At 60.0% G+C, this 56,926-nt stretch carries 50 protein-coding genes and 1 pseudogene (1 of these 51 running past the window's edge); 28 read left to right on the top strand and 23 right to left on the bottom strand.

Translation table 11 applies throughout. The annotated features are described in order from the left end of the window. The 9 genes from nuoH to ACIPQ1_RS01280 form a co-directional block, all read left to right on the top strand. A protein-coding gene (nuoH, locus tag ACIPQ1_RS01320) for an NADH-quinone oxidoreductase subunit NuoH (RefSeq protein WP_053123213.1) crosses the window boundary here: on the top strand, positions 1–775 show its 3' portion. Its footprint begins 233 nt before the window's first position; 775 of the gene's 1,008 nt are visible here — the last part of the coding sequence; the start codon falls outside the window, past its left edge; it ends in the stop codon at positions 773–775. Positions 776–786: 11 nt separating this feature from the next. Then, positions 787–1,335: an NADH-quinone oxidoreductase subunit NuoI gene (gene nuoI / locus ACIPQ1_RS01315; RefSeq protein ID WP_411387053.1), complete on the top strand. Its 549-nt coding sequence runs from the start codon at positions 787–789 to the stop codon at positions 1,333–1,335. Positions 1,336–1,344: 9 nt separating this feature from the next. Further along, positions 1,345–1,845, top strand: a complete 501-nt coding sequence (nuoJ, locus tag ACIPQ1_RS01310; RefSeq protein WP_186709763.1) for an NADH-quinone oxidoreductase subunit J — start codon at positions 1,345–1,347, stop codon at positions 1,843–1,845. Between the two features lie 4 nt (positions 1,846–1,849). Further along, complete coding sequence (nuoK, locus tag ACIPQ1_RS01305; RefSeq protein WP_003180046.1) at positions 1,850–2,158, top strand: NADH-quinone oxidoreductase subunit NuoK; 309 nt, start codon at positions 1,850–1,852, stop codon at positions 2,156–2,158. Then, positions 2,155–4,008 (top strand): NADH-quinone oxidoreductase subunit L, encoded by a 1,854-nt coding sequence (gene nuoL / locus ACIPQ1_RS01300; protein ID WP_186709762.1) that lies wholly within the window; start codon positions 2,155–2,157, stop codon positions 4,006–4,008. Before nuoK ends, nuoL begins: the two co-directional genes overlap by 4 nt. Positions 4,009–4,047: 39 nt before the next feature. Then, complete coding sequence (nuoM, locus tag ACIPQ1_RS01295; protein WP_411387052.1) at positions 4,048–5,580, top strand: NADH-quinone oxidoreductase subunit M; 1,533 nt, start codon at positions 4,048–4,050, stop codon at positions 5,578–5,580. 7 nt (positions 5,581–5,587) lie between these two features. Continuing rightward, positions 5,588–7,051: an NADH-quinone oxidoreductase subunit NuoN gene (nuoN, locus tag ACIPQ1_RS01290; protein ID WP_003203388.1), complete on the top strand. Its 1,464-nt coding sequence runs from the start codon at positions 5,588–5,590 to the stop codon at positions 7,049–7,051. Between the two features lie 358 nt (positions 7,052–7,409). Then, positions 7,410–7,664 (top strand): CopG family ribbon-helix-helix protein, encoded by a 255-nt coding sequence (locus ACIPQ1_RS01285; protein ID WP_411387051.1) that lies wholly within the window; start codon positions 7,410–7,412, stop codon positions 7,662–7,664. 290 nt (positions 7,665–7,954) lie between these two features. Then, positions 7,955–8,431, top strand: a complete 477-nt coding sequence (locus ACIPQ1_RS01280; protein WP_053123224.1) for a hemerythrin domain-containing protein — start codon at positions 7,955–7,957, stop codon at positions 8,429–8,431. Positions 8,432–8,485: 54 nt separating this feature from the next. Here the strand turns inward: ACIPQ1_RS01280 and ACIPQ1_RS01275 are convergent, their stop codons facing one another. The 7 genes from ACIPQ1_RS01275 to ACIPQ1_RS01245 form a co-directional block, all read right to left on the bottom strand. Further along, complete coding sequence (locus ACIPQ1_RS01275; RefSeq protein ID WP_446533420.1) at positions 8,486–9,364, bottom strand: LysR family transcriptional regulator; 879 nt, start codon at positions 9,362–9,364, stop codon at positions 8,486–8,488. Positions 9,365–9,614: 250 nt separating this feature from the next. After that, positions 9,615–10,244: an isochorismate family cysteine hydrolase YcaC gene (ycaC, locus tag ACIPQ1_RS01270; RefSeq protein WP_014337664.1), complete on the bottom strand. Its 630-nt coding sequence runs from the start codon at positions 10,242–10,244 to the stop codon at positions 9,615–9,617. A gap of 148 nt (positions 10,245–10,392) precedes the next feature. Continuing rightward, complete coding sequence (locus ACIPQ1_RS01265; protein WP_186709751.1) at positions 10,393–12,231, bottom strand: amidohydrolase; 1,839 nt, start codon at positions 12,229–12,231, stop codon at positions 10,393–10,395. A gap of 118 nt (positions 12,232–12,349) precedes the next feature. Beyond that, positions 12,350–12,988 (bottom strand): antibiotic biosynthesis monooxygenase, encoded by a 639-nt coding sequence (locus ACIPQ1_RS01260; RefSeq protein WP_446533419.1) that lies wholly within the window; start codon positions 12,986–12,988, stop codon positions 12,350–12,352. Further along, on the bottom strand, positions 12,981–13,394 hold the full coding sequence (locus tag ACIPQ1_RS01255) for a DoxX family protein (RefSeq protein WP_411387048.1): 414 nt from the start codon (positions 13,392–13,394) through the stop codon (positions 12,981–12,983). Before ACIPQ1_RS01255 ends, ACIPQ1_RS01260 begins: the two co-directional genes overlap by 8 nt. After that, entirely contained in the window at positions 13,391–14,332 is a 942-nt protein-coding gene (locus ACIPQ1_RS01250) for a LysR family transcriptional regulator (RefSeq protein ID WP_207961447.1), read from the bottom strand. Before ACIPQ1_RS01250 ends, ACIPQ1_RS01255 begins: the two co-directional genes overlap by 4 nt. A gap of 132 nt (positions 14,333–14,464) precedes the next feature. After that, a complete protein-coding gene (locus ACIPQ1_RS01245; protein WP_411387047.1) occupies positions 14,465–15,286 on the bottom strand; it encodes an alpha/beta fold hydrolase in 822 nt (273 codons plus the stop codon). A 357-nt stretch (positions 15,287–15,643) separates the two neighbouring features. Between ACIPQ1_RS01245 and ACIPQ1_RS01240 the strand changes: the two genes are divergently transcribed. Continuing rightward, a complete protein-coding gene (locus ACIPQ1_RS01240) occupies positions 15,644–18,448 on the top strand; it encodes an ATP-binding protein (RefSeq protein ID WP_411387046.1) in 2,805 nt (934 codons plus the stop codon). On the opposite strand, the gene ACIPQ1_RS01235 is transcribed toward ACIPQ1_RS01240, so the two are convergent. Then, positions 18,395–19,873, bottom strand: a complete 1,479-nt coding sequence (locus tag ACIPQ1_RS01235; RefSeq protein WP_411387045.1) for an ATP-binding protein — start codon at positions 19,871–19,873, stop codon at positions 18,395–18,397. The two genes, ACIPQ1_RS01240 and ACIPQ1_RS01235, sit on opposite strands and share 54 nt — an antisense overlap. A 184-nt stretch (positions 19,874–20,057) precedes the next feature. After that, entirely contained in the window at positions 20,058–21,008 is a 951-nt protein-coding gene (locus ACIPQ1_RS01230) for a GlxA family transcriptional regulator (protein WP_446533418.1), read from the bottom strand. Positions 21,009–21,330: 322 nt separating this feature from the next. Between ACIPQ1_RS01230 and ACIPQ1_RS01225 the strand changes: the two genes are divergently transcribed. Both ACIPQ1_RS01225 and ACIPQ1_RS01220 read left to right on the top strand, forming a co-directional pair. After that, entirely contained in the window at positions 21,331–22,053 is a 723-nt protein-coding gene (locus tag ACIPQ1_RS01225) for a pirin family protein (RefSeq protein WP_250963011.1), read from the top strand. A 424-nt stretch (positions 22,054–22,477) separates the two neighbouring features. Beyond that, on the top strand, positions 22,478–22,891 hold the full coding sequence (locus ACIPQ1_RS01220) for a hypothetical protein (RefSeq protein WP_411387043.1): 414 nt from the start codon (positions 22,478–22,480) through the stop codon (positions 22,889–22,891). A 117-nt stretch (positions 22,892–23,008) separates the two neighbouring features. Here the strand turns inward: ACIPQ1_RS01220 and ACIPQ1_RS01215 are convergent, their stop codons facing one another. Continuing rightward, positions 23,009–24,052 carry a GlxA family transcriptional regulator gene (locus ACIPQ1_RS01215; protein WP_186709725.1) on the bottom strand — a complete coding sequence of 348 codons (1,044 nt, stop codon included), beginning with the start codon at positions 24,050–24,052 and terminating at the stop codon, positions 23,009–23,011. A gap of 288 nt (positions 24,053–24,340) precedes the next feature. On the opposite strand from ACIPQ1_RS01215, the pseudogene ACIPQ1_RS01210 reads away from it, so the two are divergent. Both ACIPQ1_RS01210 and ACIPQ1_RS01205 read left to right on the top strand, forming a co-directional pair. Continuing rightward, a pseudogene (locus ACIPQ1_RS01210) lies at positions 24,341–25,423 on the top strand (HAMP domain-containing protein); the annotation flags it as partial. A gap of 6 nt (positions 25,424–25,429) precedes the next feature. Beyond that, positions 25,430–26,284, top strand: coding sequence for a methyl-accepting chemotaxis protein (locus tag ACIPQ1_RS01205; protein WP_411387490.1), 855 nt, complete (start codon positions 25,430–25,432; stop codon positions 26,282–26,284). A 703-nt stretch (positions 26,285–26,987) separates the two neighbouring features. Here ACIPQ1_RS01205 and ACIPQ1_RS01200 read toward each other — a convergent pair. The 4 genes from ACIPQ1_RS01200 to ACIPQ1_RS01185 all read right to left on the bottom strand — a co-directional run bounded on the left by ACIPQ1_RS01200 (position 26,988) and on the right by ACIPQ1_RS01185 (position 31,445). Beyond that, on the bottom strand, positions 26,988–27,875 hold the full coding sequence (locus ACIPQ1_RS01200) for a DMT family transporter (RefSeq protein WP_446533417.1): 888 nt from the start codon (positions 27,873–27,875) through the stop codon (positions 26,988–26,990). Positions 27,876–27,972: 97 nt separating this feature from the next. Beyond that, positions 27,973–28,866, bottom strand: a complete 894-nt coding sequence (locus ACIPQ1_RS01195; RefSeq protein ID WP_446533416.1) for a dihydrodipicolinate synthase family protein — start codon at positions 28,864–28,866, stop codon at positions 27,973–27,975. A 99-nt stretch (positions 28,867–28,965) separates the two neighbouring features. Continuing rightward, the gene (locus ACIPQ1_RS01190; RefSeq protein ID WP_411387040.1) at positions 28,966–30,201 is read right to left on the bottom strand and encodes an aromatic ring-hydroxylating oxygenase subunit alpha; all 1,236 of its coding nucleotides are present in this window, start codon (positions 30,199–30,201) and stop codon (positions 28,966–28,968) included. A 275-nt stretch (positions 30,202–30,476) separates the two neighbouring features. Then, complete coding sequence (locus tag ACIPQ1_RS01185; RefSeq protein ID WP_446533415.1) at positions 30,477–31,445, bottom strand: LysR family transcriptional regulator; 969 nt, start codon at positions 31,443–31,445, stop codon at positions 30,477–30,479. A gap of 333 nt (positions 31,446–31,778) precedes the next feature. On the opposite strand from ACIPQ1_RS01185, the gene proV reads away from it, so the two are divergent. From proV to ACIPQ1_RS01145, 8 genes are all read left to right on the top strand, one after another. Next, on the top strand, positions 31,779–32,939 hold the full coding sequence (proV, locus tag ACIPQ1_RS01180) for a glycine betaine/L-proline ABC transporter ATP-binding protein ProV (RefSeq protein ID WP_411387039.1): 1,161 nt from the start codon (positions 31,779–31,781) through the stop codon (positions 32,937–32,939). Positions 32,940–33,033: 94 nt separating this feature from the next. Beyond that, positions 33,034–33,987, top strand: a complete 954-nt coding sequence (proW, locus tag ACIPQ1_RS01175; RefSeq protein WP_250963964.1) for a glycine betaine/L-proline ABC transporter permease ProW — start codon at positions 33,034–33,036, stop codon at positions 33,985–33,987. Between the two features lie 54 nt (positions 33,988–34,041). Next, positions 34,042–35,070 carry a glycine betaine/L-proline ABC transporter substrate-binding protein ProX gene (gene proX, locus ACIPQ1_RS01170; RefSeq protein WP_446533414.1) on the top strand — a complete coding sequence of 343 codons (1,029 nt, stop codon included), beginning with the start codon at positions 34,042–34,044 and terminating at the stop codon, positions 35,068–35,070. Positions 35,071–35,386: 316 nt separating this feature from the next. After that, complete coding sequence (locus ACIPQ1_RS01165; RefSeq protein WP_446533413.1) at positions 35,387–36,706, top strand: NAD(P)/FAD-dependent oxidoreductase; 1,320 nt, start codon at positions 35,387–35,389, stop codon at positions 36,704–36,706. A gap of 131 nt (positions 36,707–36,837) precedes the next feature. Beyond that, a complete protein-coding gene (locus ACIPQ1_RS01160; protein ID WP_446533412.1) occupies positions 36,838–37,740 on the top strand; it encodes a dihydrodipicolinate synthase family protein in 903 nt (300 codons plus the stop codon). 1 nt (position 37,741) lies between these two features. Continuing rightward, positions 37,742–39,232, top strand: coding sequence for an aldehyde dehydrogenase (locus tag ACIPQ1_RS01155; protein WP_434571252.1), 1,491 nt, complete (start codon positions 37,742–37,744; stop codon positions 39,230–39,232). Positions 39,233–39,396: 164 nt separating this feature from the next. After that, the gene (gene dddP / locus ACIPQ1_RS01150) at positions 39,397–40,743 is read left to right on the top strand and encodes a dimethylsulfonioproprionate lyase DddP (RefSeq protein ID WP_446533411.1); all 1,347 of its coding nucleotides are present in this window, start codon (positions 39,397–39,399) and stop codon (positions 40,741–40,743) included. Positions 40,744–40,753: 10 nt separating this feature from the next. Then, a complete protein-coding gene (locus tag ACIPQ1_RS01145; RefSeq protein ID WP_446533410.1) occupies positions 40,754–41,710 on the top strand; it encodes a GlxA family transcriptional regulator in 957 nt (318 codons plus the stop codon). A gap of 48 nt (positions 41,711–41,758) precedes the next feature. Here the strand turns inward: ACIPQ1_RS01145 and ACIPQ1_RS01140 are convergent, their stop codons facing one another. Beyond that, complete coding sequence (locus tag ACIPQ1_RS01140) at positions 41,759–42,259, bottom strand: Lrp/AsnC family transcriptional regulator (RefSeq protein ID WP_250963971.1); 501 nt, start codon at positions 42,257–42,259, stop codon at positions 41,759–41,761. A 119-nt stretch (positions 42,260–42,378) separates the two neighbouring features. Here ACIPQ1_RS01140 and ACIPQ1_RS01135 point away from each other — a divergent pair, with 119 nt between their 5' ends. From ACIPQ1_RS01135 to ACIPQ1_RS01125, 3 genes are all read left to right on the top strand, one after another. Beyond that, entirely contained in the window at positions 42,379–43,413 is a 1,035-nt protein-coding gene (locus ACIPQ1_RS01135) for a histone deacetylase family protein (RefSeq protein ID WP_250963972.1), read from the top strand. Between the two features lie 49 nt (positions 43,414–43,462). Next, the gene (locus ACIPQ1_RS01130) at positions 43,463–44,515 is read left to right on the top strand and encodes an ornithine cyclodeaminase (protein WP_446533409.1); all 1,053 of its coding nucleotides are present in this window, start codon (positions 43,463–43,465) and stop codon (positions 44,513–44,515) included. A gap of 152 nt (positions 44,516–44,667) precedes the next feature. After that, entirely contained in the window at positions 44,668–46,083 is a 1,416-nt protein-coding gene (locus ACIPQ1_RS01125) for an amino acid permease (protein WP_446533408.1), read from the top strand. 16 nt (positions 46,084–46,099) lie between these two features. Here the strand turns inward: ACIPQ1_RS01125 and ACIPQ1_RS01120 are convergent, their stop codons facing one another. The 7 genes from ACIPQ1_RS01120 to ACIPQ1_RS01090 form a co-directional block, all read right to left on the bottom strand. Then, a complete protein-coding gene (locus ACIPQ1_RS01120) occupies positions 46,100–47,089 on the bottom strand; it encodes an isopenicillin N synthase family dioxygenase (protein ID WP_250963974.1) in 990 nt (329 codons plus the stop codon). Positions 47,090–47,357: 268 nt separating this feature from the next. Next, positions 47,358–47,606 carry a transcriptional regulator gene (locus tag ACIPQ1_RS01115; RefSeq protein WP_250963975.1) on the bottom strand — a complete coding sequence of 83 codons (249 nt, stop codon included), beginning with the start codon at positions 47,604–47,606 and terminating at the stop codon, positions 47,358–47,360. Positions 47,607–47,657: 51 nt separating this feature from the next. Beyond that, positions 47,658–48,275, bottom strand: a complete 618-nt coding sequence (locus ACIPQ1_RS01110; protein ID WP_446533407.1) for a dimethylsulfonioproprionate lyase family protein — start codon at positions 48,273–48,275, stop codon at positions 47,658–47,660. Positions 48,276–48,317: 42 nt separating this feature from the next. Next, the gene (locus tag ACIPQ1_RS01105; RefSeq protein WP_446533406.1) at positions 48,318–49,337 is read right to left on the bottom strand and encodes an Ldh family oxidoreductase; all 1,020 of its coding nucleotides are present in this window, start codon (positions 49,335–49,337) and stop codon (positions 48,318–48,320) included. A gap of 63 nt (positions 49,338–49,400) precedes the next feature. Beyond that, positions 49,401–50,300: a glycine betaine ABC transporter substrate-binding protein gene (locus ACIPQ1_RS01100; RefSeq protein WP_411387028.1), complete on the bottom strand. Its 900-nt coding sequence runs from the start codon at positions 50,298–50,300 to the stop codon at positions 49,401–49,403. A gap of 347 nt (positions 50,301–50,647) precedes the next feature. Further along, on the bottom strand, positions 50,648–51,583 hold the full coding sequence (locus ACIPQ1_RS01095) for an electron transfer flavoprotein subunit alpha/FixB family protein (protein WP_446533405.1): 936 nt from the start codon (positions 51,581–51,583) through the stop codon (positions 50,648–50,650). Beyond that, positions 51,583–52,332, bottom strand: a complete 750-nt coding sequence (locus ACIPQ1_RS01090; RefSeq protein WP_411387026.1) for an electron transfer flavoprotein subunit beta/FixA family protein — start codon at positions 52,330–52,332, stop codon at positions 51,583–51,585. Before ACIPQ1_RS01090 ends, ACIPQ1_RS01095 begins: the two co-directional genes overlap by 1 nt. A gap of 211 nt (positions 52,333–52,543) precedes the next feature. On the opposite strand from ACIPQ1_RS01090, the gene ACIPQ1_RS01085 reads away from it, so the two are divergent. The 3 genes from ACIPQ1_RS01085 to ACIPQ1_RS01075 all read left to right on the top strand — a co-directional run bounded on the left by ACIPQ1_RS01085 (position 52,544) and on the right by ACIPQ1_RS01075 (position 56,451). Continuing rightward, on the top strand, positions 52,544–54,580 hold the full coding sequence (locus ACIPQ1_RS01085) for an oxidoreductase (protein WP_446533404.1): 2,037 nt from the start codon (positions 52,544–52,546) through the stop codon (positions 54,578–54,580). A gap of 320 nt (positions 54,581–54,900) precedes the next feature. Continuing rightward, positions 54,901–56,025 carry an S-(hydroxymethyl)glutathione dehydrogenase/class III alcohol dehydrogenase gene (locus ACIPQ1_RS01080; protein WP_411387024.1) on the top strand — a complete coding sequence of 375 codons (1,125 nt, stop codon included), beginning with the start codon at positions 54,901–54,903 and terminating at the stop codon, positions 56,023–56,025. A 42-nt stretch (positions 56,026–56,067) separates the two neighbouring features. Then, positions 56,068–56,451, top strand: a complete 384-nt coding sequence (locus ACIPQ1_RS01075) for a VOC family protein (RefSeq protein WP_186708349.1) — start codon at positions 56,068–56,070, stop codon at positions 56,449–56,451. Between the two features lie 203 nt (positions 56,452–56,654). Here ACIPQ1_RS01075 and ACIPQ1_RS01070 read toward each other — a convergent pair whose 3' ends face one another. Continuing rightward, the gene (locus ACIPQ1_RS01070) at positions 56,655–56,924 is read right to left on the bottom strand and encodes a hypothetical protein (RefSeq protein ID WP_411387023.1); all 270 of its coding nucleotides are present in this window, start codon (positions 56,922–56,924) and stop codon (positions 56,655–56,657) included. Between the last annotated feature and the right edge of the window lie 2 nt (positions 56,925–56,926).

Here is a 56,926-nt window from a genome sequence, read left to right as displayed (position 1 = left end):
CGACAAGGTGATCTTCACCCTGGCACCGATCGTGGCCATGAGCGCCTTGCTGATCGCCTTCGCGATCATCCCGATCACCCCGACTTGGGGCGTGGCGGACCTGAACATCGGCCTGCTGTTCTTCTTCGCCATGGCCGGCCTGTCGGTGTACGCGGTGCTGTTCGCCGGCTGGTCGAGCAACAACAAGTTCGCCCTGCTGGGCAGCCTGCGGGCCTCGGCCCAGACCGTGTCCTACGAAGTGTTCATGGGCCTGGCGCTCATGGGCATCGTGATCCAGGCCGGCTCGTTCAACATGCGCGACATCGTCGAGTACCAGGCCCAGAACCTGTGGTTCATCATTCCGCAGTTCTTCGGTTTCTGTACCTTCTTCATCGCTGGCGTGGCCGTGACTCACCGTCACCCCTTCGACCAGCCGGAAGCGGAGCAGGAACTGGCCGACGGTTACCACATTGAATATGCCGGCATGAAGTGGGGCATGTTCTTCGTCGGTGAATACATCGGCATCATCCTGATCTCGGCACTGCTGGTAACGCTGTTCTTCGGTGGCTGGCACGGTCCGTTCGGCATCCTGCCGCAACTGTCCTTCGTCTGGTTCGCCCTGAAGACCGCGTTCTTCATCATGCTGTTCGTCCTGCTACGCGCCTCGATCCCGCGCCCACGCTACGACCAGGTGATGGACTTCAGCTGGAAATTCTGCCTGCCGCTGACCCTGATCAACATGCTGGTGACCGCTGCGATCGTTTTGATGAACGCGCCTGCGGCCGCGGTTCAGTGAGGATTTGACCCATGTTCAAATATATTGGCGACATCGTTAAGGGTACCGGTACCCAACTGCGGAGCCTGGTCATGATCTTCGGCCATGGCTTTCGCAAACGCGACACCCTGCAATACCCGGAAGAGGCGGTCTATCTGGCGCCCCGCTACCGTGGCCGCATCGTCCTGACCCGCGACCCCGACGGCGAAGAGCGCTGCGTGGCCTGCAACCTGTGCGCCGTGGCGTGCCCGGTGGGTTGCATCTCGCTGCAGAAAGCTGAAACCGAAGACGGTCGCTGGTACCCGGACTTCTTCCGCATCAACTTCTCGCGCTGCATTTTCTGCGGCCTCTGCGAGGAAGCGTGCCCGACCACCGCGATCCAGCTCACGCCGGATTTCGAAATGGCCGAGTTCAAACGTCAGGACCTGGTGTACGAGAAAGAAGATCTGCTGATTTCCGGTCCCGGTAAAAACCCTGATTACAACTTCTATCGTGTTGCAGGTATGGCCATTGCCGGTAAGCCAAAAGGCGCCGCGCAGAACGAAGCCGAACCGATCAACGTGAAGAGCTTGCTGCCTTAAGGAAGAAAGATGGAATTCGCTTTCTATTTCGCATCGGGTATCGCGGTGGTGTCCACGCTTCGTGTGGTCACCAACACCAACCCCGTGCACGCCCTGCTCTACCTGATCATTTCGCTGATCGCCGTGGCCATGACCTTCTTCGCCCTCGGCGCGCCGTTCGCCGGTGCCCTGGAAGTGATCGCCTACGCCGGCGCCATCATGGTGCTGTTCGTGTTCGTGGTGATGATGCTCAACCTCGGCCCGGCCGCGGTCCAGCAGGAACGCGCCTGGCTCAAGCCCGGCATCTGGGCGGGACCGGTGATCCTGTCCGCCCTGCTGCTGGGTGAACTGCTGTATGTGCTGTTCGCTCACCAGAGCGGCCAGGCCATCGGCCACACCACCGTAGACGCCAAGGCCGTGGGCATCAGCCTGTTCGGCCCGTACCTGCTGGTGGTCGAACTCGCCTCGATGCTGCTGCTTGCCGCAGCCGTCACGGCGTTCCATTTGGGCCGTAACGAGGCGAAGGAGTAATCACATGCCTGCTATCCCTCTCGAACATGGCTTGGCGGTTGCCGGCATCCTGTTCTGCCTCGGTCTGGTCGGCCTGATGGTCCGCCGCAACATCCTGTTCGTGCTGATGAGCCTGGAGGTCATGATGAATGCCTCCGCCCTGGCCTTCATCGTCGCGGGCGCTCGCTGGGCGCAACCGGATGGACAGATCATGTTCATCCTGGTGATCAGCCTGGCAGCCGCCGAGGCCAGCATCGGCCTGGCGATCCTGTTGCAGCTGTATCGCCGCTTCCACACTCTCGATATTGACGCTGCCAGCGAGATGCGCGGATGAACCTTCTCTTCCTGACTTTCATATTTCCTCTTGTCGGTTTCCTGCTGTTGTCGTTCTCCCGTGGACGCTGGTCGGAAAACCTGTCGGCGCTGGTGGGCGTGGGTTCCATCGGCCTGTCCGCCATCGTCACGGCCTACGTGATCTGGCAATTCAACGTCGCCCCACCGGAAGGTGGCCGTTACGTGCAGGTGCTGTGGCAATGGATGGCGGTGGAAGGCTTCACGCCAAACTTCGCCCTGTACCTGGACGGCCTGTCGGTGACCATGCTTGGCGTGGTGGTCGGCGTGGGTTTCCTGATCCACCTGTTCGCCTCCTGGTACATGCGCGGTGAAGCCGGTTACTCGCGCTTCTTCGCCTACACCAACCTGTTCATCGCCAGCATGCTGTTCCTGGTGCTCGGCGATAACCTGTTGTTCCTGTACTTCGGCTGGGAAGGCGTGGGCCTGTGCTCGTACCTGTTGATCGGTTTCTACTACAGCAACCGCAACAACGGCAACGCCGCGCTCAAGGCGTTCATCGTCACCCGCATCGGCGACGTGTTCATGGCCATCGGCCTGTTCATCCTGTTCCAGCAACTGGGTACGCTGAACATCCAGGAACTGCTGGTCAAGGCACCCGAGCACTTCAAGGTCGGTGACTTCTGGATCGTCCTGGCGACCCTGATGCTGCTGGGCGGCGCTGTCGGTAAATCCGCGCAACTGCCGCTGCAAACCTGGTTGGCGGACGCGATGGCTGGCCCTACCCCGGTCTCGGCACTGATCCACGCCGCGACCATGGTGACCGCCGGTGTCTACCTGATCGCCCGTACTCACGGCCTGTTCGCCCTGGCGCCGGACATCCTGCACCTGGTCGGCATCGTCGGCGGTGTGACCCTGGTGCTGGCCGGTTTTGCCGCCCTGGTGCAGACCGACATCAAGCGCATCCTCGCCTACTCGACCATGAGCCAGATCGGCTACATGTTCCTGGCCCTGGGCGTCGGTGCCTGGGAAGGCGCGATCTTCCACCTGATGACCCACGCCTTCTTCAAGGCGCTGCTGTTCCTTGCCTCCGGTGCGGTGATCGTTGCCTGCCACCACGAGCAGAACATCTTCAAGATGGGCGGCCTGTGGAAGAAACTGCCGTTGGCCTACGCCAGCTTCATCGTCGGCGGCGCGGCCCTGGCGGCCCTGCCACTGGTCACCGCCGGTTTCTACTCCAAGGACGAGATCCTCTGGGAAGCGTTCGCCAGCGGTAACCAGGGTCTGCTCTACGCGGGCCTGGTGGGTGCGTTCATGACCTCGCTGTACACCTTCCGCCTGATCTTCATCGCGTTCCACGGTGAAGCCAAGACCGAAGCCCACGCCGGCCACGGCATTGCCCACTGGCTGCCGCTGTCGGTGCTGATCGTGCTGTCGACCTTCGTCGGCGCCATGATCACCCCACCGCTGGCCGATGTGCTGCCGCAAAGCGTCGGCCATGCCGGCGGCGAAGCCAAGCACAGCCTGGAAATCGCCTCGGGCGCCATCGCCCTGGCGGGTATCCTGCTGGCTGCCCTGCTGTTCCTCGGCAAGCGTCGCTTCGTCACGGCAATCGCCAATAGCGGCATCGGGCGTTTCCTCTCGGCCTGGTGGTTCGCCGCCTGGGGCTTCGACTGGATCTACGACAAACTGTTCGTCAAGCCATACCTTGCGATCAGCCACATTCTGCGCAAAGACCCGCTCGACCAGACCATTGGCCTGATCCCGCGCATGGCCAAGGGCGGCCACACTGCCCTGAGCCGTACCGAGACCGGTCAACTGCGTTGGTATGCGGCTTCCATGGCGGCTGGCGCCGTGCTGGTTATCGGCGCCATCGTGCTGGTAGCGGTCTGATATGAACCTTGCGAACTTGCGAAAGGAAACGAGCCCGTCATGATTCTGCCCTGGCTAATCCTGATCCCCTTCATCGGCGGCCTGCTGTGCTGGATCGCGGAGCGCTCCAGCTCCACGCTCCCGCGCTGGATTGCGCTGCTGACCATGTCCCTGGAACTCGCGCTCGGCCTCTGGCTGTGGGCGACCGGCGACTATTCATTTGCACCGGCCCCTGGCGCCGATCCAACCTGGGCGCTTGAGTTCAAGCACGCCTGGATCGCGCGCTTCGGCATCAGCGTGCACCTGGCCCTCGACGGCCTGTCGTTGCTGATGATCCTGCTGACCGGCCTGCTGGGTATCCTCTCGGTGCTCTGCTCCTGGAAAGAGATCCAGCGTCACGTCGGTTTCTTCCACCTGAACCTGATGTGGATCCTGGGCGGCGTCGTCGGCGTGTTCCTGGCGCTGGACCTGTTCATGTTCTTCTTCTTCTGGGAAATGATGCTGGTGCCGATGTACTTCCTCATCGCGCTCTGGGGTCACAGTTCTTCGGACGGCAAGAAAACCCGGATCTACGCGGCGACCAAGTTCTTCATCTTCACCCAGGCTTCCGGCCTGATCATGTTGGTGGCGATCCTTGGCCTGGTCCTGGTGAACTTCAACAACACCGGCGTGATTACCTTCAACTACGCCGACCTGTTGAAAGTGCAGATGTCCAAGACCACCGAGTACGTGCTGATGCTCGGCTTCTTCATCGCCTTCGCGGTGAAGCTGCCGGTGGTGCCGTTCCACTCCTGGCTGCCGGACGCCCACGCCCAGGCGCCGACCGCAGGTTCCGTGGACCTGGCGGGTATCCTGCTGAAGACGGCGGCCTACGGCCTGTTGCGCTTCGCCCTGCCGCTGTTCCCCAATGCCTCGGCCGAGTTCGCGCCGATTGCCATGACCCTGGGCCTGATCGGGATTTTCTACGGTGCGTTCCTGGCGTTCGCCCAGAGCGACATCAAGCGCCTGATCGCCTTCTCCAGCGTTTCGCACATGGGCTTCGTGCTGATCGGGATCTACTCCGGCAGCCAACTGGCCCTGCAAGGCGCGGTGATCCAGATGCTCGCCCACGGCCTGTCGGCCGCGGCGCTGTTTATCCTCAGCGGTCAGTTGTACGAGCGCCTGCACACCCGGGACATGCGTGAGATGGGCGGCATCTGGTCGCGCATCGCCTACTTGCCGGCCATCAGCCTGTTCTTCGCGGCCGCTTCCCTGGGCCTGCCGGGTACCGGCAACTTCGTCGGCGAGTTCCTGATCCTGATCGGCTCGTTCGTCAGTGCCCCATGGATCACGGCGATTGCCACCTCCGGCCTGGTGTTCGGTTCGGTCTACTCGCTGATCATGATCCACCGCGCCTACTTCGGTCCGGCCAAGTCGGATGAAGTGTTGCGTGGCATGGACGGTCGCGAACTGATCATGGTGCTCGGCCTTGCGGTGCTGCTGGTTTACCTCGGCGTCTACCCGCAACCGTTCCTCGACACCTCTGCCGCCACGATGCATGGCGTGCAGCAGTGGCTCGGCACCGCCTTCTCTCAACTCGCTTCGGCCCGGTAAGAGCGCTATGGAATTCACGATTCAACACTTTATCGCGCTTGCGCCGCTGTTGATCACCAGCGCCACGATCATCGTGGTGATGCTGGCGATCGCCTGGCGGCGCAATCACTCACAGACCTTCCTGCTGTCGGTGGCGGGGCTGAACCTGGCCTTGCTGTCGATCTTGCCGGCCTTGAAAGTCGCGCCACTGGCGGTCACGCCGCTGATCCAGATCGACAGCTTCGCCTGCCTCTACATGGCGTTGATCCTGGTCGCCACCCTGGCCTGCGTCACCCTCGCCCACGCCTACCTCGGCGATGGCGGTTCGGGTTACCCGGGCAACCGCGAAGAACTGTACCTGCTGATCCTGATGGCCGCCGCCGGTGGCCTGGTCCTGGTCAGCGCGCAGCACCTGGCCAGCCTGTTCATCGGCCTGGAACTGCTGTCGGTACCGGTCTACGGCCTGGTGGCCTACGCCTTCTTCAACAAGCGCTCCCTGGAAGCCGGCATCAAGTACATGGTGTTGTCGGCGGCCGGCTCCGCGTTCCTGTTGTTCGGCATGGCCCTGCTCTACGCCGAAGCCGGCACCCTGAGCTTCGTCGGCATCGGCCAGGCCCTGGCCGCCACCGGCCTGCCTAGCCCGATCGCGCAACTGGGCCTGGGCATGATGCTGATCGGCCTGGCGTTCAAGCTGTCGCTGGTCCCGTTCCACCTCTGGACCCCGGACGTCTACGAAGGCGCCCCGGCGCCCGTGGCGGCGTTCCTTGCCACTGCGTCGAAAGTGGCGGTGTTCGCAGTGATGGTGCGGTTGTTCCAGATCTCGCCAGTGGCCAGCAGCGGTGTGCTGAGCAACGTGCTGACCATCATCGCCATCGCGTCGATCCTGTTCGGTAACCTGCTGGCACTGACCCAGAGCAACCTCAAGCGTCTGCTGGGTTACTCGTCCATCGCCCACTTCGGCTACCTGCTGATCGCCCTGATCGCCAGCAAGGGCCTGGCCGTGGAAGCCATCGGCGTGTACCTGGTCACCTACGTGATCACCAGCCTCGGCGCCTTCGGCGTGATCACCCTGATGTCCTCGCCGTACAACGGCCGCGACGCCGACGCCTTGTACGAATACCGCGGCCTGTTCTGGCGCCGTCCGTACCTGACCGCCGTGCTGACGGTGATGATGCTGTCCCTGGCTGGCATCCCGCTGACCGCCGGCTTCATCGGCAAGTTCTACATCATCGCCACCGGCGTCGAGGCTCACCAATGGTGGCTGGTCGGCTCCCTGGTGCTGGGCAGCGCCATCGGCGTGTTCTACTACCTGCGCGTCATGGTCACCCTGTACCTGATGGAACCGAACCTGCGTCGCCACGATGCCGAGTTGCACTGGGAACAAAAGGCAGGCGGCGTGATGCTGCTGGCCATCGCCGTATTGGCATTCTTCCTGGGTGTGTACCCGCAGCCGTTGCTGACGTTGGTTCAGCAGGCTGGGTTGACGGGTTGATTGCCTGAGCGTCACCGAACAAAAATGCCCGTTTCGAGAGATGCGGGCATTTTTTTTGAGCAGGATTCGAGTGATCAAAAACCGTGGCGAGGGAGCTTGCTCCCGCTAGGCTGCGCAGCAGCCTCGATCAGCTCAACACGGACCATCGGGTAAACGATCGTTACGACTGCTACGCAGCCGAGCGGGAGCAAGCTCCCTCGCCATGGGTTGGTGTTTTTTCTGAAAGTGAGACGGTTTCTTATTACATCTGATAGTTTGCCGCAGAGAATATCGACAACAATCATCTACGATCATCCTTCAGAAGCGACTGCCTCAGAAGACAGGGCGTGTACCGTCAACTGCAATAGAGAAATCCGCCATGACAGCCACCACGAAAACCCGGTCGGTTACAGCTCACGTCCCGGTGCACCTGGCCGAAAAAGTCGACTTGATGGCCGAACGCCTCGGGCGCTCCAAGGATTGGATCGTTAAACAAGCGCTATCTGCCTGGATAAACCAGGAAGAGGAACACAGTCTCCTGACTCATGAGGCCTTGGCCGATGTTGACACTGGCCGAGTGATTGACCACCAGGCAGTCCAGGCTTGGGCCGATAGTCTCAACGGGGATCGATAACTTCGGCTCGACCAACCTGACTGCCAAAGCGCAGTGGCCTTTCCATTTGGTGATCGGCTGAGATGTATGTCGATTCGAACGCGCCGTGGCAGGCCATCAGCGCAAACTGCAACGCATTTTCCCCCCGGCTCATGCAGCTTGCACGACGCTGAAAATCAAGAACGCTTCAACCCATTGTTTTTAAAGCGTTTTAAAACCCGTCTCGGCTGGCACAGCTCATGCAATTCAGCTCTTACGCGGCGTCGGCGCTCGAAGCCTGCCCGCATCCGTGAATTGCCGAGGAGCTTCCCATGAATGCCATCGATCTGTTGAAAGCCGACCATGAGCGCGTCAAAGCCATCTTGACTCAACTGAGCGAGTCGACCGAGCGCGCTGTGAAAAAACGCACCGACCTGTTGGCGAAACTGGAAATGGAAATTTCCATCCACACTCGCCTGGAAGAAGAAATTCTTTATCCGGCGTTCAAGCAAGCCGGTGGCAAGGACGAGGCTGAAATGTACTACGAGGCCAAGGAAGAACACCGCACCGTCGACTCGTTGGTGCTGCCGGACCTGAAAACCACCGATCCAACCCAGCCGGAATTCGCCGGTCGGGTGAAAGTGGTCAAGGAACTGCTTGAGCACCACATCGAAGAAGAAGAAAAGGAAATGTTCCCCCACGCGAAAAAACTGCTGGGTAAGGCCAAGCTGGACGCCTTGGGCGCGGAAATGGAAACCATGAAAGCGCAGTACAAAAAAGAACTGAGCAGCGCCAACCTCGCCGCCTGATCAAAGCGCCAGATGCTTCAGCCGTCATGTGGCGGCTGAATGCGTTGCGCCGCTTTATTGCATTTGTTCGCGCAAGAATTCCACCAACGCCTGCACTGGGCGTGCACTTTGCCGATGCTGGGGATACACCGCCGAGAGCGCCAGCGGTTCGGTCTCGAAGCCTTCCAGGACCTTGATCAGCCGACCATCCCTCAAGGCATCGCCGAGGATGAAAGCGGGCAGATAGGTGATGCCCATGCCGGCAATGGCCGCGTCCCTGAGTAAATCACCGTTATTGGCGCGCATGCGCCCCGTGACCTCCAGCGTCAATGGTTTGCCCGCCCCCGCGAAACGCCACTGCACCTGACGGCTGTGACCGTAGGGCAGGCAGTCATGGTTGCGCAGGTCCTCAGGCCGCGCGGGTGTGCCTTTTTGCGCCAGGTAGGTGGGGCTGGCGCAATACACCCGTTCGATGGTCGCGATGCGCCGGGCAATCAGGGTCGAATCCTCCAGCACGCCGATGCGCAGCGCCAGGTCATAGCCCTCCCCCAACAGATCCACCGAACGGTCGCTCAGGTCCACCTCGACGCTGACGCCCGGATAGCGTTGCAGGAACAGCGGCAACAGGCTGCCCAGGTGCGCCACAGCGAAGGACAGCGGTGCGCTGAGGCGAATCGTGCCGCGGGGCTCGCTGGTCTGGCCGCTGATGCCCTGCTCCACTTGTTCGACGTCATTGAGCAGGCGCAGCGCCGCTTCGTAGTAACGCTGGCCCAACGGGGTGACGTCCAGCCGGCGGGTCGAGCGATTGAGCAAGCGCACGCCCAGGCGCTGCTCCAGTGCCATGAGCTTGCGACTGACGAACTGCTTGGACAGCCCGAGCTTGTCCGCGGCGGCGGTGAAACTGCCTGACTCCATGACCTGGGCAAAGATGCGCATTTCTTCGAAGGGGTTCATTGTCATTCCTGGGGTGGACAGTCAGGGAGATGAGTTGGGCATTGTGGGTGGAGCAAGGCAGGTTGGAAAGGTGTTGGATGGGCTGACGCCATCGCGAGCAAGCTCGCTCCCACAGTGATTACAGAACCTGAATACACCTCAAACCCTGTGGGAGCGAGCTTGCTCGCGATAGCGGTGGTTCGGTTTGCAAGGGTTTAATGCCCTGCACAAAAACGCCCGCACAAGGCGGGCGTCATACAACATGAACCGCTTACTTGGCCGTCAGCGCCGAGTAGCTGTTCATCAGGTTGCGGTAGTTCGGAATGCGCTGGGACAGCAGGTTGCCCAGGCCTTCGATGTCGTTGCGCCAGTCGCGGTGCAGCTCACAGGCCACCGAGAACCAGTTCATCATCTGCGCGCCGGCGGCCGTCATGCGCACCCAGGCGGCTTGTTGCACGGTTTCGTTGAAGGTACCCGAAGCGTCGGTGACGACGAACACGTCGAAGCCTTCAGCCAGAGCCGATAAGGTCGGGAATGCCACGCAGACGTCGGTGACCACGCCGGCGATGATCAGTTGCTTGCGGCCGGTGGCCTTGATTGCCTTGACGAAATCTTCGTTGTCCCAGGCGTTGATCTGGCCTGGACGCGGGATGTACGGCGCGTCCGGGAACATTTCCTTGAGTTCCGGCACGATCGGGCCGTTGGGGCCTTGTTCGAAGCTGGTGGTCAGGATGGTCGGCAGTTCAAAGAACTTCGCCAGGTCGGCCAAGGCCAACACGTTGTTCTTGAACTCGTTGGGCGAGAAGTCCTGGACCAGGGAAATCAGACCGGTCTGGTGATCGACCAGCAGGACGACCGCGTCGTCTTTGTTCAGACGGTTGTAGGCGGGAACGTTGCTCATGGGGTGACTCCTTTGGGATGGATGTATTGAAAGCCAATGTGGGAGCGAGCCTGCTCGCGATGACGGTATGTCAGCTTGCGGCGATGTCGGATGTGCCGACGCCTTCGCGAGCAGGCTCGCTCCCACAAGGGGAGAATCGGTGTGTTAGTCAAAAGGCAAAGCAGGAACAGCCAAACGCGCCCCAGAAACCCTGGAAATCGCTGACCGGAACGTTCGACAATCGCGCCCGTTCGTGGCTATGGGAATGCACCTTGCACGGACCGCTGCACTGGTGGACTTGCGCCTGCAGCGGTGAGGCCGGGCGCCAGTGCCCCGGGACCTTGACCACGGGCGACCAGTCCGGCAGCACCGGGACGCTGGCTGGGCCGAGTTTTTCGAAGTCGCCAGCGGCGTACACCACTTTGCCGTCCACTACGGTCAGCACCGACTCGATCCACTTGATGGCTTCTTCCTCGACGCTGAAGAAGTCCGCGCTCAGGGCCGCCAGGTCCGCCAGTTGGCCGACCTTGATCTGGCCTTTCTTGCCCTGCTCCGACGAGAACCAGGCACTGCCGTGGGTGAACAACTCCAGCGCGGTCAGGCGCGGCAAGCCCTCTTCGTGCAACGACAGGCCACCGACGGTGCGGCCACTGACCATCCAGTACAACGAAGTCCACGGGTTGTAGCTCGACACGCGGGTGGCGTCGGTGCCGGCGCCCACCGGCACGCCTTCGGCGAGCATGCGCTTGATCGGCGGCGTGGCTTCGGCGGCCTTGGCGCCGTAGCGATCCACGAAGTATTCGCCCTGGAAGGCCATGCGGTCCTGGATCGCAATACCACCGCCCAGTGCCCGCACACGCTCGATGTTTTTCGGCGTGATGGTTTCGGCGTGGTCAAAAAACCACGGCAGGCCATTGAACGGAATGTCGCGATTGACCTTCTCGAACACGTCGAGCATGCGGCTGATGGATTCGTCGTAGGTGGCGTGCAGGCGGAACGGCCAGCGCTGCTCCACCAGGTGACGCACCACCGGCTCCAGGTCCTGCTCCATGCCCGGCGGCAGGTCCGGGCGCGGTTCGAGGAAGTCTTCGAAGTCCGCCGCCGAGAACACCAACATTTCCCCGGCGCCGTTGTGCCGCAGGAAATCGTCGCCCTGGTGCAGCTTGACGCTGCCGGTCCAGTTCTTGAAATCGGTGAGTTCTTCCTTGGGCTTCTGGGTGAACAGGTTGTAGGCGATGCGCACCGTCAACTGCTGCTCGCGGGCCAACTGCTCGATGACCTCGTAGTCGTCCGGGTAGTTCTGGTAGCCGCCGCCGGCGTCGATGGCGCTGGTCAGGCCCAGGCGATTGAGTTCGCGCATGAACTGGCGGGTGGAGTTGACCTGGTATTCCAGCGGCAACTTCGGCCCTTTCGCCAGCGTCGAATACAGGATCATCGCGTTGGGCCGCGCCACCAGCATGCCGGTGGGCTCGCCCTTGCTGTCGCGTACGATCTCGCCACCCGGCGGGTTCGGCGTGTCGCGGGTGTAGCCGGCGACACGCAGCGCGGCGCGGTTGAGCAAGGCGCGGTCATACAGGTGCAACACGAACACGGGCGTATCGGGGGCGGCCTGGTTGAGTTCTTCCAGGGTCGGCATGCGCTTTTCGGCGAACTGGAATTCGTTCCAGCCGCCCACCACGCGAACCCATTGCGGCGTTGGCGTGCGGTCGGCCTGGTCCTTGAGCATGCGCAAGGCATCGGCCAACGACGGCACGCCTTCCCAACGCAGCTCCAGATTGTAGTTCAAGCCACCCCGTATCAGGTGCAGGTGCGAGTCGTTGAGACCGGGAATGACGGTGCGGCCCTTGAGGTCGATGACCTGGGTACCGCTGCCGCGCAGGGCCATGGCCTCGGCGTCGGTGCCCACGGCGACGAAGCGGCCCTGGCTGATAGCGACCGCACTGGCGCGGGGCTTCTCGCGATCGACGGTGTGGAATTGGCCATTGAACAGAATCAGGTCGGCGTTCATCGGATTTCCTTGTGAAGAGGAAGAAGCAAGGGACAGGCGTGGCCAGAAGGCCGCCGCCGCGCTGAGCAAGGACCCGGCGGCGAGCAATTGGCGGCGCAGCGGATCGGTTGGGTCGTCCTTATTGGCCATGACCGGGCTCCAAGTGTTCGTGGGTTGTGGAAGCTTCCAGCCACGGCGCGAACAGCCGGGTCGCCAGCGGCATGCACACGTACACCACCGAGAGCACGATGGTCACGGTGATCAAAAACGTGGCGACCACGTAGTTGGACAGAAAGGCATTGAGTTGCAGCAACGGGCCCCAGAGCAACGGCACCAGCAAGGTGTGCGGCAGGATGACCAGCAGCGTCACCACCGATTGCTTCCAGCGCGGCGGTGGCGTGGCGGCATCGGCCAACGGGGCGAACCAGAATTCCTTGTGCGAACCGACCTCGATCTGATCACCGTCGGCCAACAGTGGCGCAGCCTCGGCCACCAATTCACGCCGCTCGGGGGAGTCCAGCCAGCGCTGCATGGCTTCGGTGGAGCGAAAACGCAGCACGCAGGTAAACAATGACAATCCGTCCTGCTTGCCCCGCACAACGTCGACGCCCAGATGGCCCGGCCACTGGCCGGCCACGGTGACGATGCGCCGCAACCAGGCCTCATAGGCATCGTTCTGCCCGGCTTTGATTCGGTGCTTGACCACCAAGGTGACGATTTCATCGAAACCGGGTACCGCCGGGCTCGCGGTGGATCCGAGGGTTTGGGACTCAGGCATGACGCAGCACTCCATCAAAACGCGCGTTCAGCGCCAGGCGTCCAGGGCCGGCAATGAACACGCTGGTAAATACAATCAACAGCAACCAGCCAAACTGGCCTTCTTCCAGGCTCCACTGCGGGTGCACCACCAGCAGCGCCACGGCCAGCAGGAACAGGATCGGCAGGCACGCCAGGCGCACCAGCACACCGGCCATGATCAACAGCGGACACAGCACCTCGGCGAAAATCGCCAGGACCAGGGTCGGCGCGGCGCCGAGGTGGAACGGGTCTTCGATGCGGGTCAGCTCGGCGTTGTAGTTCAAGAGCTTCGGCAAGCCATGGACCCACAGCAAAAACAACCCGCCGCTCAGGCGCAGGAACAACAAGCCCAGGTCCTGCAACGGGCGCTCATCGGTCAGGTTCATCGGTGGGCTCCGTCCGCGGCCGCAGCGGCCGGCAGTGGTTGCGACATGTGGCTGGCGATGCGCGAACGCAGCCAGCGTTCGGCCGGGTCGTTGTCATGCACGCCGCTCCAGACCATCGACAGTTCGGCGGCGTTGATCTCGAACGGCGGGTCCTCGGCGCGCAACGCGCAGCCTTCCACCAGCGCGCAGGCGGCGTAGTCGGGCACGGTGGCGATCAGCTCGGTGCCCGCCAACAATGCTCGCAGCCCGCTGAATTGCGGCACCGCCAGCACCACTTTGCGGCTCCGGCCGATGCGGGCCAGGTCCAAGTCGATGTTGCCGCTCAGGTCGCCCGAAAACGAAACCATGGCGTGGGGCCGCGAGCAGTATTCGTCCAGGGTCAGCGGCCCCGGGCGCTTGTCGCCGCGCAAGACCTTGCAGGGAATGTCTCGCAGTTTCTTACGCTTGGCATTGGCCGGCAGGTCGGTGGTGTAGCTGACGCCGACGCTGATTTCACCACTGGCCAGCAGCGAGGACATCAGCAGGAAATTGGCCCGGCGCACCACCACGATGATCCCCGGCGCTTCTTCGCGCAGTTGGCTCAGCAGCGGAGGAAACAGGCCGAATTCGGCATCGTCGGACAGACCGATGCGAAACACGTCGCAACTGGTGGACGGATCGAACGCCTTGGCCCGGCTGACCGCGCCGGAGATGGTGTCCATGGCCGGTTGCAGCTCTCGCAGGATCGCCAGGGCCCGCGGCGTCGGTTCCATGCCGCGACCGTGACGGATCAGCAACGGATCGTCGAACAGATCCCGCAACCGCCCCAGCGCCGCACTCACCGCCGGCTGGCCCATGAACAGCTTTTCGGCGACGCGGGTCAGGTTTTTCTCGAACATCAGCGCCTCGAAGATCACCAGCAGGTTCATGTCGAGACGGCGTAAATCGTTGCGGTTCATGGGGGTTGTTCCTGTTGAATGCCAAACCTGTGGGAGCGAGCTTGCTCGCGATAGCGGTGGGTCAGCTTGCATCGATGTTGAATGTAATGACTCCATCGCGAGCAAGCTCGCTCCCACAGGTGTGTGGTTTGATCAACCCTGGATGAACGCCAACAGGTCCGCGTTCAAGCGGTCCTTGTGGGTATCGGTCAGGCCATGGGGCGCGCCCGGGTAGACCAGCAACTGCGCGTTCTTGAGCAACTGGGCAGCGGCAATGCCGGCCGCCTCGATGGGGACCATCTGATCGTCATCGCCGTGCACCACCAAGGTCGGCACGTCGATGTTGCGCAGGTCTTCGGAAAGATCGGTCTCCGAGAACGCCTTGATGCAGTCGTAAGTGTTCTTGTGGCCGGCCTGCATGCCTTGCATCCAGAACCAGTCGATCATGCCTTGGGAGACCTTGGCGCCCGGGCGGTTGGCGCCGAAAAACGCGCTGGCCACGTCTTTGTATAGCTGAGAACGGTCGGCCAGGGAGGCTTGGCGGAAACCGTCGAACACTTCGACCGGCAAGCCACCAGGGTTGGCCGCGGTCCTGAGCATCAACGGCGTCACCGCCGAGATCAGGCCGAGCTTGGCGACGCGGGCCGCGCCATGGCGGCCGATGTAGCGCGCCACTTCACCACCGCCCGTGGAGAAGCCGATCAACACCGCGTCTTTCAAGTCCAGCCGTTCGATCAGCTCAGCCAGGTCATCGGCGTAGGTGTCCATGTCGTTGCCGTCCCAGGGTTGGCTGGAGCGCCCGTGTCCACGGCGGTCGTGGGCGATCACCCGGTAGCCGTTGGACGCCAGGAACATCATCTGCCCTTCCCAACTGTCCGAGTTCAGCGGCCAGCCGTGGCTCAAGACCACCGGTTGGCCAGTGCCCCAATCCTTGTAGTAAATCTCGGTGCCGTCGCGGGTGATGAAGGTGCTCATGACAGGGTTCCTTGAGGTGGGTGGATCGCTTCATGGTCCGGCCGTAGGGGACGTTTGCGTGAGTTAAACGTTGTTAATTTTTTCGGAACGGCGGTGTTAAAAACCCGCTTTTGTGGCGAGGGAGCTTGCTCCCGCTGGGCTGCGCAGCAGCCCCAGAACTGTCACCTCGGAGTGTCAGATTGGTTGGGAGGTGGGGCCTTTGGGGCCGCTTCGCGGCCCAGCGGGAGCAAGCTCCCTCGCCACAGGTTCGGCGTCTGGAAGGCCGGGAGTAGAGCCTGCGCCGTTGCGCTTGAAGCCAAACCTGAGGAATATGCTCGGGTAAAGCCCGGGCATCGGGACCAGAACATTGAGAGCACCATGAGCCACTACCTCAGCCTGCCCGTCGAACAGACGGTGCACTTCGGCCCTTACCGGGTCCATCCGCGCCAGCGCCTGGTGCTGGAGGGCGAGCAACCGTTGCGCCTGGGGCGGCGGGCCGTGGAGATCCTGCTGGTGTTGCTCGAACACGCTGGCGAGGTGGTGAGCAAGCAGCAACTGATCGCCCGGGTCTGGCCCAGAAGCGTGGTGGAAGACACCAACCTGCGCGTACACGTCGCAGCCCTGCGCAAGGCCCTCGGGGACGGCCAGGCCGGGCAGCGCTACATCGTCACCGTGGCGCAGCGCGGCTACAGCTTCGTCGCGCCGCTGGCTTTCGAATCCCTTGACCCATTGGCGCGCATCCCCCATCCGTCCCTGGCGCGCAACCTGCCACTGCAGCGCACGCGCCTGATCGGCCGCCAGGCCCTGGTGGAAAACCTGGTGGCCCAGCTGCCGCGAAAACGCTTCATTACCCTGGTCGGCACCGGCGGCATCGGCAAGACCACCGTTGCCCTGCGGGTCGCTGAACGGCTGATCGGCCATTACCGTGACGGCACCCACCTGCTGGACCTGGCGTCGCTCAACGACGCGGCCATGATCGCTCCCAACCTCTGTGCGTTGCTCGACCTGCCCCTGCAGGACGGCGATCCGCTGGACACCCTCGCCCGACAGCTCAAGGAACGGCATCTGTTGCTGGTGCTCGACAACTGCGAGCACCTGATCGACGCCATCGCCCAGCTCAGCGAAACCTTGCTACGTGGTGCCCCTCACCTGCACATCCTGGCCACCAGCCGCGAAGGCCTGCGCGCCGAAGGTGAACACATGCAGCGCCTGGACGCCCTGGCGTTCCCGCCCCGTGAAATGCCCATCGAGGGTTATCCCGCCCTGGAGTACCCGGCACTGCAACTGTTTGCCGAGCGTGCGATGGCCAGCCGTGACGACTTCGAACTGACCGACCGCGAGGTGCCGTTGGTGATCGACATCTGCCAGCGTCTGGACGGCATTCCCCTGGCCATCGAGCTGGCCGCCGGACAACTTGGCCGCTTCACCCTGGAGGCGCTTCACCGACACCTGCAAGACAGCGTCGCCCTGCTCCACAACGACACCGGCGCCGCACCGCGCCAGCAGACCCTGCGCGCCACGCTGGACTGGAGCTTCGCGCTGCTCACGGCCTGCGAGCAGACCTGCCTGCGGCGGCTGGCGGTGTTCATGGGCAGTTTCAACCTGGCCTCGGCCGCGGCAGTGATCGTCGGCCAGCATGTCGCACCCGAACAGGTGCTGGTATCGATCAGCCAGTTGGTCGCCAAGTCATTGCTCAACGTCGAGATCGGCGATGAAGAGGTGCGCTATCGCCTGCTGGACACCACCCGCCGCTATGCCTTGGAAAAACTCGCCGAAGCCGGGGAACTGACGGCCAGCCAGGAACGCCACGCCGAACGCTGCCTGGCGCTCATGGGACAAGCGGAAAGCGATTGGGAAAACACCCCCACCCGATTGTGGATCGCCCGCTACGCCGACTATCGCGATGACATCCGCGCCGCGCTCGACCGAGGCCTGGGCCCGCAGGGTTCTCACGCCGTGGCGATTCGCCTGACTGCTCGCACCCTGCCCCTCTGGCAGGAACTGTCGCTGCTCAAGGAACACGGCCTCTACGTCAACCGGGCGCTGAACTTGCTGCGGGCCAGCCCCAATCCCTGCCCACGCTTGACCCTGGCCCTGGAACTGGCCCACGCCAGTTTCAACTACCACACCGAGGGCGGTACGCCGGCCACCGTGCGGGCCTTCGCCACCGCCCGGCAGTTGGCCCGGCAATGCCAGGACCTGGCCGGCGAGCTGCGGGCCGTGTCCGGGCAAATGACCGTCGACCTCAGCTGCGGCCGCTACCAACAGGCCTTGGACCACAGCCTGGATTTCGATCGGTTGGGTTTGCAGGGCGACCCGACCCTGTCCTTGAGCGCTCTACGCCTGCGGGTGCTGGCACTGCATTTCACCGGTGACCAGGGCGCGGCGCGGCATGAAGCCGAGCAAGTGATCCAGCGCCTGGCCCAGAGCGGCCACCTCAGCCGCTTCAGTCACGGCTTCGGCGTGCAATACGACCAGAGCGTGGCGGCGCTGACGATTCTGGCGCGGATCCTCTGGCTACAAGGTTTTGCCGAGAAAGCCCGGCGCACCGCCAACCTGGCGTTGCAGATTGCCCTGCAGATCAATCACGGCATTTCGATCTGCTACACCCTGGCACTCACCGGTTGCGTGATCGCCCACTACAACGGCGATCATTCAACCACGCGGGAAAGGCTCGATCTGTTGAAGCAGCAGGCGAAGAAACATTCGGTGATGCTGTTCCATGACTGGGCCTGCCATTACGCCTGCGTATTGGATGGTGAGACGCTGGAGACGAGTGCGACAAACGGGCTGATCCAGGACATCGTCGTCACCCTGCGTCCTGAGTTGGTCAGCCCGGCGCAACTGGAACGGGCCCGCACGGGTACTGCGGGCTGGTGTTCGGCGGAGATCCTGCGGGCCGGCGCCGAAACCTTGCTGGCGCGGAACGAGCCGTCCCTGGAGGAAACCGCCGAAGCGCAACTGCTGGACGCCATGGCCGTGGCCCGTCGTCATCAAGCCCTGGCCTGGGAACTGCGCAGCGCGACCTCCCTGGCCCGCTTGTGGCAACGTCAAGGGCAGGTGCATGCCGCGCAGGAACTGCTCGGGCCGGTCTACCGCCGCTTCAGCGAGGGCTTCGACACTCCCGATCTATTGGAAGCCGACGCGCTGCTCCAAACGCTGACTCGCCGGTTGGGGCCGTGAACGCCGCGCCCCCCAGGCACCTTGCAGTACGTAACGCCGATGGAACACAGGCCACTGACCACTGCGCCGCAGTTTGTCCATGGCGTAGGCGCGAGTGGTGTGCAGCAGTCGAAATCGCCCGCCCTCAGCCAACGGCTCGACCATCAGCAGTGACACGCTCGCCAACCGCAACAGCAACCTGGGCACCTGCCCGACATTCAGTTCAGCGCAACTGATCACGGCCTGCGCCGCCTTGAGCGTAAACGGTCCCTCGAACACCGCCAGGCGCTGGAACGCGGTTCGTTCGTCAGCGCTCAAACGCTCGACACTCGAATCCAGCACCGCCTCCAGGCTACGATGCCGGGCCACTGCGGTACGCCGCCCATGGCTCAAGAGGGACAAACCGTAGTCCAACTGTTCGAGCACCCCAGCCACCCCCAAGGCGTCGACCTGGGCCGCCGCCAATTCCAGTGCCAGCGGCAAGCCGTCCAGGCGCTGGCAAATCTGGGCGAGGATCAGCCAGTCGCGGCCATGGGGCTTGAAATCCTGCTGCCGGGCGCCTACCCGCTCAATCAGCAACTGCACCGCCGGGCATGCCACGATCTGGTGCTCCGGCTCGAGGGGCGACGCCACGGTCAGGCCCGGCAGTGGCACGATTCTTTCGCCCGACAGCTCCAGCGGTTCGCGGCTGCTGCACAACAGCGCCACCCCCGGTGCCGTCACAGCCAACGCCTGGGCCAGTTCCCGACAGGCGCCGAGCACCTGCTCGCAGCCATCGAGCACCAGCAACATCCGGCAGGATTCCAGGCGCCGGCCTAAAGCCCCATGCGCCAGGCCCAGCGCGCCGGCCACCTGAGCCGTCACCTGCGAGGGCTCGCTGATGGCGGCCAGGTCAACGAACCAGGCACCGTCGTCAAAATGTTCAAGCAACAGCTGCGCCGCCCGCAACACCACGGTAGTCTTGCCGACCCCGCCCGGGCCGGTCACGGTGGTCAAGGCTTGACGAGGCACTTGCGCCAACAACCGTCCCAGGATCCTGTCGCGGCCGACCACCGGGCTCAAGCGCGTGGGCAAGTTGTGTCGCTCGGCTGGGGGACCGAACGGCGTCTCGATGTCCTCGTGAACCGCCAGGCAATAGCCTTGTCGTGGATGGTTGAGGATATAGCGCGCGCCGTCCCGCCCGTCGCCGAAGGCCCGCCGCAGCGCCGCAATGTGCACCCGCAGGTTGATGTCTTCCACGACGCTGTCAGGCCAGACGTGGGCGATGAGGGTTTGCTTACTGACATAACGGCCGGCGTGCTCCACCAGCACCTGCAAAACATCCAGGGCGCGACCACCCAATGCGAGTGGCTGGCCGTCACGGGTGACCAGCCGCTGCTGCCGGTAGAAGGCAAACGGACCGAAGCTCACCGCCGGCTCGCTGTCGGGTTTGACGAAACTGTTCATGGGCGATCCAGCGCCGGAAAACCGGTGCGGGCGTCAGCGTGCGGATCACCGAACACGTCTGCCCTGGGCTCCTGCGCATCCTTTCCAAGGGGTTCGCCGTTATCTTGGCAGGCGCACGCCACAGGACAATGCTGGCACAGGGAGCACCACGGACATCACGGTGCCTTGGACGGACACCGACGGCTCAACTGAACTGCTGACGATATTGCACCGGGGTCAGGCCGAGCTTTTCACCAAACAGAAAACGCATGTGCCGCACACTGCCGAAGCCGCTGCGAAACGCCACGGTCTTGAGTGGCAGGTCAGTGGTTTCCAATAACTGACGCGCCCGGTCGATGCGTGCGCCTTGCAGGAACTCCATGGGCGTCATCTTCACTTCCCGGGCAAAGACCCGGGCGAAATGCCGCGCACTCATGGCGGCCAGCGCGGCCATGCGTTCGATGGTGAAGGGCTCTTCCAGGTGCTCCATCACATGATTCTGCACCCGGGTGATGGCCGATTCCTGTGTCGACACCGCCGCCACCGAGGGACTGAACTGCGCCTGCCCACCCTGGCGTTTTATCACCACCAGCAACACCTTGGCCACGTCCAACGCGACTTTGCGGCCATGGTCCTGGGCGACGATGGACAGGGCCAGGTCGATCCCGGCGGTGACGCCGCCCGAGGTAATCAGGCGCCGGTCCTGCAGGAAGATCTTGTCGGTTTCCACCAAGGCCTCGGGGAAACGCTGGACCAGGCGTTCGGTGTAATGCCAATGGGTAGTGACGCGATAACCGTCGAGCAAGCCCGCCTCACCGAGCACAAAGGCGCCGGTGCAGATGGAACCGTAGCGCGTCGCCCGTTGCGCCGCGGCGCGCAGCCAGGTGTGCAGCCCCGGATGCTGGTCGTTATAGGCCCCCGGCCCGCCCGGCACCAACAACACGTCATAGGCCGCCCAGGCTTGGTCGATATGGATATCGGCCTGCACCGCCACGCCGTTGGATGTGCGCAACGGCCCGCGCTCGGTCCCCAGGGTCAGCAGTTGATAACGCTGGTTCGTGTCGAGGTAACGATTGGCGATGGAAAACACCTCCAGCGGCCCGGCCATGTCGAGCAGCAAGAAATCCGGGAACAGCACCATTGCAACGGTTTTCATCAAGAAAGACGCCAAAAAAATCCAGAAACTGTAAGTGCCCCTGTGGGAGCGAGCTTGCTCGCGATAGCGGAGTATCAGCCACATGAGTATTGGCTGACCTGACGCCATCGCGAGCAAGCTCGCTCCCACAGGTTTGTGTAGCGTCAAAGCTTCAGCATTATGTCGAAGCGAAGCATCCGCCGGTAGGCATTCTCCATTGTCCACTCAAAACGGACAGTCTTTCGTTTTCCACCTACTTATTGAATATCTCGGCAACCATTAACCTTCTTCTGAACCCGGCGAACGGCCCCAGCCGCCGCCCAAGACATCAGGAGAATTCATCATGCTGACCCTTCGCAAAGCTTCGGACCGCGGCATCGCTCGCCACGGCTGGCTGACCTCGTTCCACACCTTCTCGTTCGCCAGCTACCGCAACCTCAACGAACAGGGCTTCTCCGACCTGCTGGTCATCAACGACGACCGGGTCGCCGCCGCCAAGGGTTTCGGCCAGCATCCGCACCGGGACATGGAGATCTTTTCCTATGTGCTCGAAGGGGCGCTGGAACACAAGGACACCCTGGGCACGGGCTCGGTCATTCGCCCCGGTGACGTGCAGTTGATGAGCGCTGGCAGCGGCGTGGCCCACAGCGAGTTCAACCACAGCGCGGACGAGCAGGTGCACTTCCTGCAGATCTGGATCGTGCCCGACGTCAGCGGTGCCACACCCCGCTATCAACAGGAGCACTTCAGCCGCGAGCAGAAACTGGGACGCCTGCAATTGATCATCTCCCCGGATGGCGCCGACGGCTCGCTCCAGGTGCGCCAGGACGCGCGGGTCTACGCCGGGTTGTTCGATGGCGAGCAACGCGCCACCCTGACCCTGGCAGCGGATCGTTATGCCTACGTGCATGTCGCCCGGGGCGCTGTCGAGCTTAACGGCGTGCAATTACAGGAAGGGGATGGCGTGCGGGTGCGCGAGGAGCAGGCCCTGACTTTGAGCCATGGCCAGGATGCCGAGGTGCTGGTGTTCGATCTGCGGCCGCAGGAACTGCCGCAGATGCCGTGAAGCACCGTGGGAGAACTGCCACAGATGACATGGATCAACCTCTAACCCCTGTGGGAGCGAGCTTGCTCGCGATGGCGGAGTGTCAGTCACATGAGTATCAACTGACCTGACGCCATCGCGGGCAAGCTCGCTCCCACAATGCACCTCAGACGAAAAACGTCTAAAAAAAGTCAGCCGATGGGTCAAATTCAGGCTTTGATCTAGTGGAGCTACAGCACGCCTCGGACAGCATCATCGTCTAATCTGAACGCGCTCGTCTGTTGCCACGAGGTACGTCGACCTATAAAGTTCCCGAAAATATTTCGTTTCTGACCGACGGTCATTAATACTGCCCAAAGCAAATTGACCCAACGCTAGAGCCTAGGCAAAATGATTTCACTTTGCCACTAATTCTCTCCTGACTTGCTTATTCACGGAAGAAAGCATGAAAACCGCCATATCCTTCGCTTTAATCTCGATTGCGTGCAGTGCGACCGCGGACGTCCAGAACATCAAATACCTATACGATGATTCGGATGCCGTGTACTCCATCGTCTCGTCTGTCGACAGCGGTTCAGCCATCCAGGCCACCGTGCAGAGAAAGGGCACTTACTTCACCAACTACACGAAACTGGAACTCGACTGTGCCAGCCGCAATGTACGGCACATGGGCATGTACAACAGTCTCGCAGGGGTGGAGGAAGCCGAGTTCGACCAGATGCAAGGACGAATCATCGACGGCTCGATCGCCGACGAAGTCGGCAAGACGCTGTGCAAGGAGACGACCTTGACCGCATCGCAAGCCGCTCCGCAAACCGAAGACCTGCCTACCGAAACACAAACCGACGATAACAGCTGATTTGTGTCGGTGACGCGGGAGCTGTGTGGGAGCAAGGCTTGCTCCACCTGGCTCCCGCACAGCTCCGGCAACGCCCTCTCCCCGCCCTAGATATTCATCTCTGATCAACCAGCGCCTTCATCGCAAGGCTTGCTTGCGCTCCGATTTCGAACGGTAGCTGCCAGGCGGTACACCGAAGAAATCCCGAAAACGACGCTGGAAGTGCGGCGAACTGACGAAACCTGTCGCCACGGCGATTTCGGTCACGGACCGATTGGTCTGCTGGATGAGTTGGCGCGCGCGCGTCAGGCGCAGCTCCAGGTAATAACGTGTAGGGGTCGCACCGAGAAAACTGCAGAAACGCCGCTCCAACTGGCGCTTGGAAATCTTTACGCACGCCGCCAGCTCATCGATGGTCAAGGGCTCTTCTACGTTCTGCCACATCAGTTCCAACGCCAACTTGAGGCTTTCCGGCAGCGTCGGGTCGGTCTCGACAAAAACCGGCGGCAGGTCTGTCGCATCCTCGCCGGACTCATCGCAACGCAGGATTTCCTCGATAGCCCCCACCAACATCGCCCCGCCCGTCTGGCGGATCAACTGGAGCATCATGCGCAGCGAACTGTTGGCACCCGCGCAACTGACCCGCTCCCGGTCAACCACATAGGCTCGATTGGACACCTTCACATGGGGGAACACCTCCGCCATCATGGCGCGGCTTTCGGGGTGAACAGCGCACTCGAAACCATCCAGCAGATTGGCATCCGCCACAAAGAAGGCACCGTTCCACAGCCCGCCCAGGATCGCCCCGGACGTTGCATTGGCCCGCAGCTTGCGGCGCAGCAAGGGATGGCCTTGCAACTTCACGCGAAAGCCCCCGGCAACGATCAGCACATCCTGGTTTTCCGGTATCTGCGCCAGTTCGATGTCCGTCGAGATGACAATGCCCAGGTCGCTCGTCACCTGCCCACCCGACACCCCCACCGTCAGCACCTCGTAGAGGGGCATGTCGCTCATCAGGTTGGCGGTCACCAGCGCGTCCACGGCGCCGGTGAAAGACATCATCGAGAAGTTGTCCATCAATACAAACGCGACGCGGATCGGCGCCTGGCTGGCGGGTGCCGATCCAAGTGGCCGATAAGCCATGTTCTTGTTTTTGAGTACGCTCTCGAATGCGCTTGGCATAGGGCCTCGTTAGTACATTAAAGATGAGGATTGGCTGCACGTGGGTGCCCTGCCGCAGGGCGAAGGCGCAGGACAGACCACGTTATCTTCCAGGCAAGTCAAGCCGGCTGCATTCGCACCTGCGCCGTCTACCGGTCGGCCCGCGCCAAAAAGGCGAGCCTCAAGTGCCTACGACTTTGGTCGATACACTGGCAGTAGGCATGGGCGCTTTTCCCTTCCAGAGACTCGCAACGCCAACCACAGCTGTTTCCGCCGTCCCAACACTTAAAATATTCCGCGGGAGAAGTCATGAATATCAAACAGAAGCTGACATGGGCGTTCGCGACCATCGCCTGCCTTCCCGTTATCCTGGTGGCGGTGCTTGTCGTACTGAACCTGCGCGACGCTGCGAAAGCCAACTTCCTGGACAGCAGCGGCCGAGAAATCCGCCAGATCGACAACGGCATGAAGCAGTTCTTCGATGGCATCAGCCAGAACGTCGAATACTTCGCCAAGGATCCACGGATCGTCGCAGCCAAGGATCTGAAAAACTACGCCGGTGCCGACGCCGCACAAATCCCGCTTACCGAGAACAACAAACAGCTTCTGGAGATCTTCGACCGATTCGCCAAGAGTCACCCGACGACCGCCTACCTTTCCCTGGGCCTGGCCGACGGCGGGTATGCCAGTTGGCCTGACGACCCCAAAATCTCCAACTACGACCCACGGGTGCGTCCATGGTACAAGGCGGCCATCGCCGCGCCGGGTACCACCGTGCGCACCGACGCTTATTATTGGGCGCCGGATGATGTGTCGTTGATCGGCATCGTGCACACGGTTTCCGATGCCGCCGGCAAGCTGGTGGGCGTGGTCGGCCTGGACGTGTCGCTCAAGCAACTGACCGAATTGGTGAAGAACATCAAGCTGGGCGACAGTGGCTACCTGATGCTGGTGGAAGCCAACGGCAACGTCCTGGTGGACGCCGCCGATGCCAAGCACAACTTCAAGCCGCTGGCCGACTTGGGCCCCAACTATGCCGAACTGGCCAAAAGCAGCGATGGCGTGACCCAGATCGAGATCGACGGCGTGCCCTACATGGCCAACGTGGTCAGTTCCAAAGGGTTGGGCTGGCGCTTCATTGGCCTGATCAAGCGCGATGAAGTGATGGCCGAGGCTTCGAGCCTGACTTGGCTGATCGCCGTCATCGCCGCCGCGCTGGCCGTGGTCTTCGCTGTGGTGGGCGCCAGTTTCGCCAGCGTCATCGTGCGGCCGATTCGCGGCGTAGCCAACGGCCTGCAGGAAATCGCCGAGGGTGAAGGCGACCTCACCCGTAAACTCTCGGTGCAAGGCAAGGACGAAACGGCCACCCTGGCGGGCTGGTTCAACCAATTCCTGGGCATGATCGCGCAACTGATGCAGCGCATCGGCAGCGCCTCTTCCGACTTGCAGACCGCCGCAGCCGATACCAGCCACGTGGCCCAGAACATGAACGACGCCGCCGGGCGCCAACGCCAGGCCGTGGAATTGGTGAGCACCGCGTTCAACGAAATGGTCGCCACCGCCAACGAAGTGGCCCGCTCGTGCAGCCAGGCCGCCACCAGTGCGGACGAGGGCTATCGCGATGTACATGATGGCCAGCATCATATCGGCGAAGCCACGGGCAGCGTGCTGAAACTGAGCGAGGACCTGCAGCAGTCGACCCAGACCATGCAGGCGCTGGAACAGGACAGCAAGAACATCAACACCATCCTCGACACCATTCGTTCCATCGCCGAGCAGACCAACCTGCTGGCCCTCAACGCCGCCATCGAGGCCGCGCGCGCCGGTGACCAGGGTCGCGGCTTTGCGGTGGTAGCCGATGAGGTACGGGCCCTGGCCCGCCGCACCGCCGACTCCACTGGCGAGATCGACAGCCTGCTGGGCAACCTCGCACGGCGCACCCAGGAAGTGACCCAGCAGATGCAAAGCAGCCTGCAGGTGTCACACACCAGCGTCGAGCGCATCCAGCAGGCGCGGGACAGCTTCGACAAGATCCGCAACTCGGTGGACTCGATTCGCGACCAGAACACGCAAATCGCCACGGCTGCAGAGCAACAGCACCAGGTCGCCGAGGACATCAACCGGCACATCGCGCAGATTCATGCCGATGCGCAGCTGGTTGAAGAGTTTGCTCACACGGCGCAGACCGGCTCGGGGCGCTTGACGGATATTTCCGGACAGCTCAAGGGGTTGGTGGGACGCTTCAAGTTCTAAACCGGACTTACGTCCACTGAAGATCAAATGTGGCGGCGGTTTGCTCGCGAAGGCGTTGTCACAGCCAATGAATAGGCTGGATGTGCCGGCCTCTTCGCGAGCAAGCTCGCTCCCACAGTGGACTTGAGCTGTACGCAATGTCTGTGTTCACCACAAAACCCTGTGGGAGCCGAGCTTGCTCGCGATGGCGGTGGGACATCCAGCATTCCCGTGACAGGCCCACCGCTTTCGCGAGCAAGCTCGCTCCCACAGTGGACTTGTGGTGTCAGCGATATCTGCATTCACCCCAAAACCCTGTGGGAGCCGAGCTTGCTCGCGATGGCGGCGGCACATCCAGCATCCCAGTGACAGGCATACCGCTTTCGCGAGCAAGCTCGCTCCCACAGTGGACTTGTGGTGTCAGCGATATCTGCATTCACCACAAAACCCTGTGGGAGCCGAGCTTGCTCGCGATGGCGGCGGTACATCCAGCATCCCAGTGACAGGCACACCGCTTTCGCGAGCAAGCTCGCTCCCACAATGGACTTGTGGTGTCAGCAATATCCGCACTCACCACAAAACCCTGTGGGAGCCGAGCTTGCTCGCGATGGCGGTGGGACATCCAGCATCCCAGTGACAGGCATACCGCTTTCGCGAGCAAGCTCGCTCCCACAGTGGATTTGAGCGGTACGCATGTCTGTGTTGCTCGGTATCTGCCAGGCCACTAACCTTTCGCCTTGATCGCATACATGCCACCGGCAATCACCAGACACGCCCCCACCACCGTCCAGGTGTCTGGCAGTTCGCCGAATACCAACAGGCCAATCAGCGTGGCAAACACCAGCAGCGTGTAGTTGAACGGCTGGAGCGTGGCCGCGGTTGCATACTTCAGCGCCTGGAGAAATAACAGCTGGGCCACCACGCCTGTCGTGGACAGTACCGCAATCAGGCCCCATTGCGTCGGGCTCGGCGCCACCCATTCAGGAAGACCTACCGAAGTGATGGTGATCGCGCCGAAGAAGCCCATGTACAGCATGTTCGTGGCGAACGAATCATGCTGGCTGATCCGACGCGTCAGCACGCTGAAAACCGCGAATCCCAAGGCAGACGCCAGCGGAATCAGCGCTACAAGTTCGAAGACACCAGTGCCAGGCCGAAGGATGACCAGCGTCCCCGCGAAGCCCACGGCGGCGGCAACCCATCGACGCACGCCGATGAACTCACCCAGGAACACCCCAGCCAACGCCAGTGTCATCAAAGGGAACACCGCATACAGGGCATGCATCTCCGCCAGTCCCAAATAGCGCAGCCCCCATCCAAACAGCACGATTTCACCCACCCCGACCAATGCACGGATGACCTGCAGGCAAGGATGGCGGCTTCGGCACGCGGTCCGCAGGCTGCCCTGATAGACGCTATAACCGACAGCAAAAGCCAGGAACGCCCAATAACGCACCATCACCAACTGCGCGACGGGAAGGTCTTTGACCAGCACCTTGGTGATCCCATCCTGGCTGGCAAACACCAGCATGGAGAGCAGGCACAGGAGAATGCCGAACTGGGGCCTGGGAACGTCATACGCTCGTGCAGCGCGGTCCAACTGATTGCTCATGGATCATTCCATCTGGAGAGGAATTGCTGCTTCGTGACGCCGGGCATCATCCATGCCCGGCACGCCATTCACGTCATCGTAAGCCTGGGCCCGGTTGTCAGGCGAGCTCAGACTCGAGCGCGATCAACGGCGCAAGGGCAACCTTGAGCACATCGATTTTATCGGCGGACAAACGCGCCAAGGGCCGACGCGGATTCCCCGCCCCATAACCAGTGATCTCGGCAGCGGCGTAGACCGACTGCACATAGTCACCCTGCCAGATCAACGACATCACCGGCTCGATCGACCGCCAAACCTCCCGGGCACGTGCCCAGTCCTGTTTCATGGCAGCCTCCACCACGGCAACGCAAGCGCGCGGGGCCATGTTCGCCCCGCCCCAGATCAAGCCCGCGGCACCGGCGAAGAGCGCGTAGGGCACCAGCGCGTCGGCGCCATTCATCGTCGGCAGACCCGTGCGGATCAACGAGGCTTGGGCGGCAAGGTCACCACTGCTGTCCTTGACCGAGACGAAGTGGGGTATCTCGCTCAGCCGGCGAAACAGCGACGGGCTCACTTCTACGCCCACCGCCTGGGGCACGTTGTAGCCTATGATCGGCAACCCGGCCTCCGACACCGTCGAGTAGAAATCGACGATGCCCTGGTCGTCGGTCGGGCCTTCGAAAAACGGTGGCAACACCATGACGCCGTCGGCGCCACATTCAACGGCATGACGGGTGCGCTGTACCACTTCGTCCGCCAACAAGGCAGAGGTTTGCACAATAACGCGAGCACGCCCCTTGAGGACCTTGGCGCCGAAGGCCACCAGTTGTCGGGACTCTTCCTGGCTCAGGTAGACATGCATGCCAGTCCCCGAGCTCAGGACAAAACCCTGGACGCCAGCAGCCAGATAGCGCTCGAGCAACGTCTCGAAGCGTGGATAGTCAATCTTGCCTTGGGCATCGAACGGCGTGGTCACGGCCAGGTTGAGGCCGGAAAAAGCGAATGCGGACATTGGGTCGTGCCCCCTTTCTTGTTTCCTGATCGGACGCACCCACAGCCCTTCCCGGGCTGTTTGCACGCAGTAGTGGCAACACATATCGTCTCAGGAAAATCAGCTCACCGATTCAAGTGGAATCTGGGCCTGGAGGCGCGTCAGCATGGTTTCGCAGTACCAATCATCGAACTGGCACACGCCATTTTCCGCAATGTCCGAAAAGGGTCCCGGCTCGTAAGTCGGCGAGGTCACACCGGCCTGCGTGCCTTCTACCAAACGACGGTCTTGATCGTTGGTGGCCAGCCAGACCTTCGTCAGCCGGTCAATCTCATAGTCCACACCTTCAACGGCAGTATTGGGCACCAGCCATTTGGTCGTCACCAGCGTTTCGCCGGGGCCGATCGGAAGCACCCGGAAGCTCAAGGCGTGATCGCCGAGAAAGTGGTTCCAGGTAGACGGATAGTTAAAGTAGAGCAAGGCGCCAATATCCGGCTCGCCGCTTTTATCCAAGCGTCCCGCCACGGCAGGTTTACCGTCCATGGTGTAACTCACGGCGCCTGCGGACAGTGGAATGCGCGTCATACGAAAACGGCCATTCGGATCCATGACCAGCTTGCTGGGCATACCCGCGGTTTCGCAGCGATTCCAGTGGGCGGTCAGTTCTGGATCATCTTCGCCCCCGACCCCGGCCACCGAAAGGTTCTCGACAAAAGAATTCATCAACTCGGGATGCGTACCGTCACAGTGGAAACACTCGCGGTTGTTTTCAAATACGAGCTTCCAGTTACCCTTTTCGATGAGGTTTGACTCGAAAGCCACCTTGCAGTTATCGAGGAAATGGGGGGCGATGAAAGGGCTTACAGAGTGCCTGAAACTTTCGAACTCAGGCGCCTCGTCAGCGACGCAGACATAAATATAGGTATGAACAATTTCACAATGAACAGCTTTCAGGTTGTATTGAGACCTGTCGAAATCGGCGCCCATATTACCGGCAAACAAAAGATTGCCATCCAGTTCAAACGTCCACTTATGATAAGGGCAGACGAGTTTCGCGACTTTACCCTGGGCGTGTTCGCAAACTTTAGAACCACGATGACGACAGGCATTATGAAAAGCCCGGACCTGGCCAATTTTATCCCTGATGATCAAGACAGGATAGTCGCCGATTTGCAGCGTCAAGTATTGCCCGGGCTTTTCAAGCTCGAAAGTATGCCCCGCAAAGATCCAATCCTTGTGCCAAATCTGCTCAAGATCCTGACGAAAAACCTCAGGTTCAATATACAGTTCACGGGGAAGCGCGTGGCGCGCCTTACGTTTTTCAATCAGGCCGATCACGGATGCCTTGGTATTCATTATTATCCTCTTCACATCAACCTGACGGTTAATGGCAAGTACGCCCAGAAAACGGTGTCATGGCCAACGGATCCTGCGCGCTGGAATGTCCAACGCCGCCGTTGAATTAATATTTTTCAACCATGTTTAACACGAAGGGTACGGTAGCCTGCCCAGCCGGCAAAACTACATTTTCGTCGTTCAACTGATAACTTAGCGTTATGACCCAGCGAATCCAGAAAATACCGTGCCGACCATCGCTACCGACCGAGAAGACTTGAAGGAAGCGGGGGAATTTATACGCTCCACCTGGAAAATTTCGAAAGGATCCAGTCGCGCACTCTCCGGCAGGCATCTTCGTATTCAGTCCGTTCATTGCAGGCCACGTAATGAAGGCTGTTTCGAAGCGTCACTTGATGCTCGACAGGGCGAACGAGCTGCCCTCGCTCGACCATTGCCCCGACCAGCTGGTTCCAGCCCAGTGCGACGCCTTGATGGGTCAGGACCATGTTCATGATCAGGTTGTAATCATTGGCATGAAAAATAGGCGGACAGTCGGAAGGACGCTCATCGATATCAACGTTCAGAAAGGCCAGCCATACCCCCCAATCCACATGTTCAGCCACGCCCGACCGTCCATAGGGACTCAGGTTGAGCAGCGAAGAATCGCGCACCCCTTCCAGCGAGGTCAGTTCGGGATGCGCGTCCAAAAACGCTGGAGAGCAAACAGGATAAATAATATCGTGGCACAACTGATAACTCTTGTACCCGTCTCCCACTTTGCGAATTTTTGAAATGATGATGTCCGGCTCTACGCCCGGCTCCATATTCACAAAGTTCTGAGTGGTAATCAGGTTAAACTCAATATCCGGGTTAGTCGCACGAAACTCCGGAAGATGCTCTGACAGCCACAATGCAGAAAAGGCCGGTGAGCAACAAACCGTCAGGATATGTTTCTGCGTCTGCGCGGTACGAATCCTTTCAGCCGCCTGTGCGATATTAACGAAGGACAGTTGCGCCGCCTCGAAAAAAATCTTTCCCTCGGCGGTTAGTTCTACCGTGCGCCCGGCACGCATGAACAGTTGAGCGCCCAACGAGTCCTCCAGTTCTCGAATCTGCCGACTGATCGCGGCTTGCGATACGCACAGCGCCTCCGCTGCCCGCGTGAAGCTTTCATATTTAGCGGCGGCGACAAATGCTCTGACAGCCCGAAGGGAAGGCATTCTAAGCAGCAATGTATCAGGGTCTACGTGTCTGCTGAGCATGGTAAGCCCTCATCCTCCTGTCATCCGCGGAAGCGGCGGAGCCTAACTCAATAGCCTAGCCCAGGCCATACCAACGCGTCGTGATTGGACCAAGGCGGTCGTTTCGGCGGGTCTGGATAACGTTAGGTTATCCATAAAGCCCTGTAAATGTTGTTGGATTTAAAATCAGGATACTTATAGATTGAAAAAAAGCCCGAGCCCAAGGGCAAACAATAAAAAACAGGTACACGTCATGCGCATATCTATCTTTTATTCCTGCCCGCCTAAATTACCAACGCTCGAGCTCAATTCGATTTCGTGCGCTTGTAGCGTTACACGCAAAGGAGGGACGCAATGACGAGTTCAGACGAAATCATTTCTGTTAAGAACGTTTTTAAAATATTTGGCGCACAACCTGAAACGGCGATGAAAATGCTCGACGCCGGGGCAAGCAAAAAAGAAGTCTTTGAAAAAACAGGCCAAGTCATCGGTGTTTTCGACGCCAGCTTTGCCGTCAAGCGTGGCGAGATCTTTGTGATCATGGGGCTCTCAGGTTCTGGCAAGTCGACGATGGTGCGCTTGTTCAACCGCCTTATCGAACCCACCTCCGGCAGCATTTATCTTAACGGTCGAGAAATTACCGGGCTGGCTGACAAAGCGCTTCTCGACGTCCGCCGCAAAGAGATGGGCATGGTGTTCCAGTCCTTCGCCTTGATGCCGCATATGAGCGTCCTGGAAAACACCGCCTTTGGCCTGGAGATTTCCGGCATCAGTGAAAAGGAACGGCATAGCCGTGCCAGGGAAGCCCTCAGCCAAGTCGGTCTTGCCGGACAGGAGCACAGTTATCCGCATCAACTTTCCGGCGGCATGCAACAACGGGTAGGCCTGGCCCGCGCGCTGGCCAACGACCCGACCATCCTCTTGATGGACGAAGCCTTTTCCGCCCTGGACCCGCTTATCCGCAGCGAGATGCAGGGAGAGCTCATTCGCCTGCAAGCCGAGCAGAAGCGGACCATCATCTTCATTTCCCACGACATCGAGGAAGCCGTCCGCATCGGTCACCGGATCGCGATCATGGAGGGCGGCCAGGTGGTACAGATCGGCACGCCTCAAGAGCTGATCAGTCAACCGGCCAATGACTATGTGCGCACGTTCTTCAAAGGCTTCGACAGCTCCCGGATCCTCAAGGCAGGCGACGTGGCCAGGCTCGATCCGGAATGGGTTCGCAAGCTGAACGGCCAAGCGCCACAGTTCAAGGCCGGCCTCCCGTTCGGTTACTTGATCGATGAAGGCGGGCAATTGCTCGGGGTCGTGGATATCGATACCAGCGGCGCAGGTGGCAGCACGCATTACACCCAGCACCAACAGCATCCCGTCTTTACCGATACCCCCCTGCACGAAGTACTGGAAATCGCAGCCAACCTGCCCTACCCGGTCCCTGTACTCGACCGTTCGGGCGCCCTCACCGGGACGCTATCAAAGAGCGAGTTACTGCAAACGCTGAGCCGCCATTAATCCAGGCGCGCCCCTCTACGCTGGCGCGTCCCTGACCTGAAGTACCTGCGGCCTTCATAACGCCGCTGCGGTGATGATGAAGAGGTAAACCCTGATGTCCGAGTTCAGTTTTCTCGACCCGTTTCAAGTCCTCACTATTCCATTGGGTGACTGGGTGGAAAGCACCCTCAATTTCCTGGTACACAACTTTCGCGATGTGTTCCGCGCCATCCGCTGGCCGATTGACCAGGTACTGAACGGCGTCGAGTACACGTTGCAGAGCATCCCACCCAGCATCGGGATCATTCTGTCTTCCTTGCTGGGATGGCAGCTGGCCGGTAAACGCATGGCTTTGCTGTGTTTTGTGACGCTCACCCTGCTGGGCCTTATCGGTGTCTGGTCCGAGTCGATGACCACCTTGGCGCTGGTACTGACTTCAGTCTTCTTTTGCGCCTTGCTAGGGATACCCCTGGGTATTCTCTGCGCCCGTAGCGACAACCTGGAAAGAATCTTGCGGCCCGTACTCGATGCCATGCAGACATTGCCGGCGTTCGTTTACCTGGTCCCTGTCGTCATGCTGTTCGGCATCGGCAACGTGCCGGGCATCCTTGTCACCATTGTCTTCGCCCTCCCCCCTCTGGTGCGCCTGACGAACCTGGGCATCCGCCAGGTCCCGGAGGACAAGATAGAAGCGGCCCGCGCGTTCGGCTGCACGCCGCGGCAGATGCTGACCCGCGTCCAGTTGCCCCTGGCGACGCCCACCATCATGGCTGGACTCAACCAGACCCTGATGCTCTCGCTGTCGATGGTGGTCATCGCGTCGATGATCTCGGTGGGCGGCCTTGGCCAAATGGTCCTGCGCGGCATCGGTCGCCTGGACATGGGCTTGGCCACGGTCGGCGGGACTGGCCTGGTGCTGCTCGCCATCTTCCTTGACCGACTGACCCAGGCCATGGGCGCTCGCACCGGGGCCGACCCGAGCCTGCGCTGGTATCACACCGGTCCTGTCGGCTTTGTTCTGCGCTTGTTCGGGGCGAAACAACCGGTGGGAAGGAGCAAGACAGCTTAAACCCCCGTATTCGATCTGCCGCACACGAAGATAAAACCAAAAAGGTACGCGAAGATGTCTGAATTCAAGCTTTCCCGCAGCATTCTCAATTGCGCTACAGCCCTCGCCATAGCGGCGATGTCGCTTTACGCAAACGCCTCGGCCAACCAACCGGGCGACGGTGTAAAAATCACCCCCATCTTCCCTTCTATCGCAGAGGAACGATTCCGCGGTGAAGTGGCCATGGAAGGTCTTCGAGAGCTGGGTTACAAGGTGCAGGAACCCAAGGAGACCGAGTACGGCGTCATGATGATGGCGCTGAGTAGCGGTGACGCGGACTTTACGGTGCACTTGTGGGACAAGTTGCACGATAAGTTCTACCAGCAGGCCGGGGGCGACAAGACCATGGTCAAGGCGGGCGACATCATGCCCGGCGTACTCCAAGGTTATTTGATCGACAAAAAGACCGCCGACGCCCATGGCATCAAATACATCACCGACCTGAAAAAACCGGAAATCGCCAAACTGTTCGACACCAACGGCGACGGAAAGGCGGACATGACGGGATGCAATCCTGGCTGGGGCTGCGAGTTGGTCATCGCGCACCACATGAAGGCCTACGGCCTCGAAAAGACGGTCACCGTCAACCAGGGTTCTTATTTCGCACTGATGGCGGACACCATCACTCGTTATAAGGAAGGGCAGCCGATTCTGTACTTCACCTGGGTCCCACAGTGGATCGCCACTGTCTTGGTCGAAGACAAGGACGTGGTGTGGCTGGAAGTACCGAAAACCGACTTGCCTGATGGCAACAATACTGTCGACACCATGTACAAGGGCAAGAACCTTGGCTTTGCGGTAGACAAAGTCCAGGCCGTGCTGAACAAAGACTTCGCCGAGAAAAACCCGGCGGCCTTGAAGTTCCTTTCGGTGATGCAAATTACCACGGCTGACGAAAGCGCCCAGAACTTGAAAATGCAAGAAGGTGAGAAAAAGCCAGCGGATATCCGCCGTCACGCCAAGGAGTGGGTGGCAGCCCATCGCCAGCAATTTGATGCATGGTTGCAAACCGCTCGCGCTGCGGCGACACAAACAAAAAATTAATACAGATAAGAGGCGGGACAAGTCGATGACTGCCCCGCCCCTTTAATGACGTTCCGTTCCACGTAGAATTTAATCAGTAAAAGCCAACCGAAAGGCCCGTTTCGATTACTTATAACGGAGGATTATCTGTTTCCTCTATTAAATGTTGTTGGATATCAAGCAATCACCAGAATAAATTTGGCGCTGGCCCTACAGCCAATTAAAACTGCAAAAAACTTAACCGTTACGGCCGTTAAATACTCAGTTCACTTGAAGTTACCAAACAGCTTTTTTTGCATGACTGGCATCGGATCGGTTGAATGAACAGGATCTTGAAATGTTAAAAGTATCTTCATTGCCTGCCGATGATCAATCTTGCGGGTGGTACCACTTGAGCAAGGGGCGCCAGATCAAGCCCGCCCATCAAGGCCATGGCAGTGCCCGTTGGGTGATTGTCGGTGCCGGCTTCACCGGCCTTGCCGCCGCCCGGCAGCTCGCGACTCACTTCCCCGACGATCAGATCGTGTTGATTGACGCTCAGGAAGTGGGCTTTGGCACTTCCGGTCGTAATGCAGGGTTCGCTATCGACCTGCCCCATGACATCGCTGCCGAGGACTACATCGGCGATATCGCCACGGCGAAAACTACACTGAAACTTAACCTGAGTGGCCTGAATTATTTAAAAGAGTTGGTTGAACGCCACGGCATCGATTGCCAAATGAAGCATTGCGGCAAATACCAGGCAGCCGTTGAACCACGGGGCATCGCCGTCCTGGAGGCCTACCGTCGCGGGCTCGATAAACTCGATCAGCCCTACCAGATGATCGAGGCTGGCGAACTGCCCGAACATATCGGCACGCATTTCTACCGCAAGGCCTTATTTACGCCGGGGACGTCCTTGCTTCAGCCTTCGGCGTTGGTCAAAGGTTTGGCCGACAGCCTTCCCAGCAACGTGACGCTATACGAAAACACCGCGATCACCCATGTGGAATACGGCACCAAGACGGTACTCACGCATGCCGCGGGCTCAATTACCGCGGACAAACTGATCCTGACCAATAATGCCTTTGGCATGAGTTTCGGCTTCCTGAAGGGCCGCATGCTGCCGGTGTTCACCTACGCCAGCCTGACCCGCCCCATGACCGAGCAAGAACAGGCTCGCCTCGGTGGCCGGCCTTATTGGGGCGTCATTCCTGCGGATCCATTCGGTACTACGGTACGTCGCACACCGGATAACCGTCTTCTGATCCGTAATAGTTTCAGCTTCAACCCGGACGGCCGCAGCGATGCAAAATACTTGAAACGTTTTGTCGCCAGGCACCAGGCCTCTTTCGAACAACGCTTTCCCATGCTGCCTGAAATGAACTTCGACTATACCTGGGGCGGCGCACTGGCTCTTTCACGTAACCATATGGGTTATTTCGGCGAACTTTCACCCAACGTCTATGGAGCTCTGTGCTGCAACGGATTAGGTGTTACCCGCGGGACGGCCACCGGCAAACTCTTGGCGGATTGGCTGGCTGGAGAACAATCCGAGCTCATTGATTTTGTCTTGAAATCACCCGGCCCCTGCCCTAACCCACCCGCGCCGCTGGTTTCAGCGGGCGTCAATATAAGTTTGCGCTGGGGGCAATACCGCGCTGGTAAAGAAAGTTAATCATATCGAAGAAACTTGAAGACGTTGGAGCTGCTCGCTCGATCTTCTGCGAGCGGTTCTCTTGGTTAAAAAGGCTGCGCTGACTGGCTAGCGCCGCTTGATAGGCATTGACACTAACTGGAGCGAGATCAATGAAGTTTGAAGGCATTTACACACCGGCCGTTACGCCGCTGACCTCTGACGGCAGTATCGATAAGACCGCCTTCGCCGAAGTCCTGGAGTATCTGGTCGACTCCAAGGTCCACGGCATCATTATCGGCGGCTCGACTGGCGAATATTACGCACACACCGCCCAGGAGCGTTTCGACCTGGCCGCCCAGGCCAAGGACGTATTGCGCGGGCGTCTGCCACTGATCGTCGGTACCGGCGCCATCCGCACCGAAGACTCGGTCGCCTACGCCGAAGCGGCGAAGGCCATCAAGGCCGATGCGTTGTTGGTGGGCTCGCCACCCTATGCACTGCCGACGCAAAAAGAGATCGCCCTGCATGTCAAGGCGGTGGACCGCGCCGCCGGTCTGCCCATCATGCTTTACAACTATCCAGGCCGCATGGGCGTGAGCATGGGCGAGGAGTTCTTCGACGAAGTCAGCGATGTGAAAAACATCGTCGCCATCAAGGAAAGCTCCGGTGACATGGCGCAGATGCACCGTCTGGCCTGCAAGTACCCGCACATCGCCCTGTCATGCGGGTGGGACGATCAAGCCCTGGAGTTTTTCGCCTGGGGCGCCCGCAGTTGGGTGTGCGCCGGCTCCAACTTCATCCCCCGCGAGCACGTCGCGCTGTACGAGGCCTGCGTTGTGGAAAAGGACTTCGACAAAGGCCGCCGTATCATGGCGGCAATGATGCCGTTGATGGACTTCCTGGAAGGCGGGAAGTTTGTCCAGTCCATCAAGTACGGCTGTGAACTGAACGGCTTGAGCACCGGTGGCCTGCGCGCGCCCCTGCATGGCCTGGACCTTGAGGAAAAGCAGGCGCTGCAAGGCGTCGTCACCGAGCTCAAGCGCAACATCGCGCAGATCACTGGAGGTGCCTGAAATGGCTGATTTACTGAGCAAAGAACAGTACGCGGCCATCGCCGCCCAGTTGAAATTCCCGACCCAGGCGTTCATCAACGGCGAGTTCCGTGATGCCCTCTCTGGAAAAACCTTCATCACCACGAACCCGGCCACGGGTGAACAGCTTGCCGAGATAGCGGCGTGCGATAGCCGTGACGTCGACGTTGCCGTGGCGGCCGCCAAGCAAGCGTTCGAGGATGGTCGCTGGCATAAGCTGTCACCCGGCGCACGCAAACAGGTGCTCCTGCGTTTCGCTCAATTGCTGGAAGACAACGCCCACGAGCTCGCCGTGCTGGAAAGCCTGGACAGCGGCAAGCCGGTCAGCGAATGCCAGAACGTCGATGTGCCCGACACGATCCATACCCTGCGCTGGCATGCGGAGTTGATCGACAAGGTGTACGACAGCACCGCGCCGACCGGCCACGGTGCGGTCACACTGGTGGTGCGCGAAGCGATCGGCGTCGTCGGCCTGGTCCTGCCGTGGAACTTCCCACTGTTGATGCTGGCCTGGAAAATCGGTCCATCCTTGGCCGCAGGCTGTTCCATCGTGGTCAAGCCGGCCAAGGAAACCACCCTGACCGCGCTGCGTGTGGCCGAGCTGGCCCATCAGGCCGGTATTCCAGCAGGCGTATTTAACATTACCCCGGGCGGCGGCCGCGAGGCTGGCGAGGCAATCGGTCGGCACATGGATGTGGCGATGGTCAGCTTCACCGGTTCGACCGACACGGGCCGGTTGTTCCTCAAGTACGCGTCCGAGTCGAACCTCAAGCGCGTCGTGCTGGAACTGGGGGGTAAAAACCCTGCCGTGGTGATGAATGACTGCGAAGACCTCGATCAGGTGGCCCAGTATGTGACCGCCGGCGCGTTCTGGAACATGGGCGAGAACTGCTCGGCCTCCTCGCGGCTGATAGTCCATGAAGACGTCAAGGATGAGCTGCTGCAACTGATCGGCAAGCATCTGCGCGACTGGAAAATGGGTGACCCGCTCGATCCTGAAAATCGCCTCGGCGCCATGATCAGCAAAACCCATTTCGACAAAGTACGTTCGTATCTGGAATACGCAGCCGAGCACAAACTCAATGTGATGCAAGGGGGCGAGACCGAGTCCGGCGTGTTCGTGCAGCCGACCATCATCGATGGCGTCGAACGTGACAGTCGCCTGTTTATCGAGGAGATCTTCGGGCCGGTCCTCAGCGTCACCAGCTTCAGCACGATCGACGAAGCCATCGAGCTGGCCAACGACACGGTCTACGGCCTGGCGGCCTCCGCCTATACCGGCAGCCTGCGCAATGCCTTGCGCCTGTCGCGGGAGATTCGGGCGGGCGTGGTCACGGTCAACTGTTTCGGTGAAGGCGACGCTTCCACGCCGTTCGGCGGCTACAAGGAGTCTGGCTTTGGTGGTCGCGACAAATCGGTCTGGGCACACGACCAGTACACCGAGCTGAAAACCATCTGGATAGATGCTTCGTAACCTGTTCGAGATCGCGATTTTGTGGCGGCTGTACTGGCTTCATCGCGAGCAAGCTCGCTCCCACATTCCTCCGGCGTACACATGACCCTGTGGGAGCGAGCTTGCTCGCGATGAGGCCGGCACAGCGGGCAATACCTCAAGCAGACTGAACACTGGACGCCATCATGAAGACTTCACCTTTTTCGATTCCACCCAATGCTCGGCGCATCGACCCGGCCAGGCAGCGCGCAACCGCATTAAAAAAAGATGGCTCCGTCGATGACAACGACCGCGTCGAAATAGGCCCCACTCCCCTGGCGTTCGCGGAGTGGGAGCGTTTGGGCCTGGAACCGCCCCATTTGCCCACCCTGCGCAAGTACCGGCTGCAACGAATTGTCGATCAACTGGTCGCCCGTGACCTGGGCGGCATTCTGTTATTCGATCCGCTGAATATTCGCTACGCGACCGACACCACCAACATGCAGCTGTGGACGACCCATAACCCCGCACGGGCCTGCTTCGTCGCCGCCAGTGGGCACGTCGTGTTGTGGGACTTCCATGGCTGCGATCACCTTTCCGCCCATTTGCCGCTGGTTACAGAATTGCGCAGCGGCGCGTCTTTTTTCTTTTTCGAGACCGGCGAGCACACGGATCGACACGCCAGGCATTTCGCCGCGCAAATCGACGAGTTGCTGCGCCAGCACGCCGGGGCCAACCGACGCCTGGCGGTAGACCGAATCGAAGTCGCCGGCGTACGCGCATTGGATGCCCTGGCGATGGAGCTTTGCAGCGGCCAGGAAGTCACCGAGTTCGCGCGCATGATCAAAGGCCCGGATGAAATCAAGGCGATGCGCTGCGCGGTGGCCGCGTGCGAAGCCTCAGTGGCCGAAATGCATCAGGCAATGCGCGCCGGTGCGACCGAAAACGACGTCTGGGCCGCCCTGCATTCCGGCAATATCCGCCGCGGCGGCGAATGGATCGAGACGCGAATCCTCAGTTCCGGCCCTCGCACCAATCCCTGGTTCCAGGAGTCAGGCCCACGGGTGTTGAGCGATGGCGACCTGTTGTCGTTCGACACGGATCTGATCGGCACCTACGGCATGTGCGTGGACATGTCCCGCAGTTGGATTTGTGGAGGACTGGAACCTTCGGCCGAACAGAAACGCCTGTATCGAATTGCCCATGACCATATCGTCCATAACACCGAGTTGATCAAGCCGGGCGTGCGCTTCACGGAACTGACCGCCAAGGCCCATCGGCTGCCCGAGTCCTGCCGCGCTCAACGCTATGGTGTGCTTTATCACGGCGTCGGCCTGTGCGACGAATACCCGAGCATTCGCTATCCAGAGGACCTGGAGTCCTACGGATACGAGGGCGAGCTGCAAGCGGGGATGGCCCTGTGTGTCGAGGCGTATGTGGGTGAAGTGGGTGGCCGCGATGGCATCAAGTTGGAGAACCAATTACTGGTCACTGAAACCGGCTATGAGTTGTTGACGCATTACCCCTTCGACGACAGCTTTCTACACATATGAAGCTTGATTGATGAGCCATTTAATTGAAGGCCATAAACCATCAAGCATCGGTTTTCTCTTGCTTGAGAACTTTTCCCTTACGTGCTTCACGCAATGCCTGGACGTGCTCGTGACGGCCAATCTGATCCGGCCAGGCTCGGTAAAAGTTCATACATTCAGTCGAAACGACTCCGAAGTCGTCAGCGACCTGGCCATCCCCATCAGGCCGGATACCCCCCTGACCGACATCAGGATCGCCGCCCTGGATCTGATGATTGTCTGCGGGGGGTTGCGCACGCCTAGAGTCGTGCCTGATGGATTGGTGAAACTATTGAACAAACTCGCCAGCATGCCCATCGCGCTCGGAGGGCTATGGAATGGCGCCTGGTATCTGGGCAAGGCCGGGCTGCTGGATGGCTACCGCTGTGCCATTCACGCAGAACAACGGATCGCGTTATCCGAATTTTCGCCCAACACGAACGTCACGTTGGACGCCGTGGTATTCGATCGAGACCGGCTCACGGCGGCGAGCCCCGCGGGCGCTTTTCAAATGATGATGAAGTGGCTTTACAAAGCGCTTGATCAGAACGTCGCGAACGCAGTTTTTGACCTGTTGGATCATGACCAATCCAGGTTTCGGACTTCAGTACAGGTTCAAGACGGCAAGGTCAGCGCCCCGCTACGAGAAATCATCACCTTGATGGAGAGTAACCTGGAAGAACCGCTGGGCCCGGATCAACTCGCCGAGTGTGTTCAATTATCAAGACGTCAGGTGCAACGTCTTTTCCAGGAACAATTGGGCGTCCCTCCCCAGCGCTATTACCTGGAACTGCGACTTAAAGGCGCCCAACACCTGATACAGAATTCACGCTTGGCAATCATCGATGTTTCGATTGCCTGCGGCTTTGTCTCAACCCCGCACTTCAGTAAATGCTACAGCTCCTTTTTTGGATACCCGCCGTCGAGGGAACGTCGCCACGAATTATGAGGGCTGCGAAGCTGGGCCTAGGGTAAGGACGAGGCGCACGTCTCCCATTCAGTGCCTAATCGGTTTGGGGATCGCAATCCGGTTGCTGGACTTTACCTCGCGCAAAGCCAGACTCGACTGAATCGAGGCAATACCGACCTGACGCCTGAGCACCTGCTCGATAAAGTCGCTGTAGCTATCAAGATCCTCCGCCAGCACTTGCAGCACGTAATCGGCGTCCCCGGTGATCTTGTGGCAGGACAGCACCTGCGGCAGTTGCGCAATCACCGCCTCGAAGGCATCCGGTGCGTGATCGGCGTGGGTGGAAAAGCGGATGTGCACGAAAGCCATGATGTCCAGCCCGAGCATTCTTCGGTCAAGGTTTGCCTGATAGCCCTTTATCACCCCCGCCTCTTCCATTCGTTTGCGCCGTCGCCAGCAAGGCGTAAGGCTCAATGAGAGTCGCTCGCTGAGTTCAGCGTTGGAAATACTCGCGTCCTCTTGCAATAACTCAAGAATCGCCAGATCGGTCTCGTCGAGGCTGATGCGTTTGGATAGATTTTTCTTCAATTTGGCATTCCTGAGTCAAAGCGCCCGATTAATCTAGCAAAGCACGAAAACAAAGCAAAGAAATCGCCTCAATACCAGAACAGAATATTTGCACTGGCTTAAATTGACGGATGCGCAGAATGTTTACAGTTTTCAGTGATTCCCACCGTTTGCACCACGGCACCGAATTGAAAGACGGCGTGCTCAAGCCGTCGTTCGAACAACCCAGTCGGGCCGACACCGTTCACCACCGCGTCAAGCAGGTAGGTCTTGGCCAGATCGTCGAACCGCGTATGTTTGACCGATCGTGTTACGTCAACGCGCACAGTGAGCGCTACGTCAGTTTTCTGGAAAGCGCCTGGACAGAATGGTGTGCGACAGGACGTACGCATGACGCCTTGCCACTGGTATGGCCGGTGCGTGATCTGGCCAATGAACACGTACCCACTTTCGTCGACGGCAAGCTCGGCTTTTATGCAATGGATGCCGGCTCACCGATTACCGCCACCACGTGGCAAGCGGCAAAAACCAGCGCCGATATCGCCCTGACAGGCCTGGCACTGATCGATGAAGGTCACGACAGTGCCTTTGCCCTTTGTCGTCCGCCGGGCCACCACGCGGCACGTGAATACATGGGGGGTTATTGCTATCTCAACAACGCGGCCATTGCTGCACAACAGGCCATCACCCAAGGCGCCAGACGTGTCGCGGTACTGGACGTCGATTTCCATCATGGCAATGGCACCCAGAATATTTTCTACGAGCGAAGTGACGTCATGTTCGTGTCGCTGCACGGCGAACCGACCGTGTCCTATCCGTACTACTCGGGCTTCAGCCACGAGGTCGGCGCCAGCCATGGCGAAGGCTACAACCTCAACTACCCCTTGCCGAAGAACACTACCTGGGAAAGCTACCGCAACGCCCTGCTCCATGCCTGTAAAAAGCTCCAGCAATTCGCGCCCGAAGTGTTGGTGATATCACTGGGCGTCGACACGTTCAAAGACGACCCCATCAGCCACTTTCTGTTGGAAAGCGATGATTTCATCGGGATTGGCGAGCTGATTGCGAGCGTTGGCTGCCCCACCCTCTTCGTGATGGAAGGGGGCTATATGGTCGATGAAATCGGCATCAATGCGGTGAACGTACTGCATGGTTTCGAGAGCAAACGCGCTTGAGAATCCCCCCGCCCTACAGCGTTTCATGACTGGATTGGAGAATAAGAACATGACTCTTTTTATTGATGTCGATGATGCCGCACGCCTGTTTGCCAAGGTCGGTATCCGCCGGGCGATCAGTGAAATGGCGGCGTACATCGAAGCGGACTACCTACGCTGGACGCAATTTGATAAATCGCCGCGCACGGCCAATCATTCTGCGGACGGTGTGATCGAGTTGATGCCTACCGACGACGGCCAGCAGTATTCATTCAAGTACGTGAATGGCCATCCGGACAATGGCCAGAGAAACTTGCTGACGGTCATGGCCTTCGGCCTGCTGGCCGATGTTCACAGTGGCTATCCAATCCTGCTCAGTGAACTGACACTGACAACCGCTGTACGCACCGCAGCCACCTCGGCATTGGTTGCGCGATCGCTTGCCCGTGCAGGTACAAGCTCTATGGCGATCATCGGCAATGGCGCCCAGAGTGAGTTTCAAGCGCTGGCTTTCCATGAAATGTTGGGCATCGATGAAATCCGAATCTTCGATATCGATCGCGACGCGTCACACAAGTTGAAGCACAACCTGGCGGCCTTTCCCACGATCAAAGTGACGCTGGCCAACTCCGTACAGGAGGCGGTCAGGGGTGCACACATTGTCACCACCGTCACTGCCGACAAAACCTACGCAACCATTCTGACGCCCGAGATGATTGAGCCCGGCATGCATATCAACGCCGTCGGCGGTGACTGCCCGGGCAAAACCGAACTGCACGCCGACATCCTGCGTAATGCCCGAGTCATCGTCGAGTTCGAACCGCAAACACGGATTGAAGGTGACATCCAGCAACTGGAAGCCGATTCACCCGTCGTTGAGTTTTTCCGGATTGTGCAAGGTGAAGTTCAGGGACGCGAGAGCGACGAACAGGTCACGGTATTCGACTCGGTGGGCTTTGCCCTGGAGGACTTTTCGTCACTTCGCTATCTGCACGCCATGGCGCAGGAGCATCAAGCCGGCAAGCCTATTCACCTGGTGCCAAAGCCCGAGAACATAAAAAACCTTTACCAGTTGATTGATCAACCGCCGGCCAAAGCCGAGCGATTGCGCGCAGCCAATTGACCCAATGGTGACGCCCCGAGACCGTGTATCAAGGGGCCCCTCACCGTCCAGACAGACACACCGCCGTCGCTAGCCATTGCGTCTCCAACAACAACGCTAGACGTCCACCTTTCTGCCAAAACTCAAAAAACATAAGATCAAGAGGTTTTGAAATGAAATCGAGTTCATCAGAGCTGGTTGAACAGCCTGCGCTGCAGCGCACCCTCAGCAATCGCCACATTCAGTTAATGGCCATGGGAGGGGCCATTGGAACAGGCCTGTTCATGGGCTCCGGAAAGATCATTGCACTCTCCGGCACGTCGATCATCCTCATCTATATGATCATCGGGTTGTTCGTTTACTTCGTCATGCGCGCCATGGGCGAAATGCTACTTTCCAATCTGAATTTCAAAACCTTTGCGGATTTCGCCGGCGCCTACCTGGGCCCTCGCGCAGCATTTTTTCTCGGCTGGTCTTACTGGCTGAGCTGGAGCGTTGCAGTGATAGGCGATGCCGTAGTGGTCGGCGGTTTTTTTCAATACTGGTTCCCCGGTCTACCTGCCTGGATACCGGCCATAGGGATGTTGGCGACACTGTTCGCCTTGAACGTGCTGACGGTCCGGCTGTTTGGTGAAGTCGAATTCTGGTTCGCAATCATCAAGATCATCGCCGTCGTGACCCTGATTGGCGTCAGTATTGTAATGATTGCCAGTTCCTTCGCTTCCCCCAGTGGCGTCACCGCATCCCTGAATCATCTGGTGGACAAGCAGGCTGCGTTTCCAAACGGCTTACTCGGCTTCTTCGCCGGTTTTCAGATGGCTATTTTCTCATTCGCGGGCACCGAGCTGATCGGCACCGCGGCGGCAGAGACCCGATCTCCGGAGAAGACCCTGCCCAAGGCAATCAACTCCATCCCGCTGCGAATCATCTTGTTCTACGTACTCGCATTGAGCTGCATTATTGCCGTGACATCCTGGCAACAGGTTTCGCCGGTCAAGAGTCCCTTTGTAGAACTTTTTCTGGTGGCAGGCTTCCCCGCAGCGGCTGGCATCGTCAACTTCGTGGTACTGACATCCGCCGCGTCCTCGGCAAACAGTGGCGTATTCTCGTCCAGCCGCATGCTTTTCGGGCTGGCCAACCAAGACAACGCTCCGGGCGTTTTCCGGCGACTATCGGGCAATAGCGTACCGCTGCTGAGCCTGGTGTTTACCATGCTGTTGGTGCTGGCAGGTGTACTCGTGCTGTTCATCGTACCGGAGGTCATGACAGCGTTCACCATCGTCTCTACCGTGTCGGCGATCCTGGTTATTTTCACTTGGTCAACCATCCTCGCGTCTTACATTGCCTATCGCAAAAAATGCCCTGAGCTTCATATGAAATCTGCCTACAAGATGCCCGGTGGGGTGCCGATGGCCTGGATCTCATTGGCATTCTTGGGTTTTGTGCTGGGCCTGTTGGCATTGAGACCTGACACCCGTATTGCCTTGATGGTCATGCCAGGGTGGTTTGTATGGCTGGCAATTGCCTACCCGTTGACCCACCTTCGCAAGCCCAAATGTGCAGTTGAGTCGGCGAGTCAACTCGGTTGAGTCAAGGGCACTATCGTTACACGGCCTCGACAGCCTGCAAGTGTGTGTAGCTGGCGACAAAGCGACTGTACTTGTGTTGACCGCAGGTATAAGGCGCGTATTTCGCCGGGTTATCGGCACTGATGCACGTGGCGACGGTCTCGACCGTCGCCTCGAAGTCCAAGTCAATGAAGAAAGGAATGGAATACCGTTCGACACCGCTGGTGTTGATGACGCGGTGCATGGTCGATGTATAGCGATCGTTCGTCAGGGTTTGCACCAGATCACCAATGTTGACAATGAACGTATCTTCCACCGGTGGCGCGCTTACCCATTCGCCCGCACGATTGCGTACTTGCAAGCCACCGACCTTGTCCTGGAAAAGAATCGTCAGGAAGCCATAGTCCGTGTGTGCGCCGATCCCGATTTCCTTTTGTGAAATGTCGCCACTCTGCGAGGGGTAATGCAACAAGCGCTGGATGGTGATCGGTTTGCGTTGCAGTTTTTCAAAGTAGTCCGCCGGCAGATCCAGGCTCAGCGCAATGGCGCTGATGAGCTTACGCGCCAGGTCAAGCATTGCACGGTGGTAGGCCTCGCAGACCTCGGAAAATTGCGCCGGCTCCGCTGGCATCAGGTTCGCCCCGAAGAACGGGGACACTTCATCATCGTGGGCACCGTAGTCGAAGCACTCCTTGAAATCCCGGGTGTTTTCCGGATCGACGTTTTCCGCGTACATGGGAATGTAGCCACGAAGCGTAGGACCTGAATTGATGACGTTCAGCTTATTCTTTTTATCAAAAGGCATGGCGAAGAAGCCTTTCGTCTGGGCGTACATCGCGTCGATCAAGGCACGAGAAACGCCATGATTCCTGATATAGAAAAAACCAACTTTCTCGCAAGTTTCGCCGATCTGGCGCGAGACTGTTTGTGGGTCGCTCCCATCGAGTAACGGCGCAATATCAATAAAAGGGATTTCTTCGAATGTGGTCTGTTTGCTTGCAAGCCGGGTATCGGTCAGCTGAATCATCGGTGAACCTCAACAAGAGCGCCGTATTTTAATTATCCTGAAGCGAGTTGCAGCGTCGGGACCAAGAGCGTTGATCTTGATCGCTTATGCTGAAGTTATTGTTCAGGATTGAATCGGCACTCACAAACCACTTTTCATTCAATGCTCATGAGAAAAAATCAATCATGAGAACAAGGCTATATTTCGATGCCCTGTGCATGGCATTGAATGGTGGTCACCGTCAGGTTTCGTCAACCATCATACGACTTGGCGGATCCAAGGTACCTCATCAAGTTAATTCATCAGCGTTGCAATCCTTGCACTGCCGACGTGCGATGCTGTGGCGCCGCGTGTCTTTTTCTAAAAGCTCGACCGCCATGAACGCTTCGATACCCGCCCCACCTTCAACTCTTTCAATAAAACTCAGAATGGCCTTTTTCATGAACCAATGGGCGGTGCGATCCAACTTAGCCGACGCGGACTTCAGCCTGGCCCGCGTCTCTTCGTCCAACTTGATGCCCTGCGTGGTCACCGCCATCTCTCTTCCTCTCAATCATTACCCGAGTTCATCGTTTCTTATAACGAGGCATTAGTGCATCAAGCCCCACAGGGCCAGAAGTGGAACATCCCTCGACTTCATTGCATGGACACAGGAGGGCGGGTTGAAAACCAAACCTCCCGCGCCAGGACTCCACCACCCCACCTCCTCCCGATACCACTCGCCCGGCGACAGGACGAGATAGAACTCGGCAGGCGGGTGTTGGTGATAGGGGTAGCAGGTTTCGGGCAGCATGAGCGCCAATCCCAAGGTCAGGGTGGAACATTCCAATAACCCTCCGGGGCCGGCGATCATCCCGTGGCGATGCCGCTCCACGAAAGCGCTGTCCTGGTCGGCCCGGGCCTGGCGATTCATCCAGGTGAGATGGGGCAAGAGCGTGCCTAACGCCTCCCGTATCGACAGCAGGCCATCATCGGTCCTGGGCGCAGCTTCGAGTGCCTCGGATAAGTGGGACTCCAAAAAGCCTGGCAGTGCATTTGAAGCTTGCGTAGCCGTCCTGATCGTCCATTGGGCCGCCTTCAGAGACGCGACATGCGCTTGCGCCTCATCGCAGCCGCTGCCCGACAGGATGTTTTGAAGCGAACACCTGAGCGAGTCGCCGCTGCGGAGCATGTCCTGACCCCACGCTGGATTTTCAGTGCTATTCATCATCGTTTCGATCCCATTTCCCGAGCGACGTATCGGAGCGGCTTACAGACAACTCAGTTGTTCCAGCAGGTCAACGGGAACACTGATTCCATCATTCTGCGCGGTGACCGTTGAATTTTGCCGTTCCCATCCCGGCCTGTGGACGCCCATCTGCGCCAGGCGGGTCAGTTGACTTGAGAGCCGCAGCTCGAATCCCGTCGAAAAGAAATCCGGCGCCAGCAGCTGGACCAACAGGCCACAGCCAGGCGTCTGGTTTCCCTGGTTGAAGTCCGGCGCATCCAGCGACCAGTTGGCGCCTGTGAGCCCCGCCGCCAGCACCTCGACCATGAGCATCAAGTTGGCCCCACGGTGACCGCCAAAAGGCAGCAGCGCACCGCCCAGTGCCGCCAGGGCATTACGTGTGCCGTTGCCCTCCTGGTCCACCGCCCAACCTTCGGGAATATCATTGCCCGTCGAAGCGGCGTGGGCGATGTTCACGAATGCCGCAGCACTGCTGGCCTGGTCGAACAGCAAGGGAATGCCATCGGCCGAGGGCGCGGCAAACGAGAGCGGGTTGGTCGAGTAGGTCTTGCCCTTGGCGCCAGGAACGGCCACCAGCGCCGGTCCGTTTGCGACCGCCAAGGCAATCAGCCCGGCCTGGGCAAACCGCAGCGTGTAGTCGCCCAACTCACCGCTGGTAAAACTGTTGCATTGGCTCAACGTGGCCATGCCATTGGCGTGCGCGGCATGGCACAGCGAATCGAAACAGCGATCGACACCCAACTGGGCAATTCCGCCTTGGGCATCGGATTTGAAGATCATCGCGCCGGCGCGGGAGATACGTGGCTCGGCACGTGGAGCGATGCGTCCGGAGGAAAAGCCCGACAAGTAATCGGCAAGATGCCGGAACCCCACGGCCTGGTTATCGCGCGCTTGCGCAGCCACTGTGGCGTGGGCCAATGAGAGGGCAACCGCGGCTGAGCAGCCCTTCGCTTCGCAGAGGCGCTTCACCCAGCCGACCGCTTCATCCAGGGTAAAGCGACGGTAAGCGGTGGTCTTCAAGGGGATCGCCTGAATGTTCATTCGATGCAGCCGATGCCCCTCACAAGGGCATCGGACGGCAACACAACTATTGGATGACGGCCATTACTGGGCCGGTGTCGCGGAAGCGGTCTGGCTGCCGAACATCGCCTCGAAGCGCGGCTTGTTGGCGGCGTAATACTCCGCAACGACCTTGTCCGCCGAACTGTCACGAGCGGTCGCCATCAACTTCTCGAGGTCGGCCTTTGGGATCTTGAAGTTGGCGAAGAACCGGGCGACATCGGGATGTTCGGCGCTGAAGCCTTTGCGAGCCACCGCATGGATCTGCTCGGCGCCCCCGAAAATCTGCTTCGGATCGTCCAGGTAGCGCAGCGGCCACTTGGCGAACATCCAGTGCGGGCTCCAGGCGTTGATCAAGGCCCATTTGTCACGCTTGAGGTTGCGATCCAGCTCGCTCAACATGCCGGACTCCGAAGAGGCGACCATCTTGTAGCCCTCAAGCTTGTATTCCTTGATGGCCTTTTCCGTGAGTTTGTATTGGCCATTGCCCACTTCCGAAGTCAGGATCTTGCCGCCGAGTTTTTCCCGTACTTCAGGCTTGTTCAGGTCTTCTACACTGGCAATCTCGCTGGTGGGAATGGACGTTGGCACGGCCATGCCGATCCGACCTTCATACAGCACGCCAAGGTCTTCGAGCTTGTCCTGGTATTTGTCGTAGAACGCCTTGTGGGTGCTCGGCAGCCAGACCATCGGGATCAGGTCGATATTGCCGTTGGCCAAGGCCTGGAACTGAATGCCAATATCGGCGAGCACCAATTTGACCGGTTGCTTCAGGTGGTCGCGCAATGCGGTATCCGCCAGCTTTACGGCAATTTCCGTATCCGACCAATTCACCCATCCGATGCGGATAGGCGTGGGTTCCTCGGCGTGGGTCATCAGGCTGCTGGCGGCCATCGCCAGGCCGGCAAACCAGCCGATACACGTCTTACTGGACAACGTCATCATGGTGCATCTCCGCGTACTGTATTAATAGTTATTGGCAGGGCAGCAGAAGAATTAACGTTCCCTCATCAGAGCAGAGTGCCATCACCCTGCTCAAGGGATTTAATGTTATGCATGGATAAGTTTTAGTTATGGGAACAGCTCATGTATTTCGGTCGCTCGGCCCTCCTCCGCCCTTTGGCGAAACTCTTTTGGTAATGCAGATTCCCTTAAGATTGTCGACAGACCGTGGCGAGGGAGCTTGCTCCCGCTGGGCTGCGTAGCAGCCCTTTTGTGAGCGCTGCGCACTGGAGCGCCAGCCCGGTCAAGCGGGAGCAAGCTCCCTCGCCACGGGTTCAGCGTTTTGCCACTCACAACGCTTTTTCGAGTGCCGGCAATGCTTCGAACAGATCCGCCACTAACATGTAATCCGCCACTTGGGCGATGGGTGCTTCAGCGTCCTGGTTGATCGCGACGATGACTTTTGAACCACTCATGCCCGCCAGATGTTGAATGGCGCCACTGATGCCCGCCGCGATGTAAAGCTCTGGCGCGACGATTTTCCCGGTCTGCCCGACCTGCAAATCGTTGGGGGCAAAACCCGAATCCACCGCGGCACGGGAGGCCCCGACGGCGCCGCCAAGCTTGTCCGCCACTCGCTCGATCAGGGCGAAATTTTCTTTACTCTGCATCCCGCGACCACCGGACACGACGACACGGGCGCTCGACAAATCCGGCCGTTCGCTGGCCGTCAGTTGTTCGCTCACGAAACGCACATTGCTTGCGCTTTGCCCGCCCTCCACCGCCACCACTTCACAGCGATGTTCATGGGACAAGGCTTGGACAAACGCCGAGGCGCGGACCGTGAGCAACTTGATCGGATCGAGGGACTGCACGGTGGCGATGGCATTGCCGGCATAAATGGGCCGCTGGAAGGTGTCCGCCGAAACAATGTGGGTGACGTCGGACAGCATGCCGACATCCAGGCTGGCCGCGACCCGTGGCAGCACATTGCGCCCCATGCTGCTGGCATCGGCAACGACATGCGTATACCCATCGGCCACCAGCGAAGTGATCAGTGGCTGGACATTTTCCGCCAGGGCATGTTCGAACATCGCCCCGTGTGCGAGCAGCACCCGGTCCAGGCCCTGGGCCAGTGCTGCCTGTTGCGCCACTGCCGACGCATCCGCCCCGCCCATCACCAGCAAATCCGTCTTGGCGCCCAACGCCAGGGCGGCGGTCACGGCACTCCATGTCCCTGACGTCAGTTGACCTGCACTGTGCTCGGCGATCACCAATGTGCGCATCAAATCACCCCCGCAACGTTCTTCAATTTATCCACCAGCTCGGCCACCGAACCGACGTTGATCCCGGCTTTGCGCACCGCCGGCGGCACTACGCCTAATAATCGAGCGTGTTCCTTCACGCTCGCGCCCAAGGTGTCGGCGGCAATGATTTCAAGCGGTTTTTTCTTGGCTTTCATGATGTTCGGCAACGACGCATAGCGCGGTTGGTTGAGGCGCAAGTCGCAGGTCACCACGGCCGGCATGGCGAGGGCGACCACCTGGCTGCCCCCGTCGACTTCACGTTCGACGACCCATTGCCCGTCGACCTGATTGACGGCCGAGGCGTAAGTGGCCTGGCCGCTGCCGATCAACTGCGCGACCATTTGCCCGACCTGGTTGTTCTCCTGGTCGATCGCCTGTTTGCCAAACAGGATCAATTGCGGCTGTTCCTGATCGATTACTTTGCTCAGGTACTTGGCGACGTTGAGCGGTTCGAGTAGCCCATTCGTCTCGACCAGCAACGCCCGGTCCGCACCGAGTGCCAAGGCCGTGCGCAGTTGTTCCTGCGCCGCCGACGTGCCCACCGAGACCACCACCACTTCGGATGCCAGCCCCTTCTCCTTGAGGCGAATCGCCTCTTCCACAGCGATCTCGCAGAACGGGTTCAAGGCCATCTTCACGCCATTGAGTTCGACGTCTGAACCGTCGGCTTTTACCCGGACTTTCACATTCGGATCGATAGCGCGCTTTACCGCAACGAGCACTTTCATGGTTCTTCCCATAGCCCCCTTGCACTGTGGATCGATGCGAGATGGCCGGCCGCACGAGCCGGACCACCCCTGTTTCGACTGGATGGTAATCCTGGTTTTTCCGCCACGCAAGAAAAATGTACACCTGTGTCCTAATCGTTGACACACATGAACATTCGACATACCGTTATGTCAAACCAAGCCTGATGTTCTGTTCCCGGAGCGCAACACCATGTCCAGCGATCCTCTGCTGCAGCCCTATAAGATCAAACACCTGACCCTCAAGAACCGGATCATGACCACCTCCCATGAGCCGGCTTATCCTGTCGACGGCATGCCGAAGGATTTGTACCGCGCCTATCACGTCGAACGGGCCAAGGCTGGCGTGGCACTGACCATGACGGCGGGCTCCGCCGCTGTTTCCCGTGACAGCCCGCCGGTGTTCAACAACGTGCTGGCGTACAAGGACGAAGTGGTCAAATGGATGAAGGACCTGACTGACGAATGCCACGAACACGGCGCGGCAGTGATGATCCAACTGACTCACCTGGGCCGGCGCACGCGCTGGGACAAGGCTGACTGGCTGCCGGTCGTCTCGCCGTCCCATCGCCGCGAAGCGTCCCACCGGGCCTTCCCGAAAAAACTGGAAGACTGGGACATCGACCGGATCATCAAGGATTACGTGGACGCCGCCGAACGCATGAAGGCCGCCGGTCTTGATGGCCTGGAACTGCAGGCCTACGGGCACCTCATGGATCAGTTCTGGTCGCCGCTGACCAACGATCTCGACGGGCCCTACGGCGGCTCGCTGGAAAACCGGATGCGCTTCACCTTCGACATCCTGCGTGGCATTCGCCAGCGTTGTGGCGAAGATTTCCTGCTCGGGGTGCGCTACACCGGCGATGAAGACCTGCCCGGCGGCTTCGGTGCCAGCGACGGCCTGCAGATCTCCCACATGCTCAAGGACAGTGGGCTGGTGGACTTCCTCAACGTGGTGCGCGGGCACATCGATACCGATGCTGGCCTCACCGACGTGATCCCCATCCAGGGCATGCGCAATTCACCGCACCTGGATTTTGCTGGCGAGATTCGCTCGGCCACCGGTTTCCCGACGTTCCACGCGGCCAAGATTCCGGACGTCGCCACGGCGCGGCACGCCATCGCCTCCGGCAAGGTGGACATGATCGGCATGACCCGCGCGCACATGACCGACCCGCACATCGTGCGCAAGATCATTGAAAAACGCGAAGAAGAGATTCGCCCCTGCGTCGGCGCCAACTATTGCCTGGATCGCATCTACCAGGGCGGTGCCGCCTACTGCATCCACAACGCTGCCACCGGCCGCGAAACCACCATGCCCCATGAGATCCCGAAGGCGTCGGTCAAGCGCAAAGTGGTGGTGATCGGCACCGGCCCGGCGGGCCTGGAAGCGGCGCGGGTGGCTGGCGAACGCGGTCATGACGTCACGGTGTTCGAAGTGGCGGATCAGCCCGGTGGACAGATCCGCTTGACCGCCCAGAGCGAGCGGCGGCGCGAGATGATCAGCATCATCGATTGGCGCATGGCGCAATGCGAACGGCTGGGGGTGAAGTTCCATTTCAACACCTGGGCCGAAACCGAGACCGTGATGGCCGAGGCGCCGGACGTGGTGATCGTCGCCACGGGCGGCTTGCCCCATACCGAGGTGCTCAAGCACGGCAATGAACTGGTGGTGTCGACCTGGGACATCATTTCCGGCGACGTCAAACCCGGCCAGAACGTGCTGATCTTCGACGACGCGGGCGACCACGCGGCGCTACAGGCGGCCGAGGTCATCGCCAACAGCGGTGCGAAACTGGAAATCGTCACGCCGGATCGGTCGTTTTCGCCGGAGGTGATGGCGATGAACCTGGTGCCGTACATGCGCAGCCTGCAAGACCTGAACGTCACCTTCACAGTGACCTATCGGGTCGATTCCGTAGAGAAGCGCGACGGTCAACTGATCGCCAACTTCGGCAGCGACTACGGCCAGGTGCACAAACAGCGCGTGGTCGATCAGGTGGTGATCAACCACGGCACCCTGCCCCTGGACGACCTGTACTTCGAACTGCGCCCGCATTCGAGCAACAACGGCGCGGTCGAACAGCACAACCTGATCGCCGGGAAAACCCAGGACATCGTGACCAACCCTGAAGGTCGCTTCCAGCTGTTCCGGATCGGCGACGCAGTGTCGGCACGTAATACCCACGCGGCGATCTACGATGCGTTGCGGTTGGTGAAAGACATTTGAAGTCATGCCCCTGATCTTGTGGATCAGGGCCATTTCTCCACTCAACCCGTGATGCTGCTCACTTAAGCAATTCGGTAACCCCGTGGCGAGGGAGCTTGCTCCCGCTGGGTTCTGTAGGGGCTGGCGAAGCCTGCGATCTTTTGATCTTGATCTTGATCTCTCGCTTGAGATTCAAGTGGCTGCGGAAAGATCGCAGCCTCGTTCCACTCGACAGCTCCTACACAGCTCCTACCAGCTCAGGCCGAGCGGGAGCAAGCTCACTCGCCACAGGTTCATCGTTTCTCAAGTAGATAGCGCTGCAACTAACACGAGGCTTTTCCATGTCAGTACAGACCTTGAAATCAAGGGCTGCGGTCGCATTCGCACCCAACGAACCGTTGCGGTTGGTCACCATCGATGTGGCGCCACCCAAGGCCGGTGAGGTCCGGGTGCGCATCGTCGCCACCGGCGTTTGCCACACCGACGCCTTCACCCTGTCGGGCAGCGATCCCGAAGGCATTTTCCCCACCGTGCTGGGGCATGAAGGCGGTGGTGTGGTCGAGTCCATCGGCGAAGGCGTGACCTCGCTGCAAGTCGGCGACCACGTGATCCCGCTCTATACCGCGGAATGCCGGCAATGCAAATTCTGCCTCTCGGGCAAGACCAACCTCTGCCAGGCCGTCAGGGCCACCCAAGGCAAAGGCTTGATGCCCGACGGCACTTCGCGCTTCTCTTACGAAGGCCAGCCACTGTTCCATTACATGGGCTGCTCGACCTTTTCCGAATACACGGTGCTGCCGGAAATTTCCTTGGCGAAGATATCCAAGGACGCACCATTGGAGCAGGTTTGCCTGCTCGGCTGCGGAGTGACCACGGGGATTGGCGCGGTCCTCAACACGGCGAAAGTCGAAGCCGGTGCCAGCGTGGCGATCTTCGGGTTGGGGGGGATCGGCCTGGCCGCGATCATTGGCGCCAAGATGGCCAACGCCGGGCGCATCCTGGCCATCGACATCAACCCAGCCAAGCGCGATGTCGCCCTGTCGTTGGGCGCGACGGACTTCATCAATCCCAAGGAGGATGACCGGCCGATCCAGGACGTCATCGTCGAACTCACCGACGGTGGCGTGGATTACTCCTTCGAATGCGTCGGCAACGTGCAATTGATGCGCGCAGCGCTGGAGTGCTGCCATAAGGGCTGGGGCGAGTCGATCATCATCGGTGTGGCCGGCGCCGGCCAGGAAATCAGCACCCGCCCGTTCCAGCTCGTCACCGGTCGGGTGTGGCGCGGCAGTGCCTTCGGCGGCGTGAAAGGCCGCACCGAACTACCCAGTTATGTGGAGAAGACCAGTCGCGGGGAGATCCCGCTGGAAACCTTCATCACCCACAACATGCCCCTGGAAGCGATCAACGAAGCCTTCGAGTTGATGCACACCGGGCAGAGCATTCGTACCGTCATTCATTTCTGAAATCCGCTCGTAAACCCAATGACCCAAAGAAAGGAAACCAAGATGTCCGTTTTTACCCATGTCACCGTCGGCACCAACAACCTGGCAAAAGCACGCGCATTTTATGACGCCACCCTGAAAGAGATCGGCCTCAAGCGTGTCGCCGACCTCAACGAGGCCGGCTCCATCTGGGGCGTCGACAAGCCGTCGTTTTTTGTCCTCAACCCGGCCAACGGCAGTGCGGCCACCATCGGCAACGGCGTCACGGTGAGCTTCGAAGCGCCGAACCGCGCGGCGGTCCAGGCGTTCCATACGGCCGCCCTGGCAAACGGCGGCGTTTGCGAAGGCCTGCCAGGCCCGCGTGGCTGGGCGGACAACGCCTTCGCCGCTTATGCCCGGGACCTGGATGGCAACAAGCTGGCGGTGTATTGCTTCAAGGCTGAATAAACGCAGGCAGCACCACCGCTATCGCGAGCAAGCTCGCTCCCACAGGGATCGTGGGTGTTCATGAATCTCATGTTCATCACAGGAGTCTTGGGTGTTCATGAGTTTTCATTCACCACAAGACCACTGTGGGAGCGAGCTTGCTCGCGATGGCGGCGGCACAGTCAACATCGAGCCCAACCTGCCTCACGCGTTTGGCGACCAACCTAGCCCCCATCGGTATCGATATCGGCATCCGTGCTGTCACCGGATTTCGGCCGGTCCGGATCAGGCTTGAAGCCGGGGCTGAAGGTGTTGTCATTGTCCTGGTGGTGCTGCTTCTGATCGACCTCAGTGGCGGCGCTATCAGCCTGGTCCGTTCCGGCAGGACTGACTGGCTCGGCATCAGACGCTTTGCCCGGAACCTGGGGGTCGATGGCCGGATCATTACGCGCAGACGGCGTCTGTGGCTGGGTGTTTGCGGGATCGTCGTTCATAG

Source organism: Pseudomonas sp. LARHCG127, from assembly GCF_052871455.1.
This window is presented reverse-complemented; position numbering and strand designations above follow the sequence as displayed.

Excerpts from the sequence above, each read along its gene's own strand:
- ACIPQ1_RS01090 (WP_411387026.1), bottom strand. The coding sequence starts at position 52,332 with ATGAAAGTGCTCGTTGCGGTAAAGCGCGCTATCGATCCGAATGTGAAA.
- dddP (WP_446533411.1), top strand. The coding sequence starts at position 39,397 with ATGAAGACTTCACCTTTTTCGATTCCACCCAATGCTCGGCGCATCGAC.
- ACIPQ1_RS01100 (WP_411387028.1), bottom strand. The coding sequence starts at position 50,300 with ATGATGACGTTGTCCAGTAAGACGTGTATCGGCTGGTTTGCCGGCCTG.
- ACIPQ1_RS01155 (WP_434571252.1), top strand. The coding sequence starts at position 37,742 with ATGGCTGATTTACTGAGCAAAGAACAGTACGCGGCCATCGCCGCCCAG.
- ACIPQ1_RS01095 (WP_446533405.1), bottom strand. The coding sequence starts at position 51,583 with ATGCGCACATTGGTGATCGCCGAGCACAGTGCAGGTCAACTGACGTCA.
- nuoN (WP_003203388.1), top strand. The coding sequence starts at position 5,588 with ATGGAATTCACGATTCAACACTTTATCGCGCTTGCGCCGCTGTTGATC.
- ACIPQ1_RS01115 (WP_250963975.1), bottom strand. The coding sequence starts at position 47,606 with ATGGCGGTGACCACGCAGGGCATCAAGTTGGACGAAGAGACGCGGGCC.
- ycaC (WP_014337664.1), bottom strand. The coding sequence starts at position 10,244 with ATGAGCAACGTTCCCGCCTACAACCGTCTGAACAAAGACGACGCGGTC.
- ACIPQ1_RS01265 (WP_186709751.1), bottom strand. The coding sequence starts at position 12,231 with ATGAACGCCGACCTGATTCTGTTCAATGGCCAATTCCACACCGTCGAT.
- ACIPQ1_RS01160 (WP_446533412.1), top strand. The coding sequence starts at position 36,838 with ATGAAGTTTGAAGGCATTTACACACCGGCCGTTACGCCGCTGACCTCT.
- proX (WP_446533414.1), top strand. The coding sequence starts at position 34,042 with ATGTCTGAATTCAAGCTTTCCCGCAGCATTCTCAATTGCGCTACAGCC.
- ACIPQ1_RS01195 (WP_446533416.1), bottom strand. The coding sequence starts at position 28,866 with ATGTCCGCATTCGCTTTTTCCGGCCTCAACCTGGCCGTGACCACGCCG.
- ACIPQ1_RS01135 (WP_250963972.1), top strand. The coding sequence starts at position 42,379 with ATGTTTACAGTTTTCAGTGATTCCCACCGTTTGCACCACGGCACCGAA.
- ACIPQ1_RS01255 (WP_411387048.1), bottom strand. The coding sequence starts at position 13,394 with ATGAACCTGACCGATGAGCGCCCGTTGCAGGACCTGGGCTTGTTGTTC.
- ACIPQ1_RS01070 (WP_411387023.1), bottom strand. The coding sequence starts at position 56,924 with ATGAACGACGATCCCGCAAACACCCAGCCACAGACGCCGTCTGCGCGT.
- ACIPQ1_RS01080 (WP_411387024.1), top strand. The coding sequence starts at position 54,901 with ATGTCAGTACAGACCTTGAAATCAAGGGCTGCGGTCGCATTCGCACCC.
- nuoJ (WP_186709763.1), top strand. The coding sequence starts at position 1,345 with ATGGAATTCGCTTTCTATTTCGCATCGGGTATCGCGGTGGTGTCCACG.
- proV (WP_411387039.1), top strand. The coding sequence starts at position 31,779 with ATGACGAGTTCAGACGAAATCATTTCTGTTAAGAACGTTTTTAAAATA.
- ACIPQ1_RS01205 (WP_411387490.1), top strand. The coding sequence starts at position 25,430 with ATGATCGCGCAACTGATGCAGCGCATCGGCAGCGCCTCTTCCGACTTG.
- ACIPQ1_RS01075 (WP_186708349.1), top strand. The coding sequence starts at position 56,068 with ATGTCCGTTTTTACCCATGTCACCGTCGGCACCAACAACCTGGCAAAA.
- ACIPQ1_RS01275 (WP_446533420.1), bottom strand. The coding sequence starts at position 9,364 with ATGAACCCCTTCGAAGAAATGCGCATCTTTGCCCAGGTCATGGAGTCA.
- ACIPQ1_RS01260 (WP_446533419.1), bottom strand. The coding sequence starts at position 12,988 with ATGCCTGAGTCCCAAACCCTCGGATCCACCGCGAGCCCGGCGGTACCC.
- ACIPQ1_RS01225 (WP_250963011.1), top strand. The coding sequence starts at position 21,331 with ATGCTGACCCTTCGCAAAGCTTCGGACCGCGGCATCGCTCGCCACGGC.
- nuoM (WP_411387052.1), top strand. The coding sequence starts at position 4,048 with ATGATTCTGCCCTGGCTAATCCTGATCCCCTTCATCGGCGGCCTGCTG.
- ACIPQ1_RS01220 (WP_411387043.1), top strand. The coding sequence starts at position 22,478 with ATGAAAACCGCCATATCCTTCGCTTTAATCTCGATTGCGTGCAGTGCG.
- ACIPQ1_RS01185 (WP_446533415.1), bottom strand. The coding sequence starts at position 31,445 with ATGCTCAGCAGACACGTAGACCCTGATACATTGCTGCTTAGAATGCCT.
- ACIPQ1_RS01105 (WP_446533406.1), bottom strand. The coding sequence starts at position 49,337 with ATGAACATTCAGGCGATCCCCTTGAAGACCACCGCTTACCGTCGCTTT.
- ACIPQ1_RS01130 (WP_446533409.1), top strand. The coding sequence starts at position 43,463 with ATGACTCTTTTTATTGATGTCGATGATGCCGCACGCCTGTTTGCCAAG.
- ACIPQ1_RS01215 (WP_186709725.1), bottom strand. The coding sequence starts at position 24,052 with ATGCCAAGCGCATTCGAGAGCGTACTCAAAAACAAGAACATGGCTTAT.
- ACIPQ1_RS01120 (WP_250963974.1), bottom strand. The coding sequence starts at position 47,089 with ATGATTCAGCTGACCGATACCCGGCTTGCAAGCAAACAGACCACATTC.
- ACIPQ1_RS01235 (WP_411387045.1), bottom strand. The coding sequence starts at position 19,873 with ATGAACAGTTTCGTCAAACCCGACAGCGAGCCGGCGGTGAGCTTCGGT.
- ACIPQ1_RS01200 (WP_446533417.1), bottom strand. The coding sequence starts at position 27,875 with ATGAGCAATCAGTTGGACCGCGCTGCACGAGCGTATGACGTTCCCAGG.
- proW (WP_250963964.1), top strand. The coding sequence starts at position 33,034 with ATGTCCGAGTTCAGTTTTCTCGACCCGTTTCAAGTCCTCACTATTCCA.
- ACIPQ1_RS01145 (WP_446533410.1), top strand. The coding sequence starts at position 40,754 with ATGAGCCATTTAATTGAAGGCCATAAACCATCAAGCATCGGTTTTCTC.
- ACIPQ1_RS01245 (WP_411387047.1), bottom strand. The coding sequence starts at position 15,286 with ATGAGCACCTTCATCACCCGCGACGGCACCGAGATTTACTACAAGGAT.
- nuoK (WP_003180046.1), top strand. The coding sequence starts at position 1,850 with ATGCCTGCTATCCCTCTCGAACATGGCTTGGCGGTTGCCGGCATCCTG.
- ACIPQ1_RS01230 (WP_446533418.1), bottom strand. The coding sequence starts at position 21,008 with ATGAAAACCGTTGCAATGGTGCTGTTCCCGGATTTCTTGCTGCTCGAC.
- ACIPQ1_RS01280 (WP_053123224.1), top strand. The coding sequence starts at position 7,955 with ATGAATGCCATCGATCTGTTGAAAGCCGACCATGAGCGCGTCAAAGCC.
- ACIPQ1_RS01190 (WP_411387040.1), bottom strand. The coding sequence starts at position 30,201 with ATGAATACCAAGGCATCCGTGATCGGCCTGATTGAAAAACGTAAGGCG.
- nuoL (WP_186709762.1), top strand. The coding sequence starts at position 2,155 with ATGAACCTTCTCTTCCTGACTTTCATATTTCCTCTTGTCGGTTTCCTG.
- ACIPQ1_RS01250 (WP_207961447.1), bottom strand. The coding sequence starts at position 14,332 with ATGAACCGCAACGATTTACGCCGTCTCGACATGAACCTGCTGGTGATC.
- ACIPQ1_RS01165 (WP_446533413.1), top strand. The coding sequence starts at position 35,387 with ATGTTAAAAGTATCTTCATTGCCTGCCGATGATCAATCTTGCGGGTGG.
- ACIPQ1_RS01110 (WP_446533407.1), bottom strand. The coding sequence starts at position 48,275 with ATGAATAGCACTGAAAATCCAGCGTGGGGTCAGGACATGCTCCGCAGC.
- ACIPQ1_RS01085 (WP_446533404.1), top strand. The coding sequence starts at position 52,544 with ATGTCCAGCGATCCTCTGCTGCAGCCCTATAAGATCAAACACCTGACC.
- ACIPQ1_RS01285 (WP_411387051.1), top strand. The coding sequence starts at position 7,410 with ATGACAGCCACCACGAAAACCCGGTCGGTTACAGCTCACGTCCCGGTG.
- nuoI (WP_411387053.1), top strand. The coding sequence starts at position 787 with ATGTTCAAATATATTGGCGACATCGTTAAGGGTACCGGTACCCAACTG.
- ACIPQ1_RS01240 (WP_411387046.1), top strand. The coding sequence starts at position 15,644 with ATGAGCCACTACCTCAGCCTGCCCGTCGAACAGACGGTGCACTTCGGC.
- ACIPQ1_RS01125 (WP_446533408.1), top strand. The coding sequence starts at position 44,668 with ATGAAATCGAGTTCATCAGAGCTGGTTGAACAGCCTGCGCTGCAGCGC.